44 protein-coding genes and 4 pseudogenes (1 of these 48 running past the window's edge) are annotated in these 57,671 nt (G+C 59.5%); 28 read left to right on the top strand and 20 right to left on the bottom strand.

The window, feature by feature from the left end; translation table 11 throughout:
- The 15 genes and pseudogenes from MESS2_RS28865 to MESS2_RS28785 form a co-directional block, all read right to left on the bottom strand.
- A protein-coding gene (locus tag MESS2_RS28865) for an ABC transporter ATP-binding protein (protein ID WP_008878197.1) crosses the window boundary here: on the bottom strand, positions 1 to 1,456 show its 5' portion. The gene continues 407 nt to the left of window position 1, outside the view; only the first 1,456 of its 1,863 coding nucleotides appear in the window; the start codon lies at positions 1,454 to 1,456; its stop codon lies beyond the left edge, outside the window.
- A gap of 90 nt (positions 1,457 to 1,546) precedes the next feature.
- Positions 1,547 to 2,431 (bottom strand): SIR2 family NAD-dependent protein deacylase, encoded by an 885-nt coding sequence (locus MESS2_RS28860; protein WP_008878196.1) that lies wholly within the window; start codon positions 2,429 to 2,431, stop codon positions 1,547 to 1,549.
- Positions 2,432 to 2,469: 38 nt separating this feature from the next.
- A complete protein-coding gene (gene nifT, locus MESS2_RS28855) occupies positions 2,470 to 2,682 on the bottom strand; it encodes a putative nitrogen fixation protein NifT (protein WP_040594248.1) in 213 nt (70 codons plus the stop codon).
- Complete coding sequence (locus MESS2_RS28850; RefSeq protein WP_040594262.1) at positions 2,679 to 2,999, bottom strand: nitrogen fixation protein NifZ; 321 nt, start codon at positions 2,997 to 2,999, stop codon at positions 2,679 to 2,681. The genes nifT and MESS2_RS28850 overlap by 4 nt, the downstream gene beginning before the upstream one ends.
- An 89-nt stretch (positions 3,000 to 3,088) precedes the next feature.
- Positions 3,089 to 3,283, bottom strand: coding sequence for a 4Fe-4S dicluster domain-containing protein (locus MESS2_RS28845; protein ID WP_008878193.1), 195 nt, complete (start codon positions 3,281 to 3,283; stop codon positions 3,089 to 3,091).
- A gap of 32 nt (positions 3,284 to 3,315) precedes the next feature.
- Positions 3,316 to 4,797, bottom strand: a complete 1,482-nt coding sequence (gene nifB, locus MESS2_RS28840) for a nitrogenase cofactor biosynthesis protein NifB (protein WP_008878192.1) — start codon at positions 4,795 to 4,797, stop codon at positions 3,316 to 3,318.
- A gap of 502 nt (positions 4,798 to 5,299) precedes the next feature.
- Entirely contained in the window at positions 5,300 to 6,976 is a 1,677-nt protein-coding gene (gene nifA / locus MESS2_RS28830) for a nif-specific transcriptional activator NifA (RefSeq protein WP_244440112.1), read from the bottom strand.
- Positions 6,977 to 7,233: 257 nt separating this feature from the next.
- Positions 7,234 to 7,533 carry a ferredoxin family protein gene (locus MESS2_RS28825; protein WP_008878188.1) on the bottom strand — a complete coding sequence of 100 codons (300 nt, stop codon included), beginning with the start codon at positions 7,531 to 7,533 and terminating at the stop codon, positions 7,234 to 7,236.
- 12 nt (positions 7,534 to 7,545) lie between these two features.
- Positions 7,546 to 8,853, bottom strand: a complete 1,308-nt coding sequence (locus MESS2_RS28820) for an FAD-dependent oxidoreductase (protein WP_040594260.1) — start codon at positions 8,851 to 8,853, stop codon at positions 7,546 to 7,548.
- An 11-nt stretch (positions 8,854 to 8,864) separates the two neighbouring features.
- A complete protein-coding gene (locus tag MESS2_RS28815) occupies positions 8,865 to 9,974 on the bottom strand; it encodes an electron transfer flavoprotein subunit alpha/FixB family protein (protein ID WP_008878186.1) in 1,110 nt (369 codons plus the stop codon).
- 18 nt (positions 9,975 to 9,992) lie between these two features.
- On the bottom strand, positions 9,993 to 10,841 hold the full coding sequence (locus tag MESS2_RS28810; RefSeq protein ID WP_008878185.1) for an electron transfer flavoprotein subunit beta/FixA family protein: 849 nt from the start codon (positions 10,839 to 10,841) through the stop codon (positions 9,993 to 9,995).
- Between the two features lie 181 nt (positions 10,842 to 11,022).
- A complete protein-coding gene (nifW, locus tag MESS2_RS28805) occupies positions 11,023 to 11,403 on the bottom strand; it encodes a nitrogenase stabilizing/protective protein NifW (protein ID WP_008878184.1) in 381 nt (126 codons plus the stop codon).
- Between the two features lie 405 nt (positions 11,404 to 11,808).
- A pseudogene (locus MESS2_RS28795) lies at positions 11,809 to 12,961 on the bottom strand (homocitrate synthase/isopropylmalate synthase family protein).
- Positions 12,958 to 14,175 (bottom strand): cysteine desulfurase NifS, encoded by a 1,218-nt coding sequence (gene nifS, locus MESS2_RS28790; RefSeq protein ID WP_008878182.1) that lies wholly within the window; start codon positions 14,173 to 14,175, stop codon positions 12,958 to 12,960. Before nifS ends, MESS2_RS28795 begins: the two are co-directional and overlap by 4 nt.
- Before the next feature lie 178 nt (positions 14,176 to 14,353).
- Complete coding sequence (locus tag MESS2_RS28785) at positions 14,354 to 14,674, bottom strand: HesB/IscA family protein (RefSeq protein ID WP_008878180.1); 321 nt, start codon at positions 14,672 to 14,674, stop codon at positions 14,354 to 14,356.
- A 323-nt stretch (positions 14,675 to 14,997) separates the two neighbouring features.
- Here MESS2_RS28785 and MESS2_RS28780 point away from each other — a divergent pair, with 323 nt between their 5' ends.
- The 6 genes and pseudogenes from MESS2_RS28780 to MESS2_RS28760 all read left to right on the top strand — a co-directional run bounded on the left by MESS2_RS28780 (position 14,998) and on the right by MESS2_RS28760 (position 20,280).
- Entirely contained in the window at positions 14,998 to 16,059 is a 1,062-nt protein-coding gene (locus MESS2_RS28780; protein WP_008878178.1) for a hemin-degrading factor, read from the top strand.
- Position 16,060: 1 nt separating this feature from the next.
- Positions 16,061 to 16,735 (top strand): hypothetical protein, encoded by a 675-nt coding sequence (locus MESS2_RS32880; RefSeq protein ID WP_167332471.1) that lies wholly within the window; start codon positions 16,061 to 16,063, stop codon positions 16,733 to 16,735.
- A 672-nt stretch (positions 16,736 to 17,407) separates the two neighbouring features.
- Positions 17,408 to 18,625: a cytochrome P450 gene (locus MESS2_RS28770; RefSeq protein ID WP_008878176.1), complete on the top strand. Its 1,218-nt coding sequence runs from the start codon at positions 17,408 to 17,410 to the stop codon at positions 18,623 to 18,625.
- 31 nt (positions 18,626 to 18,656) lie between these two features.
- Positions 18,657 to 18,791 (top strand): annotated as a pseudogene (locus tag MESS2_RS33670) (ferredoxin); the annotation flags it as partial.
- A 159-nt stretch (positions 18,792 to 18,950) separates the two neighbouring features.
- A complete protein-coding gene (locus MESS2_RS28765) occupies positions 18,951 to 19,571 on the top strand; it encodes a nuclear transport factor 2 family protein (protein WP_244440113.1) in 621 nt (206 codons plus the stop codon).
- A 76-nt stretch (positions 19,572 to 19,647) separates the two neighbouring features.
- Positions 19,648 to 20,280 carry a nitrogen fixation protein NifQ gene (locus MESS2_RS28760; RefSeq protein WP_008878174.1) on the top strand — a complete coding sequence of 211 codons (633 nt, stop codon included), beginning with the start codon at positions 19,648 to 19,650 and terminating at the stop codon, positions 20,278 to 20,280.
- Here the strand turns inward: MESS2_RS28760 and rpoN are convergent.
- The 4 genes from rpoN to MESS2_RS28735 all read right to left on the bottom strand — a co-directional run bounded on the left by rpoN (position 20,267) and on the right by MESS2_RS28735 (position 28,045).
- The gene (gene rpoN / locus MESS2_RS28755; RefSeq protein WP_008878173.1) at positions 20,267 to 21,673 is read right to left on the bottom strand and encodes an RNA polymerase factor sigma-54; all 1,407 of its coding nucleotides are present in this window, start codon (positions 21,671 to 21,673) and stop codon (positions 20,267 to 20,269) included. The two genes, MESS2_RS28760 and rpoN, sit on opposite strands and share 14 nt — an antisense overlap.
- A 177-nt stretch (positions 21,674 to 21,850) precedes the next feature.
- On the bottom strand, positions 21,851 to 22,384 hold the full coding sequence (locus MESS2_RS28750) for a peroxiredoxin (RefSeq protein WP_008878171.1): 534 nt from the start codon (positions 22,382 to 22,384) through the stop codon (positions 21,851 to 21,853).
- A gap of 1,483 nt (positions 22,385 to 23,867) precedes the next feature.
- Positions 23,868 to 25,925: a hypothetical protein gene (locus MESS2_RS28740; RefSeq protein ID WP_008878168.1), complete on the bottom strand. Its 2,058-nt coding sequence runs from the start codon at positions 25,923 to 25,925 to the stop codon at positions 23,868 to 23,870.
- Between the two features lie 902 nt (positions 25,926 to 26,827).
- Entirely contained in the window at positions 26,828 to 28,045 is a 1,218-nt protein-coding gene (locus MESS2_RS28735; RefSeq protein ID WP_008878166.1) for an MFS transporter, read from the bottom strand.
- A 633-nt stretch (positions 28,046 to 28,678) separates the two neighbouring features.
- Here MESS2_RS28735 and nifH point away from each other — a divergent pair.
- The 17 genes and pseudogenes from nifH to MESS2_RS28650 all read left to right on the top strand — a co-directional run bounded on the left by nifH (position 28,679) and on the right by MESS2_RS28650 (position 47,042).
- Complete coding sequence (nifH, locus tag MESS2_RS28730) at positions 28,679 to 29,572, top strand: nitrogenase iron protein (protein ID WP_008878164.1); 894 nt, start codon at positions 28,679 to 28,681, stop codon at positions 29,570 to 29,572.
- Positions 29,573 to 29,667: 95 nt separating this feature from the next.
- Positions 29,668 to 31,170 carry a nitrogenase molybdenum-iron protein alpha chain gene (nifD, locus tag MESS2_RS28725; RefSeq protein ID WP_008878163.1) on the top strand — a complete coding sequence of 501 codons (1,503 nt, stop codon included), beginning with the start codon at positions 29,668 to 29,670 and terminating at the stop codon, positions 31,168 to 31,170.
- A 135-nt stretch (positions 31,171 to 31,305) separates the two neighbouring features.
- Complete coding sequence (nifK, locus tag MESS2_RS28720) at positions 31,306 to 32,847, top strand: nitrogenase molybdenum-iron protein subunit beta (protein ID WP_008878162.1); 1,542 nt, start codon at positions 31,306 to 31,308, stop codon at positions 32,845 to 32,847.
- A gap of 62 nt (positions 32,848 to 32,909) precedes the next feature.
- Positions 32,910 to 34,412, top strand: a complete 1,503-nt coding sequence (nifE, locus tag MESS2_RS28715; protein ID WP_008878161.1) for a nitrogenase iron-molybdenum cofactor biosynthesis protein NifE — start codon at positions 32,910 to 32,912, stop codon at positions 34,410 to 34,412.
- Complete coding sequence (nifN, locus tag MESS2_RS28710; protein WP_008878160.1) at positions 34,409 to 35,791, top strand: nitrogenase iron-molybdenum cofactor biosynthesis protein NifN; 1,383 nt, start codon at positions 34,409 to 34,411, stop codon at positions 35,789 to 35,791. Before nifE ends, nifN begins: the two co-directional genes overlap by 4 nt.
- Positions 35,757 to 36,254, top strand: coding sequence for a nitrogen fixation protein NifX (gene nifX, locus MESS2_RS28705; RefSeq protein ID WP_008878159.1), 498 nt, complete (start codon positions 35,757 to 35,759; stop codon positions 36,252 to 36,254). The genes nifN and nifX overlap by 35 nt, the downstream gene beginning before the upstream one ends.
- Before the next feature lie 17 nt (positions 36,255 to 36,271).
- Positions 36,272 to 36,751, top strand: coding sequence for a NifX-associated nitrogen fixation protein (locus MESS2_RS28700; RefSeq protein WP_008878158.1), 480 nt, complete (start codon positions 36,272 to 36,274; stop codon positions 36,749 to 36,751).
- 9 nt (positions 36,752 to 36,760) lie between these two features.
- Positions 36,761 to 37,564 carry a response regulator transcription factor gene (locus MESS2_RS28695; RefSeq protein ID WP_244440110.1) on the top strand — a complete coding sequence of 268 codons (804 nt, stop codon included), beginning with the start codon at positions 36,761 to 36,763 and terminating at the stop codon, positions 37,562 to 37,564.
- Positions 37,565 to 37,662: 98 nt separating this feature from the next.
- Positions 37,663 to 38,550 (top strand): universal stress protein, encoded by an 888-nt coding sequence (locus MESS2_RS28690; RefSeq protein WP_008878155.1) that lies wholly within the window; start codon positions 37,663 to 37,665, stop codon positions 38,548 to 38,550.
- 771 nt (positions 38,551 to 39,321) lie between these two features.
- A complete protein-coding gene (locus MESS2_RS28685; RefSeq protein WP_008878153.1) occupies positions 39,322 to 40,626 on the top strand; it encodes a lysine N(6)-hydroxylase/L-ornithine N(5)-oxygenase family protein in 1,305 nt (434 codons plus the stop codon).
- A gap of 947 nt (positions 40,627 to 41,573) precedes the next feature.
- Positions 41,574 to 42,623, top strand: a complete 1,050-nt coding sequence (locus MESS2_RS28680; RefSeq protein ID WP_008878151.1) for a TlpA disulfide reductase family protein — start codon at positions 41,574 to 41,576, stop codon at positions 42,621 to 42,623.
- Between the two features lie 178 nt (positions 42,624 to 42,801).
- Positions 42,802 to 43,200, top strand: a complete 399-nt coding sequence (locus MESS2_RS34270) for a CCE_0567 family metalloprotein (RefSeq protein ID WP_425277765.1) — start codon at positions 42,802 to 42,804, stop codon at positions 43,198 to 43,200.
- Positions 43,197 to 43,514, top strand: coding sequence for a ferredoxin III, nif-specific (gene fdxB / locus MESS2_RS28670; RefSeq protein ID WP_040594240.1), 318 nt, complete (start codon positions 43,197 to 43,199; stop codon positions 43,512 to 43,514). The genes MESS2_RS34270 and fdxB overlap by 4 nt, the downstream gene beginning before the upstream one ends.
- A gap of 39 nt (positions 43,515 to 43,553) precedes the next feature.
- Positions 43,554 to 43,889, top strand: coding sequence for an exopolysaccharide production repressor protein (locus MESS2_RS28665; protein ID WP_008878149.1), 336 nt, complete (start codon positions 43,554 to 43,556; stop codon positions 43,887 to 43,889).
- 299 nt (positions 43,890 to 44,188) lie between these two features.
- Positions 44,189 to 44,782: pseudogene (locus MESS2_RS28660) on the top strand (pyridoxal-phosphate dependent enzyme); the annotation flags it as partial.
- A gap of 171 nt (positions 44,783 to 44,953) precedes the next feature.
- Complete coding sequence (gene ectB / locus MESS2_RS28655; protein WP_008878146.1) at positions 44,954 to 46,210, top strand: diaminobutyrate--2-oxoglutarate transaminase; 1,257 nt, start codon at positions 44,954 to 44,956, stop codon at positions 46,208 to 46,210.
- Positions 46,203 to 47,042: a 2OG-Fe(II)-dependent halogenase WelO5 family protein gene (locus MESS2_RS28650; protein ID WP_040594238.1), complete on the top strand. Its 840-nt coding sequence runs from the start codon at positions 46,203 to 46,205 to the stop codon at positions 47,040 to 47,042. Before ectB (MESS2_RS28655) ends, MESS2_RS28650 begins: the two co-directional genes overlap by 8 nt.
- Positions 47,043 to 47,979: 937 nt before the next feature.
- On the opposite strand, the pseudogene MESS2_RS28645 reads toward MESS2_RS28650, so the two are convergent.
- Positions 47,980 to 48,222 (bottom strand): annotated as a pseudogene (locus tag MESS2_RS28645) (helix-turn-helix domain-containing protein); the annotation flags it as partial.
- A 1,783-nt stretch (positions 48,223 to 50,005) separates the two neighbouring features.
- Here MESS2_RS28645 and MESS2_RS28640 point away from each other — a divergent pair.
- From MESS2_RS28640 to ectB (MESS2_RS28620), 5 genes are all read left to right on the top strand, one after another.
- Positions 50,006 to 51,358, top strand: coding sequence for an IS5 family transposase (locus MESS2_RS28640; protein WP_008878139.1), 1,353 nt, complete (start codon positions 50,006 to 50,008; stop codon positions 51,356 to 51,358).
- A gap of 445 nt (positions 51,359 to 51,803) precedes the next feature.
- Entirely contained in the window at positions 51,804 to 53,501 is a 1,698-nt protein-coding gene (locus tag MESS2_RS28635) for a GMC family oxidoreductase (protein ID WP_008878137.1), read from the top strand.
- Positions 53,502 to 54,055: 554 nt separating this feature from the next.
- Entirely contained in the window at positions 54,056 to 54,988 is a 933-nt protein-coding gene (locus tag MESS2_RS28630) for an isopenicillin N synthase family dioxygenase (RefSeq protein ID WP_008878136.1), read from the top strand.
- Between the two features lie 211 nt (positions 54,989 to 55,199).
- Positions 55,200 to 55,769 carry a GNAT family N-acetyltransferase gene (locus MESS2_RS28625; protein WP_157357888.1) on the top strand — a complete coding sequence of 190 codons (570 nt, stop codon included), beginning with the start codon at positions 55,200 to 55,202 and terminating at the stop codon, positions 55,767 to 55,769.
- A 211-nt stretch (positions 55,770 to 55,980) separates the two neighbouring features.
- Complete coding sequence (ectB, locus tag MESS2_RS28620; RefSeq protein WP_008878133.1) at positions 55,981 to 57,339, top strand: diaminobutyrate--2-oxoglutarate transaminase; 1,359 nt, start codon at positions 55,981 to 55,983, stop codon at positions 57,337 to 57,339.
- The last annotated feature ends 332 nt before the right edge of the window (positions 57,340 to 57,671 follow it).

Here is a 57,671-nt window from a genome sequence, read left to right as displayed (position 1 = left end):
GCAACTGGGCGGATTCGCTAGCGCGCTCGATCGGCTGTTCCTTCGCCCAGGGGTCGCCATAAGCGATGTTGTTCTCGATCGTGGTTGTGAACAGGAATGCATCCTGCTGTACGACCGCGACCGCCTTGCGAAGCGATGCGAGGGTGACCCCGCGGATGTCCTGCCCGTCAACCATGATGGTGCCACCAGTGACGTCGTAAAAGCGGGGGATCAGGTGAGCCATTGTCGACTTGCCAGAACCCGGCGGACCCACGATCGCGATCGTCTCGCCCCTACGGGCGCAGAAGGTAATATTCTTTAGAATGACGCGGTTTCCGGTGCCGGGATATGCAAACGAGACATTGTCGAAGCGCAGAGTGCCTTCACCGATCTCGAGCGGTCTTGCACCGGAAGCATCCCCGATCGTGATGTCCTGGTCGAGCAGACTGAAGAGGCGCGAACCGCAAGTGTAAGCGCGGGCGAAGCCGTTGACCATCAGTCCGATCTGGCGGACGGGCATTTGCAGGATCGTCATGAACGTCAGGAACGTCGTGAGCGTTCCAACGCTGATCTGGCCGGCGATGAGTTTGTCGCAACCGATCCAGAGGACCAACCCCATGGCGACAAAGAAGGCCAGGGTCATTGCCGAGGTATTGGGCACGTACACGTCAACCTGCTCGTGCGCGAGTTCGAGCGCGTTTGTCGAGGCGATGTCGAACTTCGCCATCTCATAAGCCTGTGCCGAAAACGCCCGGACAACGCGGATGCCCGCGAAATTTTCCTCCATCACGCGGCCCAGGACGGAAAGCCGCTCTTGCAGGTCGAGCCAGATGGCGCGTAGCTTAAGCTGGGTGACCGACGATCGCCAGGCTACGAAAGGCACGAAGCTCAGCGCGATCAAACCGAGCACCGGGTCGGTTGAGATCATCATGCAGGCGCCTATCCCGATCAGCATGGTGAGCAGAAAGAACCTAACCAGGGCGGTGGAAAAATACATCCGCACGCCGTCGAGATCGAGGATGCCGAGGGTGATCAGGTCGCCTGAATGCACCCGGTCGTGAAAGGAAAAGCTCAGGCGCTGGACCTTGTCGTAACAAGCAAGCCGCAGTTCGTACGCGACGCGGTGCCCGACGGCTTCGGCAAAGTAGTTTTGCGCCATCGTGAAGAGGCCGCGTAGCGTACTCGCGCCGAGCAGCAGGAGAGCCGGAGTCCATAGCGCTTGTTCTGCAGCCGTCACCGTGACACTGCCCCCGATGGCTACTTGGGTCTGGTCGACAGCCCGGCCGAGAAGCTGGGGAATGAGCAACTGCAGGATTACGGCTACCATCGTCGAACCGATAGCTAACGCGACCTGCCACGGGTGCCTCAAATTCATGCGCGTAATGCGCAGTAGCGTGCTCAAGCCCCGGCCCCACCCGGCCGCTTTTACATACGCGGACGATTTGAGAGAGGTCGTGCCAACAGCATCACTGCCCACCGAGTGCCCCCGACAGAATTTTGCGCCTTCGGAAGCGAGCCGGTCGACTCACATCAAAGGCGTCCCTCCATGATCCTGGCCACCATCGGCTCAAGATGCTGATCCGGCGAGTTGCGCCACGGCTTCGCTCGCTGGCATGTCGATCACCGTGATTCCGCTTGCCGCAAGGAAACGCGCTTCGTTTCTGGTCAGCGTTTGCCGGTCCATGATCGCGTAACGGGGGCCTTCTGAGCGCTTCATGATCTGCCTGGCGTAAGTGCGCAGCATCTGATCATTGAAGCGGCAGCCGACGAAGAAAAAGCCCCGGTCGACGCGTCGTTCCTTGACCACGTCAGGGATAGGCGTCTGGATATCGATTTCAGTCAGGGCTTCGACATAGTCGGAATCGGCGATGAGGAAATTTGCGGCCGGTCTAATACTGCCATGTGGCGCATAGAGAACCGTCTTTGTCGCTGCTCCAGCCTCGAGTTCCCTTCCCGACAAGTCGTAAGTTCTGGTCCAAATGTCGCCAACTTCGTTCGCCCGTGTAACGCCTTGTATCTCGACGACGTCGGTTCGGCCGGCCTCTGCCAGCGCCGCGCGCATGGCGCCTTCGTACCAGCTGTCGATGATGAGGGAGAGCGGGAGTTTTGCGAGCCAGGCGTGGAGGATGCTCGGCGCCGCCGGCCCCGCAAATATATCAGTCATCCAAGCTTGAAGTGTGCGGCGATGCCGGCGCTGTTCGATGAACTGCGCGACCGACCACATATTGGTGCGGATCTTCGAGGGGGCTGGCGCCCGCGTGTTGAGTGCCTCGGCAACGGCTTCGGGGGTACACGGTACAGGCGGCTCAGCAGAGCTGAGCCGGAGGAGACCCGGACCGAGATACGGGATCACCTGATCGGAGACTAACGCTCGTCTGGCCAGCTCAAGCAGCTTTCGGGCAAAACTGTCCCGGACGACGACTAGGTGGCCCGAGGTCGGGATCGTGTTCATGCTCGTTTCCTCTTGACGCCTCTCATTGACGGGCGGCATCAGTCCCCGTCGGAAAGCTTCCTTGCCTCGACGGTGATCGGCAGCCGCGTATGCGGCGGAAGATCGGGAAGGAGGAGCCGCCAGCCGTTCCTGAGCGTTACGACCCCGCCCCACAGGTCCTGGTTCTCGAACTTGATAATCGGCTCCTCGAGATCCTTTTTGGGGACATACGCCGACAACCCGGCCTCGGTCCTGCGGATCATTACTTTCATCCGGCCGTTCCTTTATTGGCGTTTTCTTCGGCACAGCAGGGAGCGTCGGCTTTGTCGAGGCTCGTCAATTCACGCGCTCGCATGCCGACGACCGTCCCACGGTCGATCCATTCGACCGCGTAGATGAAGAACTGCTGGAGAAACGTGCCAATGTCTCGCACGTAACCCTCTTCGCCCTTGCGCACGAGATTTTCGCCGATCTCCCTGCCAGGGTAGGTGCCGTCATTCCTTACGTGACGAGTGGCACGGACCCGCTCTCCCGGCTGAAATTGGGGAGGTCTGCGGATTTCCACCTCTTGTTCGCGTGCGAGCCACATGGCGGTTCCTTGGTTCTCTGAGGCTACTGTCATTGATGAGGCGCGCAGGCATTCCCCGGGGCAGCCAGTTGTGTGGGTCCCCAGTGGACTCAGGCAGGAACGCAGGTCTTCGGCACAGGACACACCGAAGCACATTGCTGCGTGTCGAAAGCTCCCTCGCATTCGGTGCACTTCTGCAGCTCGACCACGTAGCTCTCGCCTTTGAACTTGATCGCACCCGACGGGCATTCGAATTCGCAGGCGCCGCATTGTGTGCATTGGGATGCGATGATCTTGAAAGCCATTTTGACTCCTGATTCGAGTAAATGAGATGGGTTCAGGCCGTCGCCGCGAGTGCCTGGACGCCGGACTCGGCGGCGTAAATCGAGCTGATTGCCGTTTCGATGTAGTCATGGCCGTAAGCGTCGGTTGCTCGGATACCGGCGGCCGCGAGCTGATCCTTGGGGCAATCTCCAATTTTGACGCAAAGCACTATGTCTACGCCTTCCAGCGCAGCTATGACCCCGTCGAGAATGGCCTTCTCGCCCCAACCCCCGAGGCAATACTGCTCAACCTTGCGGTGCCCGACAAACTTGATCCCCCGCGCCGAGGCTTCATACACTTGGAATTCCTTGGCATGGCCGAAGTGTTCGTTGACGCGGCCGCCGCCCTTAGTCGCCACCCCGATGAGAAGGGACTTCCCGGAACTCGCTATTTTAACCACTCCGTTCGCTTCGGTTCTGGCCGCCAGGTGATCACGGCGCTCGTCCGCGACCAGCTCCCGATAGGCTTCGCGTTTGCTGGCATCGTAGGTGAGCTCACCGGGGATGTGGCCGAGCGTGAATTCCTGGCCACGATCCTCACCCAGCAGGCCGACGGCATCTGCCCGGCACTGCCGGCAGTGGCGCATCAACTTGGCGCCGCCTTCAAGACGATCCTGAAGAGCCTTCATCTCCATTGCATTTGGGCCACGCTGTCCGGTCAACCCGTAGTGCGTGCCGTGCGCCGGGTCCGAGATCAGAGGCATGACGTTATGCAGGAACGCGCCGCGCTGCCTGACCCACTTGTTCACCTCAATTAGGTGCTGGTCATTCACTCCAGGGATCATCACCGAATTGATTTTGGTGAGGATGCCGCGTGCGCTGAGCATCTCCAATCCCAGCATCTGCCGCTCGTGCAGAATTCTGGCGGCTTCGATGCCGCAATAGCGGCGGCGATCGTAAAATATCCAGGGATAGATTTTTGCGCCGATTTCCGGATCGACCATGTTGATCGTGATCGTCACGTGATCGACATTCATGTCGGCAAGCTCGTCGACATGGTCCGGCAGCGCGAGCCCGTTCGTGGAGACGCAAAGCCTGAGGTCGGGGATTTCCCTGACGACGCGTTCGAATGTCGCCTTCGTCTTCTCCCAGTCGTAGCAGGCATCGCCCGGTCCGGCGATGCCAAGCACGGAAAGCTGCGGCACTTCATTGGCGACCGCGATCACCTTGCGTATCGCCTGATGGGGTGTCAGCTTTTCCGAGACAACCCCGGGCCGGCTTTCGTTGGCGCAGTCATATTTGCGATTGCAGTAGTTGCACTGGACATTGCAGGCCGGCGCGACGGCGACGTGCATGCGCGCGAAATAGTGGTGCGCCTCTTCTGAAAAGCACGGGTGATCCTTGATCTTGTCCCAGATGGCCGGGTCCACATCGTCCGGCCTTGTCGACGATCCGCAGGAGGAAGATGCACAGCCACCCGACTTGGCGCTCACCAGCAACTGGTCGGAGACCCTCGCGCCGGTCAGACTCTCAACTGAAATCGCCGGTGCGGCCATTGGACGGCTCCGTTACGGGTTAACGTCGCGGTTCGAAGCGCAAGAGCAATGCCAACTGAAAAGGTGGCGCTAGCTCACCCATTGGCTTTGCACGTCGGATATCATGGAGTTGCTCCGACAAAGCTTTGTCGGACTCCTAACAGGGGCATGCTTAGAAGGTGAGGAAGACGACCCCGGCCGGACATCAGTTCGAGATAGAAATCCTGCGTGGACCGCTCAGCCGTGATCGCCCTCAACCTTCCTTCCGAATGGCTTCCGACGAGGATGTCGCTCTCAGCGACGGCGAACTCGTCCGTGGTGAAGTTGCCACTGCTCACCTGGGTCTGCATGGTTCCGATTCAGGAGAGTGGGGTGACTCCTTTCTGCGATCGGCAAGACGCCGGCAAGGGCGGGTGATGAAGGGGGTGTAACAGCGTCACACGCTCGCACAGCTTTGGCCCGGGCTCCGACACATTTCGCGTAGCTGGCGCAGTGTGTTCTCGTTCTCCACGTCATGAGAACGCTAGAATTTCTTCACCTCGATACCGTGTCGGCGCAAAGCGTATCCGACCTGTCGCGGCGTGACGCCGAGGACACGGGCGGCCTTGGCCTGAACCCAACCGACCTTCTCCATCGCATCGATCAGCCGGTCGCGTTCCGTCAGGCGCGGGCCTATTGCGGGGAGAGCGGGATCGTTTGCAGGGTCGGCAGTATGGGGTCGCACGTTATCCTGCGGGGCGCCGAAACGCCCGGCCGGCATCGGCAATCCGGCGGGCATTATATTGCTTCGAAAGCGCTGGTTGCCGGTATTGCCGCTGAGCGAATGATCAGCTCTTTTCCAGAGGAGCCAAGATAGGCATTGGTTATTGTTGCAGGCAAAATCCGATGGAGCGATTGTCCTTGAGCGCGCTAGCGTGGCCGTCCTTTGCACGCAGTTCTCCAATTCGCGGACATTACCAGGGAAGTAGCATTGCGAGATAAACTCGAGCGCCGACGGCGCGAAGGCGAGTTCGAGATGGTTCTCCTTGTTGAATCGTTCGAGGAAGGCGTTCGCAAGGCGAGGGATATCCCCCGGTCGCTCTCGGAGCGGAGGCAGGATGATTGGCACCACATTGATGCGATAATAAAGGTCGGCCCTGAAATCCCCGTTTACGACAGCCGACTCAAGATCCCTGTTGGTGGCGCATATAAGTCGCACGTCCACCTGCAGCGTCTTGGTACCGCCGACACGCTCCAGTTCGCCTTCCTGCAAGACGCGTAACAGCTTGGCTTGGAAGGCAGGCGAAATCTCGCCGATTTCGTCGAGTAGCAGCGTTCCCCCGTTTGCCAATTCAAAACGGCCGGCGCGCTGGGAAATTGCCCCTGTGAAGGCCCCTTTTTCATGCCCGAACAGCTCCGACTCCAGAACGCTTTCCGACAGGGCGGCGCAGTTCAACTTGACGAAAGACTTCCTCCGCCGGCGCGAGAGCCTATGTATGGCTTGCGCGAAAAACTCCTTGCCGGTGCCGCTCTCGCCTCTCAGAAGCACGGTGGAATTCGTCCTTGCTACAATGGAGACGGTTTCGAGCACCTGCTTGAGTGCGGGACTCTCCCCGATGATCCCAATCTTGACGGGCGCATGCGGGACGGGGTCGGTCCGGTCCTCATCGGACGAATTCTCCGCTGTCCAGCGCTCATCGACGCGCCGCTCACGATCCCTAGTCAAGCCGCGATGGAGGCGAATGGTGCGGCCGACGAGGTTGGCCACCATCGTCAGGAAGCAGATGTCCTCATCGTAGCGGGACCCATTTGCGCCGTCCCTTACGATCGACAACGTCCCAAGGATCCTGTCCTCAGCCTTCACCGGGACGCCGATAAAGGCCATTGGGAGGGAATTGACACCAGGATGTGTTTGAAGGTCGGCCTGAAACAACTCGGACGTGCTGAGGTCCGCGATGACGAGCCGCGTGCCCGTAGCGACGATTTGATTTATTGCGGCCTTTGGTATGATGGGGTGAGTGCCTGATCGGGCGCTGCCGGCACTCGCGGCGATCTCCGGCTCACCTTCAGAGTCCAGAACAAAGATTGCTCCGTGATGCATTTGCACAAACGACGGGAGAGTGTTCGCGACATTGGCAAGCGTAATGTCCAGCCGGGCGGGAGCGGTCAGGGCCTTCGATATCTCGTAGATTCCCCTGAGCCAGACATCAGATTGGGACATCGCATCGCTGGACGGTTCGCGGAGGGTGTCTCGAGATCCTACTCCGTTGACCCGATCATCCGGCCGTATGTGAGCCATGGAAACACCTCAGCGGTTGTGGTCCAGGGTGCTCCTCCCAAGCGCCTTTTCCTTTTCAATTCTGGAAGCACAGTGTTCACCCGATCCTCCCTTTTGCGATATGGTGCAAGCAAAGGTTGGCGCTCGATCGTAACCTCAGGAGTACACAGGTGCACACCCATCAACGGTGCGAACGCCGATCATCCGAACTTGAAGAGGACACCGAAGCCACCGCGCGGATAGTTCCATTCGATCTCGCCACTGGTCTCGCACAAGATGCGGCAGGTGCCGCACTCCATGCAGCCATCGGCGGTGATTTCAACTTGACCTTTGTCGTTCAACTCATAGCATTTCGCTGGACAGACGCGGGTCAGCGCGAGCAGATTCGCGCTTGGCTGCTTGTGCGGTCGCACCTTTATATGCGGACGGCCGGAGTCCACCAGATAGCGGTTCTGGTAAAGCTTGTCCTCGACACGTAATTTTGTCCCTGGGTTCGTCATGTCGTCAGTGCCTCACCGCCACGCCAATGCCAGGCGGATCGCGTCGCTGACCAGCCCCAACCGCGAGCGCGCCTTGATGAAGGCTGCCGTGGTCGCCTTTTCCTTTTCGATCTTTGGCGTGCCGTCGACACGCATGAAGTTCTGCGCGGCTTGCGACATCAACCGCGGGTAGGTCGTGAAGAAATTGCGGGCGTTAGTGTGGAGTAAAGCTGGCATGTCTTTGTATTTCCGCAGGTCTTTGACCACGAAGGATTTATCCAGCATCGTTTTGTAAAGGGCGAGGTTCCGTTTGGTCATCGGATCGTTGCGTCTCTTCACCTGGATGATTGCCTCAGCCGCAATGCGACCGGAGGTCATGGCGAGGTTCGAACCCTCGCGGTGAACGGCGTTGTTCAATTGCGCGGCATCGCCGACAACGACCCAACCGTCGCCAAAGAGCTGCGGAATAGCCTTGTAGCCACCTTCGGGAATGAGATGCGCCGCGTATTCTTTCACCTCCGAACCGGCGATCAGCGGCCGGATCGAAGGATGGTTTTTTAGCGCGTCGAGAAGGGCGTAAGGGCTCTCCATCTTCGCGGCGAAATCCGAGACGAGGCAGCCGATGCCCAGTGAGATCGATTCCTTGTTGGTGTAGAGGAACCCGAGCCCGGCCATGCCGTTGGATATCGTGCCGACTGCCTCGATCACGCAGCCTTCACTCCCTTTGACCCCGAACCGCTGCTCAATGACCTCTTCGGGCAGGAAATGCATCTCCTTGACTGCGAGTGCCACCGCTTCCGGCTTGAGCATCTTGCGCAGACCGCCCCGCGTGCCAAGCAGCCCGCAGACACCTTCTGCAAGAACAACTACGTCCGCGTAGATCGCTCCGCCGGCCCGATCCGTGCGGACGCCGATCACCTTGCCCTTGGCATCACGGACGAGTTCCGTCACCGTTGTCTCGCATAGAACCGTCGCGCCGGCCCCGCGCACCCTGCGCGAAAACCATTTATCGAACTGGGCACGAATGATCGTATAGCGGTTGGGCTTCACCTCGTTGAAGTCGTCCGACCGATAGTGAATCCCGGTGTGGGAGGTCTCGTCCATCACCCAGAGCCGCTGTTCAACCAGATGCCGCTCGAGCGGTGCATCATCCCGGAAATCCGGGACGATCTTCTCCAGCATGTTCGCGTACATGATGGCGCCCTGGACGTTCTTGGAGCCCGGATATTCACCCCGCTCCAACTGGAGTACCTTCAAGCCGTCGCTTGCCATAGTGTAGGCAGCTGCGTTCCCGGACATGCCGGCGCCGATGACAATGGCGTCGAACTCTTCCTTGATCATCTGCATCTGCCTTAGCTCGCAAGCTTGTCGCGACTGTGCGGCGAAAGCCGCCGGGTGAAGGCCTCGATCAGTGCGGGCAGAAAGCGAACCGCATCGGTGACGATACCGAGGTGAGCGAAATCGAAAATCGGCGCGTTCGGGTCGGTGTTGATGGCCACGATAAGATCGGCTCCCTCAACTCCCACGCGATGCTGGATGGCGCCGGAAATACCGGCCGCTATGTAAAGCTTCGGCCGGATTGTCTTGCCAGTTTGGCCGATCTGTCGATCGGCCGGCATCCAGCCCTTTTGGACCAGCGGCCGCGAACAGCCAAATTCGGCGCCGATCGCTCGCGCGAGACTCTTCACAAGCTGCAGGTTCTCCGCCCCGCCGAGACCAAGCCCTCCCGCAACCACCACATCGGCATAGGCGAGATTGGCGGTCCCCGACTGGCTATCCGGAAGGAACCCAAGCACTTTCGTGACGATTTCATCCTCGGCTAGCGACAGCTTGTGCGCGATGACACGCCCGATCGCTCTGTCCGCCCGCTGCGGCATGGGCATGACCCTCGGTCGCACCGTCGCCATCTGCGGCCTGTAATTGAGAGTGTAGATCGTGCATAGCAAGGAACCCCCAAAAGTCGGACGGGTCGCGGCGAGTGAACCGTCGGCATCCACGTCGAGTTCGGTGCAGTCGGCCGTTAGCCCTGTCAGCAAGGTCGTCGCGACGGAACCGGCGAGATCCCTGCCGAGCGTGGTCGCACCGAGAAGCAGGATCTCGGGTTTGTAAGTATCAACCAGATCCGTCATTGCCTTGGCGAACGGCTCATTGCGATAGTCGGCGAGCAGCGGCGCCTCAACGAGGTAAACAAGGTCGGCGCCATAGGCGAAGGCCTCGGCGACTGCGTTCTGGGTGGCTTCTCCAGGCGGTCCGAGCACAGCGCCCGCGAGCTGGACGCCAAGTTTGTCCGCCAGCTTGCGGCCCTCACCAAGCAGTTCGAAGGATACCGGATGGACCTGGCCGCGTTCGAGCTCGATGAAAACCCAAACGTGCCGATAGTCCCTGAAACGCTCGGGCAGCTCCTTCTTCATCCCGGCACGGCCGGCGGGCGGGCGAGGGGTTTCTGGGTTCGCGCTCGACATATGGTCTGCTCCTTGCCGTCACGCGGCTTCGAAGGCGAGTTCCGGTTCCAGTGCCGGCTGGCGGGTGAAAATTGCACCAATCAGTTCGTCGGCGAGATCGCGCAGCGTCTTTTCGGCGGTGTCAATTTGCACCGCTTTTTGCGACCGCGGGGTAGGGGCGAAAACGCGTTTGACGACGGTCGGCGAGCCACGCAAGCCGCATTTGGTGAGGTCTTCAATGCCGGCCTCGGCCGCACTCCATTTCACAATCCGGCTGCGCGCGGCACACAGGGCGTCTTCGATCGAGCCCCGGCGCATCTCGTTTGTGCCTTCCAGCATGGTGATGAGGCAAGGCAGCCTGCTCTTCAGCTTCTGGGTGCCGCCCTCGCAACGGCGCTCGACCGTGATCTCGCGCGCAGCAAGATCAATGGAGGCGATTTTCGCGACATAGGTGAGTTGAAAGAGATCGAGACGCTTGGCGATGCCGGGTCCGACTTGGGCGGTGTCGCCGTCGATCGTCTGTTTGCCCGTGAAGACCACGTCCGGCGGGCCGAACATCTCGCCAATCTTCGCGATTGCCTGGGAAAGAGCAAAGGAGGTCGCCAGTGTGTCGGAACCGGCAAAATAGCGGTCGGTCAAAAGCACCGCGCGATCAGCGCCGTAGCCGAGCGCCTTGCGCAGGCAGTCCTCTGCCATGGGTGGACCCATAGTGAGCACTGTGACCTCCCCACCGTAAGCGTCGCGTAGCCTGAGTGCTTCTTCCAGGGCAAATAGGTCGTAAGGGTTGATGATGGTCGGCACACCTTGGCGCATGATGGTGTTCGTCACCGGGTGGACCCGTATCTGAGCCGAGTCCGGCACCTGCTTGATGCTGACGACGATGTGCATTGGCGTTCTCTACGCTGTTATCCCGATGCGGGGCTGGCGGTGCGAGTTCTTGGCTGCATCATTTGTGCCAAGTGTTTCGCGGCCTCTTTTCCCTGAAATTCGGCTGGTCATTTCTGAAGGCGCCGTTGCGATGCCCGAATTGTCGGCTTCTTGACATTGTCGCGTCGCAACAATGTCGCGCTTATTCCCTGCCGAACCGCTTCAGGACGGATTCGAACGGAACAAATGCGCGGCCTGCCGTGTGAGGTTTGTCCGGATCGTGGTCTTTGAGCACCTTGAAAACCCGGTGCGTGAGCGGCGAGGAAACCGCGAAGTCCTCGTAGGCGCGTTCCAGCATGGCGCGCACGCGCGCGGCAATCACCTGGTCGGGCAGACCGGAGAAATCTTCCTCTGCAAGATATTGGCCCATACGCTTCATGATATGGAGCCGTGAAACATTGAGCACCTTCGGATCATACGAGACGCCAAGGACAGCGAAGAACTCCTCCGCGGACGACAGGCCTTTCAGTCGCGTGAGGATATCGGTGAAATCGATGGGACGGCTGTCAGCGAAACAACTCATTGCATTCTCCCTTGTTGGACTGGGTCAGATACGCGCTCTGTTTTGCAGTCGCGAAATCCGCGGTTTGATGAACGAAATGCGCTGGGCCAGTGAGGCAATCGCTTCGTCGACAGGACTGGACATCCGGTGCCCAGGCCGGGCGTGGCGCACGGTCGCCAATTCTCGCAGCGTCGGGCGAGCGGGATGGGCTCGACTATCTCCGCATTGGCCCTCGACCTTGCGCTCGGCCCCGACCGAGGTCTTGCCGCCAGCACCAATGAGAAGACGGGCCGGCCGCGGCCGGATTGCGCGCCTTGATCTCCGCAAGGTTTTGGGCGTCATAGCCCATGGGACAGCGGAACGTCTTCTGCGTCGTGCCGCGTTGCTGCTGTTCCGATTTGAGGCTGATGGCGAGGACAAGCGGCATCAGCCCACCTCACTCGATTCCAAGGTCTGGCCTGCTGCCCCGCTGCACATTCGGTCATAGAGATCGACCATTTGCATCGCCGTGATGCGCGATTTGATCTTGTCCGCCTTGCGGCGGACGCAGGCAAGCATCGCGGCTGCCAGATCCGGGTCGAGATCGCGCCCGCTTTCGCGCAGCACATGGGCGATCGCGGTGGCGCCGGAATGCTTACCAATGACGATACGCCGGCAGCGGCCCACGAGAGCCGGATCGAGCCCCTACGCGGGTCCTTCAGCAGCCCTGCGACGTGAATGCCGGATTCATGGGCAAAAACATCGGCCCCGACGATCGGCTTAGTGGCGGCTGTCCGTCGGCGGGCGGCCTGCGCCACCTCGGCTGCCAGGGCAGGTAATGCGGCCAGGTCAATGCCGGTATCTGCGTCATGGAGGACGGCCATCGCGGCGGCCACCTCTTCCAGCGCGGCATTGCCCGCGCGCTCGCCGAGTCCAAGGACAGTGACTGACGCATGGCGCTCGCCGGCGCGAATCGCCGCCAGCGTGTTGGCGGTAGCGAGGCCGAGATCGTTATGCGCATGGAATTCGAGGTCGACGGGAGACTCCGCTGTGAGCTGGGTGACAAGCTCGAAGGTCGAAAAGGGGTCGAGAACGCCGACGGTGTCGGCAAGCCTCACGCGGCTTGCGCCGGCGCGCGCCGCCGTCTGAACAATGCGGGCGAGATGATCCCGGTCGGCCCGCGAAGCATCCTCGCAGCCCACGGCGATGAAGAAGCCCCTGGCGGCTGCGCGCCCGACCATATGCTCGATGAGCTGGAGCGCTCCTGCCCGATCGAGGGCGAGCTTGGCGGCAAGTTGGATATCCGATGCGGGCAACCAAAGATTGACGGCGCGGACGCCGCTCTCGACCGCTGCATCGAGGTCCTGTGAGGTCATCCGGCACCAGGCCGTGAGCCGCACCGGGAGACTCCGCGCGACCACGGCGCGAATTGCGTCGATCTCGTCGGCGCCATGACCGGCGTGCCGATCTCGATCTCAGGCACGCCGGCTGCCGCAAGCGACTCGGCGATCGCAAGTTTTTCCGCCACCGTGAAGGCAACGCCGGATGCCTGCTCGCCGTCGCGCAGGGTCGTATCGTTGAGAAAGACCTGACTGATCATGAATGGTGGCCGGTTCTTCTGCCGCTTAGACCTGGAACGCAATGAAGGTCTTCGGCACCCCAGCTATCCGGCTCAGAAGTCGAAGCGTCGCGCAGCTTCTCCACGATTGCAGGCAAGACCTCGAGCACCCGGTCCACGTCTTCTTGGTCGTTGTCACGCGAGAAAGAGAAGCGGACCGCCCCATATGGCATTTTCATCGCGCTCAGGACATGGCTCGGCTCGGCACAGCCGGAGGTGCAGGCGGAGCCCGAGGAACAGACGATGCCCTTGCGGTCGAGGAGATGCAGGATTCCATGGCCTTCGATACGCTCGAAGCCGATGCTTGCGGTGTTCGGCAAGCGCTCCAGGGGATCGCCGTTGACGAAGCTGTTTGGGACACGCTGGACAAGCCCGTTCTCCAGCCGGTCGCGGAGCCACTTTATCCGTGGGGTCTCCTCATCCATGAATTTCAAGGCGAGTTCGGCTGCCATGCCGAGCCCGACTATGCCGGGCGTGTTTTCGGTGCCCGCACGCCGGTCGCTCTCTTGGTGACCCCCTTTGATCAGGGAGTGGAAGCGCACAGCGCGCTTGATGAAAAGTGCGCCGGCCCCTTTTGGTCCATGAAATTTATGGCTGGAGAGCGACAGCATGTCGATAGCGGTCGATTTCAGGTCCATCGGGAGCTTGCCGACTGCCTGCACGGCATCAGTGTGGAAAAGGGCGCCGACTTCCTTGGCCAATTCGGCGAGCTTGGCGACGGGGAAGATCGTACCAGTCTCGTTATTGGCCCACATGATCGAGACGATTGCCACGTTCGGGTTGAGAGCGGCCCGGTAAGCGTCAATGTTAAGCCGGCCCTGGCAATCCACCGGGATCCTGTGCACCTTGACGCGGCGCGTCTCCTCGAGATGCGCGCAGAGCGTCAGAACGGCCGGATGTTCGACGGCGGAAGTCACAATCTCTGTCCGGTCAGGCATCACCTGGAGCGCCGAAAGAATGGCAGCATTGTCGCTTTCCGTTCCACCCGAAGTGAAGGTGATCTCGTCGTCGAACTCCGCGCCGATCAGCGCCTGCAGCTGGCGCCGCGCGTTTCTCAACGCGGCACCGGCAAGGGCGCCAAAACCGTGCGCCGACGAAGGGTTGCCGAATTGATCCGTAAGCAACGGCAACATCGCTTCAAAGACTTCAGGATCGACCCGTGTCGTTGCGTTGTTGTCGAGATAGACAACTTTCATGGGCTGTGGTCCTCAATGGAGCGGAAGGGAGGCGCGACCCGGTCGCATCGAGCCTTGCGCATGCCGTTGCTGGCGGAGACGATCCAGAAGCGGTGCAGGTGCCCCACAGATTGGCGCAGATTGGGCCGCCATCGCACCGACAAGCTCACCTCAGGCGCACTCTCTCCTTCTTCGGCAATCAACTACAGGACTTGCCGCAGGCGCACTTCCCGCTCGCATTCGGATTGTCGAAGACAAAGCCGGAGGTTTCGAGACCCGTGACGAAGTCGACGGCCATGCCGGCTACATGCGGCTGGGTGCCGGCGTCTACGAACAGCTTGATCCCATCTGTCTCGATGATCGCGTCGCCCTCGCGCGGGACGCTCTCCAGGCCCATCGAGTATTTGAAGCCGGAGCAGCCGCCGGCCTCGACCATGATGCGAAAGCCTTCTGCCGGCTCACTAGCGGCGGAAAGAGCGGTCTTGACGGCGGCAACGGCCTTGTCGGTGAGCGTAATCATCGCTCGCTTTCTCCTCGGTGCGTGACACTTCGCGGATCACCGTGCATGGACCGTGCCAATGGGAAAAAATCGTTTCCGGACAGTGCGACATCGCCAACGCGGCGACGATTCTGGTTCGGCTGTTGCCGCCAAGGCGTTGGGCAACCGACACGTATTGTCGGATTTGTCGAGACAGCCACAAGGGGGGTGGGCTCAAGTTCCCTCTGAACTGGCTCGTAAGCCGGGTTTCCGAGACGCTTCGAGCAATTGGCACGACTTTTGAGCTCTTTTTTGGCGAGGGCGAAGACGCCCGACCGATAGTATGCGCAAGCAGGGGTGAAGACATGCACCAGCGCGAGAAACCTTCGCCGGAGAGAATCCGGCGGGCACGCGAAGACAGCCCCAAAATCCGCGACCGCGATCTCGCCGCCCAATTGGGCATTTCGGAAGCGGAGCTTTTCGCGGCACATTGCGGTTTTGGCACGGTGCGCATCCAGCCACGCGTTAATGATGTGCTGACCGGTCTGGAGGCGGTCGGCGAGGTGATGGCGCTGACCCGCAATGACAGTGCCGTGCATGAGAAGATTGGCATTTACGATAAGGTATTCACCGGAAAGCATCACGCCATGGTGCTCGGCAAGGACATTGATTTGCGCATCTTCCCGAACGTGTGGGCGCACGGCTTTGCGGTCGAGACACGCGATGGCCGGGAGACCCGCCGCAGCCTTCAATTCTTCGACGCCGCAGGCGAGGCAGTGCACAAGGTGCATCTGAGACCGTCCTCCAACCTCTATGCCTATCAAAAACTGACAGACGAGCTCCAATCCTCGAACCAGGAGCCGATCGTGTCGGTTATGGGGAGGTCAGCCGAAAATGACGCAAGGATTCCGGACCAAGCCGCTACGGTCGATGACCTACGGGAGCACTGGAGGCGGCTGACCGACGTGCACCAGTTCTTCGGCATGCTGAAGGCCCTGAACCTCAGCCGCCGCCAGGCGGTGCGCATGGTCGGCCAGGATTACGCCTGGCTGCTCGACAATGCTGCCGTTAGCGCCATGTTCCATCGTGCGGCCGAGGACGAGATGCCGATCATGTGCTTCGTCGGCAATCGTGGCTGCATCCAGATTCATTCCGGCCCTATCAAGTCGGTCAAGCAGATCGGGCCTTGCATCAATGTGCTCGACGAGACTTTCCACCTGCATCTCAGGGCCCACCACATCCGTGAGGTTTGGGCCGTGCGCAAGCCGACCAGGGACGGTCACGTCACGTCACTCGAAGCCTATGGCGCTAACGGCAAGATGATCATCCAGTTCTTCGGGACGCGCAAGGAAGGCGAACCCGAGCGCTACGACTGGCGGCTACTGGCCGAGAACCTGCCGCGCATTCCCCGTTCAACCGCCGCTTGAGGTGAGGCCGATACATATTGATTTCCGTTTTCGCTCGGCGTCCGCGCCGCTACTCTGGATTCTGCTGACCACCAGTCTGCCTGCCGAGGCGGCCAACGAGGGCACAGCTGTCTTTTGCGGCCCGCCGCGGATCGCCTCGATCGTAGGCGCCATTCCCGAGGGCGCCATCGCGCCTGGCGAGGATCGCCATCATTGTTCCCGTTGCGATGAGCCACAACCGGAACTCCGCGGTAAAGCAGCCCAATGTAGGCAAATGCATCGGCTGCCCGCGGAAGGGCATATTGTCGGTCAATTGTCCAACATCCCAGCCCTGTACGGCAGCGGGCGGGAGGGATTGGTCGAAGTGAAGTCGATTGGTCCCTCCGTCAAGTTTCCAGAGGACGGCCTCCACAAAGGCATCCTCGAATTATCCTTCGCCGGCAAGGCCCTCCGCGTCCAATGCCAAGCCCGAAAAGCTAGCGTCCGAGACGGATGCAAAGCTGAACACGGCAGCCCGCATCATCAAAGAACGCTTAGCGCATCCTGTTCGCACTATCGGCGAAGCGCGGCTAAGATTCTTGCCAAGAGCACCAACACAGCAGTCAACCGCTGGGTTGCCGGTGCCAATGCGGTCGAGGATTTCTCCGGCTACCAGGAGATGCCCGACAAGGCGATCGCCATCGGCAAGCCGATGTGATCCTGACGCAGAAGTATGTGGGGCTGCCGATCTCGGCAGTGAGCTATTTGCGGGCGCCCTGATGGCCGCGGCGCCGGCGGACGTGGACCTTCTTCTTGCCATAGGCGCGGCCGATCGCGGCCCGTCTCCGGCTCGCTCAGCCGCTCGACGGCAATCCAATCAATCTCGCGCAAGAGATCGGGATCCGGAGCCTTCTCCACGAGCGCGCCGGTTCACCATGTCGTCGGTCATCGATCGTCCTTCGAATTAGTTGGGTCAGCAACCCGACCTTACCGACGAAGTGTCGATGACGACCGCGAAGCCGCTCGCTCGCTAAAGCGCTTGTGGCGGGCGCGTTCGCGAGCGGCTTCGCTACCGCCGAGCTACACCCTCTCTCGCAGGTGACCTCGTTCGATACTTAGCCTCTTTCACTCGGCTCCTCGTTAGCTTTCTATTCCGCAAACCTTGTCGTGTCTGGAACGGTCATGAATGTCGAAATCCCTACCAAGGGTAGCCTCAGAAGGGCCGCTACAACGCAGATATGAGCAGCGCCAATGGTGCGCTTATTCGGCACGCAATTTGCTCGATGTTGTCATCGGAGGCGATGTCGGCCGTGTGTTGCGGAGCTCAGCGGTGACGAACAGCCTTGCGATCTCAGCCGAGCGCGTAAACGCCAGAACGCAGGAGAACCAAATGGCGACCAACCCGGTTCCAGATCATGTCCCGCCGGAAATGGTGGGCGACTTCAACCTTTTTTCGTCGCCAGGCATGTCACCGACGCCCAACGGCGACCCGCACGCGGCAGTCGCTTGCGTGCATGCCGGACCGCGAATCTTTTATTCGCCCTGGAACACGCGTACCGGGCAGGGTGCTTGGGTCATCACTCGCGCCGCAGATCAGCGCCGGGTGCTGCAGGAGACCGAAAACTTTTCCAGTCATCGCAACATCTTCGCATCCGCACTGGGGGAAGACTGGCCGACGATCCCGCTCGAACTCGATCCCCCTTCCCATGCAGTCTTTCGCTCAATGCTCAATCCGCTCTTTTCGCCGAAGCGTGTAGCGGAACTGGAGCCCGCCATCCGCGAGCGAGCGACAACGCTTATCACGAGGATCGCCTCGTCGGGTACAAGCTGCGACGCGATGAAGGATTTCGCCTACCCTTTCGGAGTCGGCATCTTCCTTCGCTTCCTCGGACTGCCGGAGCACCGCCTTGAGACGTTTGTTGCCTGGGCGAAAGATCTGCTCCACGGCGATGATGTGAGACGGCCGGCGGCGGCTCGGACGATTGTGGCATTCATTGACGAACTAGCGGCGATGCGCCGTAAAAAGCCCGTCGACGATTTCATGAGCTTCATTGTGCAGGCACAGGTCGAGGGTCGCGGGCTGAGAGACGACGAGGTCCGTGGCATTGGCGTGCTTGTCTTCGTGGCCGGGCTCGACACGGTCGCTACAGCCATAGGTTTTGACTTGGCCTACCTCGCGCGCAACCTGGAAGATCAGGAATTGCTCCGAAAAGAACCGGACCGGATCGTGCGCGCAGCCGAAGAACTGCTGCGCGCCTTTCCGAGCGTCCATATGATCCGCGTGGCACGGAAAGACATCGACTTCGAAGGCGCGCCGATCCGCAAGGGGGACTTTGTTTCCTGCGCCACGATGATTGCAAATCGTGACCCGGCGGAATTCGAATCTCCCAACACGGTCGATCTGACGCGAGAAGGCATCCGCCACGCCTCCTTTGGCTATGGTCCCCACCGTTGCCTTGGCTCACATCTCGCCCGGCGGGAAATTGTCATTGGCCTGGAGGAGTGGCTGGCGCGCCTGCCGCCCTTTCGGATCAAGGAGGGAACAGCACCCATCACCCATGGCGGCTCACTGTTCGGGATTGAAAATCTGATCCTGGAGTGGGGCTAAACCTAGCTGGCCTGAGCCGGGGGCACAGACGTTGGAGGTCGCCTTGCGCATCATCGTTCACCAAGCCAGATGTCAGGGTCATGCGCAATGCTCGGCGCGAGCGCCGGCAGTCTTCAAGCTGGATGAAGCGGGTTACATCCTACCCGGTGACATTGAGGTTGCGGACGGGGAGCAACTGCTTGCGTCGGATGGGGTGCGATCCTGTCCCGAACTTGCGCTGGAAATCGATGATCCACCCGCTGCGCGAATCGTTCCGGAGGCCACCCTCAAACCGCAGACTGGCGTCCCGGAACACGTCAGAACCACGGAATTTGTGCCAGACCCGATGGACCAAGCAAAAATAGCCGAACTGCTCAACCGTGAGGCGATCCGCGACTGCCTCTATCGGTTTTGCCGCGGGATAGACCGCGCCGACGAGGCGGCGCTGCGCAGTGCGTACTGGCCCGACGCACATGACAGCCACGGGCCCTATCGCGGCCCGGCCGAAGGCTTCATTCGGTTTGCGCTCGATGTCTTCAAGACCGGACCGCGCAACATCCATCAGATCACGAACATCCTGATCGAATTCATCAGCGCGGCAGAGGCCGCAGTCGAGAGCTATTTCACCGCGCTGCAACGCGGACCGGACCAAGACGGAGAAGTACGCCAGATGCTTCTATGCGGGCGCTACTGCGATCTGTTTCAAAAGAGGCAAGGGGAGTGGCGGATCGCCGAACGGACCGTTGTCTACGATTGGATCGAGGAGCAGATCCCACCGGCGGTCCTTGACGCAGAACGGTTCGGCCCGCGACAGCCGACTGGAGCACCGTATCCGGACGATCCGGTCTACGCGCTCGGGAAGCGTCGCATTGCTTCTCGCGACAATGCCTTCCCAGCTTCGGAACGGGAGAGCCGCATCAGTGGAACGACGCACCATGACATCTTTGCAGCGGAAGAGCGACCATAGCGACCCCACCGACACCCTGCAGGGGTGAAGATGCGGCCGGCTGGTTGCCTTTCTGCCCTGCGACGGAGACGGGACCATGTCCGCCCATAACGATGCATGTGTCCGCGCAGGCCAATACCCCACCATTGAGCCGGAGAAGGGGTTCGACGAACATGTCCTTGCCTGCGTTCTCTCGTGTGCGCTCAAGGAGGTCGAGGACGGCGAAGCGACAGCGACGGAGTCAACAGGCCTTTCCCTTGCCGAGCTGCGCGAGGTCCTGCCCCGCAGTTTGTCCGCCACCGCTATGGCAACCTTCGCCTTGGAAGACGTCAGCGAACCTGAGCCGGGCATGGAGGAAGAACTTCTGCGCGGCCTGCTGCTGGCGCATGCCCGGCCGGGGGACCCGGCGAGCGCCCGCTTCGCTAAGATTGTCGCCCGGCGCGCCATGCGCGACGACCATCTGTGGCAGGACCTTGGTCTTCTCAATCGGGCCGAGCTCAACCGCCTGCTTGCCATCCATTTTCCGATGCTGGCGGCTGGCAATACCCAAAACATGAAATGGAAGAAGTACTTTTACCGCAAACTCTGTGAGGCCGAGGGGTTTTCGCTATGCACTGCGCCCAATTGCCGGGAATGTAGCGGTTTCGACAGTTGCTTCGGACCGGAGGACGGCGAATGTGAAGAACGCGTCACAATGATTCAAGGGCCGCTTTTCGTCACGAGTCCTTGAGGCTTTGATCGCCGTTGCGCCACAAGCGCTTTTCCCGGCGCCGCTGTATGGAGGAAGGGATATTCATCGCCTCGCGATATTTGGTGACGGTGCGGCGAGCGAGATCGATGCCGCATTCCTTGAGCCGGTCAGCGATGTCATCGTCCGAAAGCACGCTATCAAACGATTCTTCGGCGACCATCGCTTTGATCCGATGGCGAACAGCTTCGGCGGAGTGCGCGTCACCGCCTTCGCAGGAGGCGATCGCGACAGTGAAGAAATACTTGAGTTCGAACACCCCGCGTGGGGTAACCATGTACTTGTTCGACGTCACCCGGCTTACAGTCGACTCGTGCATGTTGATCGCGTCAGCGACCGTCCTGAGATTGAGGGGGCGTAGGTAGTCGACGCCATATTGCAGAAAGGCATCCTGCTGGCGCACGATTTCAGTTGCAACTTTCAGGATCGTCTTTGCGCGCTGATCGAGGCTGCGGATTAACCAGTTCGCGTTTTGCAAGCATTCGTTGAGAAACGTCATGTCTTTCGATTTTTTGGCGGCTCGGCTTGAAACCTCCGCGACATAGCTTTGGTTGATCAGCACCTTGGGCAGCGTGTTCGGATCAAGTTCGATCTGCCATCCACCTCCGTGCGCAGGCATAACCCAGACGTCCGGTATGACGCATTCCGGCGTCCCCGACTGGAAGGTGTTTCCGGGCTTGGGGTCGAGCGCACGGATTTCCTGCAGCATGTCGAGAAGATCCTCTTCATCGACGCCGCAACGCAGCTTCAGTGTCTGAAAATCGCGTCGCGCAAGCATTTCAAGGTTGGCAACCAAAACCGCCATCGCCGGGTCAAACCGGTTTCGTTCGCGCAACTGTATCTCAAGACATTCGCTGAGCGTTCGTGCGAAAATTCCCGCTGGATCGAGGTGCTGCAAGATACCCAGAACTCGTTCCACATCGGCCAGCCCGACGTTTAGGTTCCCAGCCAGGTCCGAAGGACTTACCTGAAGATAGCCAGTGTCATCCAGATGACCGGCAAGCTGATTAGCAATCAGCCGCTCGTGCGGTGTGAAGGCAGTGAGGGAGATCTGACGAGCGACATGGTCGTGCAACGTTTCGGCTAAGGCCACAAACTCCTCGAACGCAGGACGATCACCCGGCGCGGTGTTGGTCGCGTTCGACTGGGATTTTCCTTGCCTGGGCAAGTCCGGGGACCCAGCCCAGCTCGGTCCTTCAATCTCGCCAGGTCCCTCGTCGTTTGGCGCAGGCTCCAGAAGCGGATTCTTCTCGAGCTCCTGGTCCACGAATTGATGCAGTTCGGCATGCGTCAGTTGCAGCAATCGAATCGACTCAATGAGTTGAGGCGATGCTGCAAGAGACTGTTTCTGAAGTAAGCCAAACGATGATTTCATGGTCAGTTCATTGTCAACGAAGCTCTTGGCCGTGGCTAATTGGATCTCTCACAGGTCGAGGCTTCCACACGCCCATCACATTTGAACGACTCAAACGATGCGCCTTAGGGTTTCGCCTTTCGTGCACGGTCTCGCCAAAAAACGCCGCTGCACATAGTCGGTCGATCCTGCGCCAGATCATGCAGCGGCCCTCAATGTTTGAAGGACGTTCTGCGGGGATGAGACGCCATAGGGGTCGGTCTCGCAGTTGTCGGAGAAACCTTCCTCCTCAAACCACTGCTCCACCACACCATTATTGACCAGAGCCGCGTAGCGCCACGAACGCATACCGAAGCCAAGATTGTCCTTGGCAACCAGCATGCCCATTTTGCGCGTGAACTCGCCTGACCCATCCGGGATCAGCTCGACTTTCTGCAGCCCCAAGGACTTCCCCCATGCATTCATGACAAAGGCATCGTTGACCGAGAGGCAGTAGATCGCGTCAATCCCCTCCTTCTTAAATTCCTCATAGAGATCTTCGAAATTTGGCAGTTGGTAGGTCGAGCAGGTCGGGGTGAAAGCGCCAGGCAGCGAGAACAGGAGGACGCGCTTGCCGGCAAAGTAGTCGTCGGATGTCCTTTCTTCCCAGCGGTATGGATTTGGCCCCGGGACTGAATCATCGCGAACACGCGTGAGAAACGTGACGAAGGGCACCTTCTTTTGACCGGTCATTCAACTTGCTCCTTTAGAAAAAACTGCCGCACTGGACTGGGCTGGCGCACTACCGCGCTGGGGTCCTGTGCCGGGCGCGAGATGATGCGGGGACGCGGCTCCCGATTCATGGGAGCGGTCCAGCTCCAGATCTTTCTCACCCGAACGGCATCGACGTGAGGGATGAGGGGACGCGGCACCCGATGCATGGGTACGGTGCGGCTCCAGATCTTTCTCAACCGAACAGTGTCGATGTGAGGGATGAGGGCACCTTCGAGTGGCTCGATCCGTCTTGCCGCGACTACGGCGCCGGAGCCGGCATGGATCACCCACTGCTCGTGCCCGGGGTGAAACTCTTGGCAACCGGAAATGGCCAGGAGCGGGAAGCGGGATAAGCATATGAGTCGCAAATGTGAGTCTCCACGCCGCAGACCGGCGTGGCTGAACTGGTTCAGCGTATTGGCTGGACTTGCCTATTTCCGGCCGACGTGGGCTCTGGCGAAACGTTGAGGAGCCTCTTGGCCATCGACATGCTGATGCGAACCGGTACACGGCAAATGCGCGAGCATCATCTGGCGTGTCCACATCGGACTCCCTCTGCAAAGCGGCTTCCGAGGACGAATCTCCAATCCGGACGATGTCCCGGTCTTCAGCGAGGACGACCAGCGCCGCATTTGTCGATCGTTTAGAGCTTCGCGTGCCAGCCATGGTGCGGTAGTCGCTTTCTTCGTGGTTCAATGCGCTCTAAGCACGAGTAGCAAGCGGCATGCCATTTCCGATGAAGCTGCTTCTGCACCAACCCTTTCACTTCGGGGAAGACGTGTTCGGCAAGCCAATGCGCGCTAATAGCCGTCACGTCATCACACTGAACAAATGTCCTGTGTAGCGCGGATATTCAGCGCTCCCCATCGCAATGGGAAAGTGCGAAGCAGGCAGGCCAAGCCGATGCACTGTCCGCATACCGGCGGCACGGCATAGCGCCTGCCGCTAGCGAATTGTTGCGTGCCGGGGCACAGCTATCTCGATCATACGACTCGCGCAGCGATCATGAGCGCGCGCGCTTTCAGCAAGCACCCTGATCCGGAATGGGTGAGCATCGAACTCGGCTCCGGTGGGACGATCACAAACTGAGGCCCCATTTGCTCTTGCCAAGCGTCTCTATCGGGGACCTTCTTGTGTCCGAAATTTAACAAAAAATGTCGAGACTCACCGAAAGTCGTCAAAGCGGGGTTCGGTTAACGGCAGGTGGGAAGCGGAACGGAGCGCCCGTCCGGCACGCGAATTGCTTCGATCGTCTCGTCGTTGAGTATCTGCAGGGCGTCGGGCAGGACCCGGAGAACCCAACGAGACCGCACTCGATGCTCCGCCACCGCGAGAACCTAGCCACACACCTGCGATCCAGGCCACTGCCCGCCCTGTCAGGGCGCCTCCCAGATCGCGCCTCTGTCTGCCAAGCTGGTTGGAGACCACAGCATGCGGCGAGCAGGCCGGCCCATTTCGACATCTAGGCCCGGTCGGTCAACAAGGACTTGCAGAACGCGGGAGTGAGCTTGCCCCGGTGGATTACGACGTTCTCGTGGCCGATCGCAGCGCGGGCGTGTTGCCACTGCCGATTGTGGCCGCGCTGTTCATTGGACTTGACGTGGCAAGCGGCGAAGGCTGCGTCATCCAGCGTCGCCAACTGCCGGGCATGTACCGGCCCCTCAGTATGGATGTGCACCCACATCGGACTCGGCATTGCACGATTAAGCAGCGCCTTGGGCTGCAGCCTAATCTCGAACAGCTTGCCCGGCTCTCCTTTCAACGCGCGTGGTCGATCCGCAGGCTCCAACTCCTCAGCTGCCCGCAAGTGTTCAAGGTAGTTCTGCGAGGGAAAGGGGTAGGTCTTCATGCAATCGATGGAACTAGCGGCCTTTCCGCTGTCCAAAGCCTTCGCCAGTCCCTGCGCCCCGGATAACATCAACTTGAGCTGGCCTATTTTGTCGTGCGATTCTCGAATTTGCTCAGGCGTGAGTAGGACGCGCTGACGAGGCTCCTCCAACGCCGCAAGGCAGGCCTGCATCTCGGTGGCCTGCGTTTGCAGGCGCTTGATCACGGTGGCGACCGCATGTTCGGCGTCCTCGGGCTTCATCTGGCGCGCTTGCGAGACGGTTCTTTGCTGACCAGGCAGATCGAACTGCAAAAGTTTGTCCGCCCGTGTGAGTAGTTGCTTCAGGGCCTCAACCGATACCGGCGTTTGTCGGATCTCCAAGGGTGCCGTCGCCGACGCACTCGCATGCGCCTCGCTCGCGCTCACGAGCTTCTTCGTGCCTAGATCCGAGCGCACGAGAACCTTGGCTTCTGGCGCAGGGTCGCTGACGGCCGCAACGACTTGCGTTTCCGGCCGCTGCGCGGCCAAACTACCGGCGCTAGCGGCCCGCTTGCTCTTGCCTTTTCCTTTTTTTCTGGGCGCTGTGGTGCTTCCGGCCACTGTAGTCTTGCCGGCAGTTTCGGCTGGTATCGCAGCACCAGCATCGGCCGGCAGCGCAATGGCTGGCGGCTTCGGCTGCAGTTCGAGGAGCTGGATGACCTCGTCCGCAGTGATCCAGGCGCCGTCTACGATCTGGCTCAACAGTTCCAAGGGGAGGCCGGCACCTGTTTGGTGGTCCCTTAGCTTGGCAACCACGGAGTGCGAGGCCGACGCAAATTCCGAAAGCCGCTCCACAACTCCTTCCAGAACGGCGCAGTGCTCTGCGTCGAGCGGGCGCCCTTTGTTGTTCATTACAGCGTCGCCCGTCGAGACGAATGCCGGAAAAACGTCGCCGATGAAGTTATCCAGCAGACGCGTTTGCCCGTTCTCACCGACGAGGAGTTCCCTGATGGGTGCTTCGAACATGATCGCCTGGGGGGCCATGTTGACCTGTGCGAGATTGATCCGCGATTGCAGCTGCATTACCTTTGAATTGACAACCCAGCCGGAGTGCAGCCGCAGCGCGGCCTCTTCTTCCTGCCGCATCTCGGCTGTTGAGCTTGGTAAGTTGGCAGTCGCGGCGCAGACGGACCGCATCAATTCGTAGCGCTGTACTTTCTTGTCCCAATACTTCATGCGGGCCACGTGATACTTCGCCGCACTGGGAGCCGATCGGCTCAGCTGGTCGAGGGTGGCATTGGATTGGACCAAGTTGTGGAAAATGCCGGCCACCCGCTTCCGGTCCGCTTCCTCCTTCTTGAAGATCTTTTTGGCCACCATGTTGCCATTGTCCGCCCGACGGATCACGTCGCCGCGGAACTGACGCACCAGAGCGTCGCACAGAATGCTGCGCGCCACATGCGGGGGCAGACTCGCGTAGTAGTGCAAAACTTTTGCGCCCGCATTGACGGTTCGATCGATCTGGTCTTGCGCGTTCTCCAACGATTTTGGATTTCGCAGGCCCTCTTTCTCGAAAGTCTCGAGTTCCTCAACCAGCACGTCGATTCCTCGCTTTGCCTCGTTGATCTCTTCGCCTGACGAGGAAATAGGGACTGCCACAGCCGAAGTTGACGGCCGGCTGGCCACCGGCGCCAGGGCTTCACCCTCCGACATTGAGGGAACACTACGCCGCCGCGGACTGGCTGCACGTGGCCCGGCGGGCGCACGTGGCGCAGCAGCCGGGATTCGATGTGGGGGAACGGAGGGGCCGGAGGATCTGCCGCCAAGCTCATCATGGGCACCGCGCGCAACGCCAGCCGAGGGTGAACCTTTACCTTGAGGCTCTGAGCGCATCCGCTCCAGGACGGAACCGAACGATTGGCTGCCTTCCCCCGAGGCAAGACTTGATTGCGAGCGCGAACTGCTCGATCCGGCTCCAGCATCCCCAATGCGCGATTTTCCAGATCGGCCAATGCCCGTCATTTATTCATCTCCGATATAGGCGAGAACGCGCTGCCTATGGATTGGGGCTGATGTCACTCAGCCGTAGTGCATCAGGGCTTTGGCGGGGTAAGTGCAATCGCCTAGATGACAGGTGGCATGACCTCTGAGAACCAGCGGCATGATATCGTCAATCGTCACGGCCAGCCCGGACCGACGACGTGACCCAGTACTGCTCAGCAGAAATCGGTCGGGACTCGTACTCGATCGAATCACGCCGCACATGCTGTCCTCAGTTTATGTATCAGCACTCCTATGGGTTCAGGCTGGTCAGGCGCGGCAGGTCTAATAGACCGCTTGGCTGACGACTAACTGACGAAACTCCCTGATACCCTGACCAACTCCGCCCGGGCGAACGCTGATGCACTTCCTGTAGCCGCGAACGGTGAAGCCGGCGAGGCGAGGCGCCCGGCACTGGTCGGGTCCCAAGCGGAGGCAGTAGCCGCGAACTCCACGCGGCCTATCCGATAGGCGAGACGAAGCCCTGAACCGACAAAGTAGTCGTGGCAGGATCGCGCCGCGCGGCTGATGCGATTGCATCTTTCCCCGTGCTGCACTGGCCTGTGTCAGGCGGTCTAGGGTTCGCGCTTCGGTCCGAGCAAGAACACTGTCAGGGCTGCGAGGAACGTGGCTACTGCGCTGTAGGCAAACACACTGGCCACGCCGGCATTATTCACTAGCAGTCCGCCGAAGATCGCGCCGGCTGCGATGGCAATTTGGAACGTTGAGGTCATCAGCACACCGGCGCTTTCGGCCTGCTCGGGAACGGCGCGCAGCACCATCCAAGTCTGTACCCCCACCGGCACCGCACCGAAGCCAAAGCTCCATACAGCAACCGCAATGGCCGAGGCGGAGGCCGATGCCCCAGGCATCAGCAACGAGACAGCGGCTATCGCCATGAGCAGGGGCGGCAGCGCCGCGACTGCCTTGAGGCTGTGTTTCGCCAGGAATGCGCCGGCTAAATTGCCGAAGAAGCCGCATACGCCAGAAACGAGCAACAGCAGCGAGATCGTCTCGATATGGAGCGCGGAAATCTTCTCGAGGTAAACCCGGACATAGGTGAAGCTGGCGAAGTGCCCAGAAGCGACCAGCAGTACGACCAAAAGCGCGACCTTGATGGTTGGCTTCTTGATCACATTCAGCAGACCGCGGAATCCAGCCATTTCAACCGGCGGCAACGTCGGAATGGTTACGAGTTGCACCAGCAGTGTAACGGCATTGACGGCTGCGGCGATCACGAAGGTGGCTCGCCATCCCCAGATGTCGCCGACATAGGCGCCGATTGGAGGCGTGCAAACGATAGCGACCGAAACGCCGGTGAGGATGATTGACATGGCGCGCGGTAGGAGGTGATTTGGAACGAGCCGCATCGCCAACGATGCCGAAATCGACCAGAAGCCTCCAAGCGCAATGCCGAGCACGACCCGTGCCGCCAGGAAAACCGGCAGCGACCACGCGAGCTCAGCCAGAAGGTTGGACAGGATCTGAAGCAGCATCATCGCCCACAGGACGATCCTACGGTCCAGGCGCTTTGTTATGAAGGCGACCGTCGGCGCAGAGATTGCCGCGGCAATCGCCGTCGCTGTCATCGTCTGTCCAGCCGCACCCTCTGTGACATGCAGATCATGCGCGAGCGGCGTCAGCACACTGGCAGGCAAAAGCTCTGCCGCCACCAGCCCGAAGGTGCCCAGGGCAAGCGATATGACCGCGCCCCATGCGGGACGAGACCGTTGATCCGGCTTTTCTGGGCCGTGCAGAAAAGTCTCCATGAAGCTTGTCGCGGAGTCGGTCATGAATAAGCTCGCCAGCTCGGGTGCACTGCAACATGGGTTTGGCTGCATTGACCCGCATTCATGCCAGGAGCACGCCGTTGCCGGCTGCGTCGCACGAAGGGAATGTTCATCGCTGCCCGACATGTTGTGAAAGCACCGCGTGCAATATCAGTGCCGGTTTGTCCCAGCCGGACAAGGATGTGATCGTCGGAAGGCGTCGCATCAGGCATGTTCCATGACGACTTCGCGGGCCAGTCTCGAACCAGCCAGGCGCAACCAGCTACCAAGCACGGACATCTGATGTCCCGCAGCGGGGCACGCAGCCGGTCGCTTTGCCGCCGCCTGTATGCAGCCAAAAGTCGGCTCTAGCTCGAAGGCCCAGCTTCCTCCCTAGCGGTCTCGAAGCTGACGCCTTGTGTCGGGCATTGTCGGGTCCGCTACAGGGCTTGTTCCGACAATCACTTGTTTGGCAGCAAACACTCGTTGGAGCTCAGGTTAAATCGCGGGACACAAACGAAAAAATCCCTGTTGGTTATGAGCCAGTCTACTTGGCACGAGTCTTGAGACCCTTTCGGTGTGAGGCTGCAAAAGCTGCCCATCGGCATTCATAATGCGGCCAGCCGCGACGGATGGAACGAAGGAAGGAAATCTATAATGTCAGGTCTGCGTCAGATCGCCTTTTACGGAAAGGGCGGCATCGGCAAGTCCACCACCTCCCAAAACACGCTCGCCGCCCTTGTCGACCTCGGACAGAGAATCCTCATCGTCGGCTGCGACCCCAAAGCCGACTCCACCCGCCTGATCCTGAACTCGAAGGCTCAGGATACAGTCCTGCATCTCGCGGCACAGGAAGGTTCGGTGGAAGATCTCGAGCTGCAGGACGTGCTCAAGATTGGCTACAGAGGCATCAAATGCGTGGAATCCGGCGGCCCGGAGCCGGGTGTTGGCTGCGCCGGCCGAGGCGTCATCACTTCAATCAACTTCCTCGAAGAGAACGGCGCCTACGACGATGTCGACTATGTCTCCTACGACGTGCTCGGGGACGTGGTTTGCGGCGGTTTCGCGATGCCGATTCGCGAGGGCAAGGCGCAGGAAATCTACATCGTTATGTCCGGGGAGATGATGGCGCTCTATGCCGCCAATAACATTGCCAAGGGCATCCTGAAATATGCCCATTCAGGGGGCGTGCGGCTCGGAGGGCTGATCTGCAACGAGCGTCAAACCGACCGTGAGCTCGACCTCGCTGAAGCACTGGCTTCCAGGCTCAATTCCAAGCTCATCCACTTCGTGCCGCGCGACAACATCGTCCAGCACGCCGAACTCAGGAAGATGTCAGTTATCCAGTATGCGCCGGATTCCAAGCAGGCCGGAGAGTACCGCGCGCTGGCCGAGAAGATCCATGGCAATTCTGGCCAGGGCACCATTCCGACGCCGATCACCATGGAGGAGCTCGAGGACATGCTGCTCGATTTCGGCATCATGAAGACCGACGAGCAGATGCTTGCCGAGCTTCAGGCCAAGGAAGCGGCGAAGGCGGCCGCCCAGTAACGACCGATATTGGGCGCCTCCTTGAGTTGGCGCGCGCCTTGCAAAGAACGGCGCCTCGTCGGTGAGGCGTCACCAGACACCTTGAAAGGGGTCCCATGAGCCTGGAATACGAGAATGATGGTGCTCTCCATGCAAAGCTTATTGAGGAGGTGCTATCGCAATATCCCGACAAAGCGGCGAAGCGCCGCAAAAAACACCTCAGCATCGCAAAGAGCGGGGTTGAGGCTGGGGGGGAAAGTGAGATCCTTTCCGAATGCGACGTCAAATCGAACATCAAGTCCATCCCCGGGGTGATGACCATCCGCGGCTGCGCCTATGCCGGCTCAAAGGGCGTGGTCTGGGGCCCAGTCAAGGATATGGTCCATATCTCGCACGGCCCCGTCGGTTGCGGCCAATATTCCTGGTCACAGCGCCGCAATTACTATGTGGGCACAACGGGCATCGACACGTTCGGGACAATGCAGTTCACCTCCGATTTCCAGGAGAAAGACATTGTCTTCGGCGGTGACAAGAAACTGGAACAGATCATCGACGAGATCGAGGTGCTGTTTCCGCTGAACAACGGCATCACCGTGCAATCCGAATGCCCGATCGGTCTCATTGGTGATGACACCGAGGCAGTTTCTCGCAAGAAGGCCAAGGAGTACAAAAAGACCATCGTGCCGGTGCGCTGCGAGGGGTTCCGCGGCGTCTCGCAATCACTCGGCCATCACATCGCCAATGACGCGATCCGCGACTGGGTCTTCGACAAGAAGGACGTTGAGTTTGAGGCCGGTGCTTACGACGTCAACGTGATCGGCGACTACAATATTGGCGGCGACGCCTGGGCCTCGCGCATCTTGCTTGAGGAGATAGGATTGCGCGTGGTCGGCAACTGGTCGGGCGACGCAACACTCGCCGAGATTGAACGCGCGCCAAAGGCCAAGCTCAATCTCATCCACTGCTACCGCTCGATGAACTACATCTGCCGGCATATGGAGGAAAAGTATGGCGTCGCCTGGATGGAGTACAATTTCTTCGGACCGTCCCAGATCGAAACCTCCCTGCGCAAGATAGCCAAGCATTTCGGGCCGGAAATCGAGGAGAAAACCGAGAAGGTGATCGCCAAGTACAGACCGCTTGTTGACGCCGTCATCTCCAAGTACCGGCCGCGCCTCGAAGGCAATACCGTCATGCTCTACGTCGGTGGCCTGCGCCCCCGCCACGTCATCACAGCTTACGAGGACCTCGGCATGGTCATTGTCGGCACCGGCTACGAGTTCGGCCACAACGATGACTATCAGCGCACCGGTCACTACGTAAAGAACGGCACGCTGATCTATGACGACGTTACCGGCTACGAGTTGGAGAAGTTCATCGAGGGAGTTCGCCCCAACCTCGTGGGCTCCGGCATCAAGGAAAAATACCCGGTGCAGAAGATGGGCATTCCGTTTCGTCAGATGCACTCCTGGGACTATTCGGGACCTTATCACGGCTATGACGGCTTTGCCATTTTCGCACGTGACGTGGATCTTGCCATCAACAATCCGGTCTGGGATCTCTACCAGGCCCCTTGGAAAGAACGCCCGCCCCGTGGGCGGGCGATAGCTGCCGAATAGACGCCCTGTCCCTGGCCTAGTCTTCCCCAGAGAGACGATGAACGCCCGCGGCCTTGTGAGCCTCGGGAAGCCCGAAACGTCTCGACGTACCTGAGCTGCCGTTTGGCGCGGCCAGATGAAAAAGAGGTAACACCAATGCCGCAGTCGGCCGAAAAGATTCTGGACCACGCTCCCCTGTTCCGCGAGCCGGAATACAGGCAGATGCTCGCCGAGAAGAAGCTGAATTTCGAATGTCCGCACCCGGATCAGATCGTTACCGATCAAGGCGAATTTACCAAGACCTGGGAATACCGCGAAAAGAACCTCGCCCGGGAAGCGCTTGTGATAAATCCCGCCAAGGCCTGCCAGCCGCTCGGCGCGGTGTTCGCGGCCGCGGGCTTCGAGCGGACCATGTCCTTCGTCCACGGCAGCCAGGGCTGCGTGGCCTATTACCGCTCGCACCTGTCGCGCCACTTCAAGGAACCTGCTTCGGCGGTTTCCTCCTCGATGACCGAGGACGCGGCAGTGTTCGGAGGCCTGAAGAACCTGGTCGACGGGCTCGCCAACACCTACCAGCTTTACGACCCCAAGATGATCGCAGTGTCGACGACTTGTATGGCGGAGGTCATAGGGGACGACCTGCACAGCTTCATCGAGAACGCCAAAGACGAAAATTCGGTCCCGCGCGACTTTGACGTGCCCTTTGCCCACACGCCCGCATTCGTCGGTAGCCATGTCGACGGCTATGATGGCATGCTGAAGGGCATTCTGGAGCACTTCTGGAAAGGCCAGGAGCGCACGGAAGCCAAGAGAACCATCAACGTCATTCCGGGTTTCGACGGCTTCTGCGTTGGCAACAACCGGGAACTCAAACGCCTGCTCGATGTGATGGGTGTGTCCTACACCTTCATCCAGGACGCGTCTGACCAGTTCGACACGCCATCGGACGGGGAATACCGCATGTATGACGGCGGCACGAAGATCGAAGAGGTGAAGGGGGCACTCAACGCCGAGGCGACGGTTTCACTGCAGTACTACAACACCCGAAAAACCCTCGACTACTGCGGGCAAGTCGGGCAGGCCACGGCTTCGTTCCATTATCCGCTCGGCGTCCAGGCGACTGACGAATTCCTGATGAAGATCTCGGCGCTTTCCGGGAAGGAAATCCCCGAAGCAATCCGGCTGGAGCGCGGCCGACTGATTGATGCCATGGCGGACAGCCAGTCTTGGCTGCACGGCAAGAAATACGCGATCTACGGCGACCCGGACTTCGTGTACGCCATGGCGCGCTTCGTCATGGAAACGGGCGGCGAGCCGACACATTGCCTCGCCACCAACGGCACCTCGGCGTGGGAAGCCGAGTTGAAAGAACTGCTTGCATCCTCGCCCTTCGGCAAGGACGCTCAGGTCTGGGCGGGCAAAGACCTTTGGGCTATGCGGTCGCTGCTCTTTACCGAGCCAGTGGACCTGCTGATCGGCAGTTCCTATGGCAAGTATCTGGAGCGCGACACCGGCACGCCGCTGGTCCGGCTGACGTTTCCGATCTTCGACCGGCATCACCACCATCGCTTTGCGCTCATGGGATACCAGGGCGGGTTACGCGTGCTGACGACGATCCTCGACAAGATCTTCGCCAAGCTCGATCGCGAGACGAGCCAGACGGGCGTGACGGACCATTCCTATGACCTCACCCGCTAGGACACACGGCCGGCTTTTCGCCCAGGCTGTTCATTGCCGAATGGACTTTGGAGACTGACGCAATGACCTCGCTCAGTGCCAAGATCCAGGACGTTTTCGACGAGCCTGCCTGCGACAAGAACCGTGGCAAGGACGCCAAGGCGCGCAAGGAGGGCTGCGCAAGGCTGCTGACGCCAGGAGCGGCAGCGGGCGGTTGCGCCTTTGACGGGGCCAAGATCGTCCTGCAGCCGATCACTAACGTTGCGCACCTGGTCCATGCGCCGCTCGCCTGCGAGGGCAATTCCTGGGACAACCGCGGTGCAGCTTCGTCTGGGCCAACCTTGTGGCGCACAAGCTTCACGACCGACCTTACCGAACTCGATGTTGTGATGGGGCAGGGCGAGCGGAAGCTCTTCAAGGCGATCCGCGAAATCAAGGAAGCGTATGCGCCGCCGGCAGTCTTTGTCTATTCGACCTGCGTGACGGCGCTCATCGGCGATGATATCGGGGCAGTCTGCAAACGCGCCGCCGAAAAATTCGGCTTGGCCGTGGTTCCGATCAATGCGCCGGGCTTGGCCGGCTCCAAGAACCTCGGCAACAAGCTCGCCGCCGAGGCGCTGCTCGATCATGTCATCGGCACGGTGGAACCCGACGACGCCGGGCCGTACGACATCAACATCCTTGGTGAATTCAACCTTTCCGGCGAATTCTGGCTGATAAAGCCGCTCCTTGATCGGCTCGGGATCCGGGTACGCGCCTGCATTCCGGGCGACGCGCGCTATATCGACATTGCTTCCGCGCACCGCGCCCGGGCGGCTATGGTGGTGTGCTCGACGGCCCTCATCAATCTAGCGCGCAAGATGGACGAGCGCTGGGACATCCCTTTCTTCGAGGGCTCCTTCTACGGCATCTCCGACACGTCGCAAGCACTCCGCAATGTCGCTGAGTTGCTGGTGAGGAAAGGCGCCGACCCGGAGATCCTGGAGTGCACAGAGAGGCTGATCGCCCAGGAGGAGGCGATTGCATGGAAGAAGCTCAAGGCCTACCGGCGGCGGCTCCAAGGCAAGCGCGTGCTGCTCAACACGGGTGGCGTGAAGTCCTGGTCGGTCCTCCATGCGCTGATGGAGATCGGCATGGAGATCGTCGGCACCTCGGTCAAGAAATCCACAGTTGAAGACAAGGAGCGCATCAAACAGATCCTCAAGGACGACAACCACATGTTCGAGCAGATGGCGGCGCGCGACCTTTATACCATGCTCTCAGAAGGCAAGGCCGATATCATGCTGTCGGGCGGGCGCACGCAATTCGTCGCGCTCAAGGCCAAGACGCCCTGGCTCGACATCAACCAGGAGCGCCAACACCCATACGCCGGTTATGACGGCATGGTGGAACTCGTACGCCAGATCGACCTCGCCATTCACAACCCGATCTGGTCCCAGGTGCGGGAGCGGGCCCCGTGGGATTGCGAGCATGGTGTGAAGAACCAACAGCCGAGCACGAAGAACGAGACCGCGACGGTGCACGCTGCCCAGGAATTCGCCGGCACGACGCCGACGATTTCGGCGAGTGTCGAGGAAATCCGATGACCCGCATCGTATCCCAGACCAAATCAGCCTCGGTCAATCCGCTGAAATCCTCACAGCCGCTGGGTGCCGCCTTGGCCTTTCTAGGGATCGACGGCGCAGTGCCGCTGTTCCACGGCACCCAGGGCTGCACCAGCTTCGCGCTCGTGCTCTTCGTGCGGCATTTCAAGGAAACGATCCCCCTACAGACCACCGCCATGGATGAAGTGACAACCATCCTCGGCGGGTCGGACAATCTGGAAGAGGCGATCCTCAATCTTAAGACTCGCACGAAGCCAAAGCTGATCGGGGTCTGCACGACGGCCCTGGTGGAAACCCGTGGCGAGGATTCCGCAGGCGACATCGCCGACATCAGGCTGAAACGGGCGGAAGAACTCGCGGGTACGGAGATCGTGCTGGCCAACACGCCGGATTTCAGCGGCGCCCTCGAAGAGGGCTGGGCCAAGGCTGTCACCGCGGTGATCGAAGGCATTACGCGGCCTGGCGAGCGGGCGCGCCAGTCAAAGAAGATCGCAATCCTGCCCGGCTGGAACCTCACTGTGGCTGACATCGAGCATTTGCGCGAGATGGTCGAAAGCTTTGGGCTGCACCCGGTGATTTTGCCGGACCTCTCAGGCTCGCTTGACGGTACTGTACCAGACCACTGGGTCCCAACCACCTATGGCGGTACGAGCGTCGAGGGCATCCGCGAGCTCGGCGCGGCCGAGCACTGCATTGCCATCGGCGAGCATATGCGCCGGCCGGCCGACGTGCTGCACAAGGTGACCGGCGTCCCTTACGTGCTGTTCGAGTCACTGACCGGATTGAAGGCCGCCGATCAGTTTGTCTCCCTGCTGTCCACGATTTCTGGCGAGCCTGTGCCGGCAGGCGTGTGCCGTCGGCGGGCTCAATTGCAGGATGCGTTGCTCGACGGACATTTCCATTTCGGAGGCAAGAAAATTGCGATCGCTGCTGAACCAGACCAACTCTACCAATACGCAACCTTCTTCGTGGGCATGGGCTCCGAAATCGCGGCGGCGGTCACGACGACCGATATGTCGGAAATTCTGGAAAAGGTACCGGCGGAGTCGATTCAGATCGGCGATCTCGGCGATTTGGAAACGCTTGCCGGCGGCGCTGATCTTCTGGTCACCCATTCACATGGACGCCAGGCGTCGCAGCGCCTTGGCATTCCGCTCATGCGCGTCGGCTTCCCCGTCTTCGACCGGCTCGGCAGCCAGCACAAGCTCTCAATCCTCTATCAAGGGACCCGTGATCTGGTTTTCGAGGTTGCCAACATGTTCCAAGCCGACCGGCATGCGCCGACGCCTGAGGAACTTGATCCATTCCGCAAGCGGGAAACGCCAGGTGGGCCCCGTTCGTCGCCTCTCACTCGTCCCTGACGAGGTTCAAGGTCCGATGCGTGAACGACAAGCAGGCGCTTTGCGCGTGGCAATCGCAACCCAAGACATGAAGGAGCTCAATGCGCATTTCGGGTCCGCCAAGCGCTTTGTCATCTACGATGTGACGCGCGAGGAATGGAACCTCGTGGAAGCCGTTGCCTTCGACGACGTCTCCGACGAAAGGGGGAAACATCGGACCGAGGGGGATGACCGCATCGCACCGAAGGTGGAAGCGCTGAAGGGCTGCCACCTCCTGTTTTGTCTGGCGATCGGCGGACCTTCGGCAGCCAAGCTTGTTTCGGCAAAGATCCATCCGATCAAGGTGCGGCAGCCTCAGAGTATCCAAGAGGTGCTGTTGCGTACGCAGATGATGCTCAGGACGTGTCCTCCCCCGTGGCTGCGCAAAGTGCTGGCTGAGGCAGGTGTCGCGGAAAAGAAACCGCCCTTCGAGGAAGACGACTGAAATGAGGAGAAGGCGAAATGTTCGACCCTGCCGTTAGCCCTGCTGTCGCCGAGGACGAGATGGCGCTTGCCACTCCGTTTCTCAGATGCCTCGTGCGGCTAATCCGTGCTCAGGACTCCTACGGGGCTTGGGAAGGCAAAGCGGACACCGAGCTGCTGGCCGCCTTCATCATCACTAAGGAACAGCGCCGTGCAATCCCGATCATCGGCGATCCCGATCCGGACGTGCTGTGGAGGCTTGACATGTTTTACACCGCCGTTGGGCTTGCAATCGAGGAGCGCTGCGGCCTGATGGCATCGCCGATGATGGAGCTGAGCCATGAAGGCTTTGGGCGCGTGCTTTTCACGGCCGGGCGGTTGGTCGCTCTCTCGAAGTCGCTGCGCGACGTCCACCGGTTCGGCTTCGAGACGTTCCGGAAGCTCGCCGAGGCCGGCACGAGACTGGTCGGCGACGCAATCGCAGCCATCGAAACCTATCCCGAGGTAGCGCGCGCGTGATGGGAGCAGGTGTCGAGCGAAGGGGTCATGACAGGTCTTGAGCAGCCGCGATGGCCAGCCTACGCAGCCGACGCGGTCCGGGCCGATGGGGCTCTTGAGGTAGCGCCGATGAAGCCACTTGTCCTGATCTGTTCGCATGATACCGAGTTCTATCTGTTCCTGAGCCACATACTGGAGGTGGACGGCTTCGCCAGTGAGCCGGCAGGCGGCGCCAAGGAAGCGCTTGCAATGGCCGACGAACGGGAATTCAAGGCCGTGGTGCTGGACTGCGGGCCAGCGAGCATAACCGGGTCTGCAATCTGCGCCCGGCTCAAGCGGGAGCCCCGGACCGGCGGGCTGCCGATTATTGCCCTGATCGCACCCGGCGCCGAGAACCAGCACCTCGATCTCCTGAAGGCTGGCATTGACGAGAGCTTTGTGCGGCCGATCGCCCCGGCCAAGCTGCTCGACTGTCTACGCGCGAGGCTGGCGCTGACCAAGCGGGGTGCGAATGGTCTTGAAAACGGCGGCTGGCTCTCTTGTGGCGGCCTCGAGATGAAGCTCGACGCCCACCGGGTTCGTGGCAATGGCCACGACATCCACCTCGGACCCATCGAGTTCAATGTGCTGCGGCTTATGATTGAAGCTCCCGGGAAGGTCTTCAGCCGGGACGAACTTATCGGCGCGGCCTGGCCGCCCAACATCCATGTGGGTGCACGCACCGTCGATGTCCATATCAGCCGGATCAGAAAAGCCCTGAAAACGGCTTCGCCGGGCAGCGTCATTCGCACCGTCAGGTCGGCCGGCTACTCGCTCGAGAAGCCTGACGACTGAATCAAGTGCCGGGTGTGGTGCCACTCCCCTCCCTCACGCGGTGAGCCGGTCTTGCGGCCTGAAACGCCCCTAAAGGAATACTCAGGAGAAGCAGGCAAATGGCTTTTAAAAGCATACTCTGTGTGACCGGCGCTGACAATTCCGATCAGGACGTCAGAACTGCCGCCGGCTTGTGTGCCGAAGTCGGCGCGCACCTTTCCGTACTGATTATACCGCCTCCAATGCTCCTTATGTCGTATCCGTCGATCGGAGATGGTGCCCCCGAGTGGCCTGGAGGACGTGGACAGGCAATTGCCAGATTGAACGATCGGTTTCGGCAAATCGATCGATATACACAGGACGTGGCCAGACTGGAAAAACGCTCTAAAGACATCCAGAAACTGCTGAGAGCTAAGTCGCTCGCCTATGACGTTGACACCGACTATTGCGATCCGGCAAGCCTCGGCGAAGTGGCACGGCAGCGGGCGCTCTGCGCCGACCTTACGGTCATCGGACCGGGCCTCCTCAACGACGAGAATCTCGGACCTCCCGTTGTCAACGGCTGCTTGTTCGATACGGGAAGGCCGGTGCTCGTTGTGCCGAAGGGCGCTGAGCCGACCCTGTGGCCACGGCGCGTCCTGGTCGGTTGGGATTCGCGAGTCGAGGCGTCCCGTGCGGTTCGGGAAGCGCTGGGTGTCTTATGCGCTGCTGAGGAAGTTCGTGTCGCCCTGGTCGATCCGAAGGCGAACTATAACGGGAACTGCGCAGAGCCTGGAGCCGACATCGCCGCCTATCTCACTCGGCACGGTGCTCGGGTGTCGGTTGACCTACTGCCAAGTGCCGGCAAATCGGCGGCCACGGTGCTCGCGCAGCACGCAATCGACACGTCCGCCGACATGATAGTCATGGGCGCTTACGGCAACCGTCGGCTGCGTGAGCGGCTCTTTGGCGGCGTGACGAGATGGATATTCGAGAAGCCGACATTGCCGCTGTTTTTGGCGCGCTGACTCGTTCCGGAGTTGCACGCATGCTGTTGGAAACTCTAGGGGCATTTAGGGAACATGTAGGAAAAGGACTCCATTAACAGTGTGGGTCAACTCATTAGGTTCGTCAGACCTTGAGGCAGATCAGCTCAGTGAGGTCCGAGCCGCGGGAGATCGCAGCTGTTTTGCAGGCCACGGTCCCTAACCAATTGGCTTGCTTGCTCTTCCCTCGGTATTTTTCGGGTGCGGAGCCGGCTTTTAGGTAGCGCTACCGGAAGAGGACCCGACGTGCAAATCGGCTGCCGGCGCACGGTTTGCCCCTACTGATCAGCCGGCCATTGCTTTCGTGACATTTTCTTCTGGCACGCTCGATGCAGGAAATTTTCCGAACGCAGCGGATATCCTCCTATGATCAGGCTCACGGAAAAATGCTCTCGCCGAATTCGAGACCGCGCCTTCGCTGCCCAACCCGACCAAAATCCGGGGCATCGTGTTGGAGGCGGGCAACTGCGCCTGATTAAAACGCCGAATAAGGCTGGGAAGCATCTCGTTGAACGAGACGCGATGATCGCGTCGATCCCGCACACGCCCCATATGTCGCCGACATGCGTGTCGATCTCATCCACTTGGCAGGGTTTCCTGGGCCTCGCGGCCGCCACGCCAAAGCGGGGGCAAACTCCAGCGAGTCCAGCGGCAGCGAGGTCGAGAATGCCCGCGTAGAGCGGAAGCCAACGGCCGTGGACGATATCTGCCGCGAACCTCGCCTAGTTGGGAAACACTATAGGAGCAGGACAAGTGGAGCTCTCTTGTATTGGAGTGGGTGCCGGGCCGTCCAATTTGAGCCTTGCGTGTCAGATACACGAGCAAATTGGGCAAGGCGCACTGTTCTTGGATCGGCAAGTCGACTTCCGTTGGCACCCAGGCAGCGCATTCGATTCCTCGGAGCTCCAGGTCAGCCACTTCAAGGATCTGGTCACGCTGGTGAATCCGCGATCAGCCTACACTTTCATAAACTACCTGCACGAGAACGGGCGTCTGTACCACTTCCTGAATGCACAGTTCGGGGCCGTGCTCAGAGCTGAGTTCGAGCGATACCTGAACTGGGCCTTCCACAGGAACCCGCTCGTCCGCGGCGGTGAGACGGTGCGCGAAATCCGCTTTGACGGCGAGTTTCGGGTGCGGACGGACAACGCGGTTCTCGGCGCCAGAAACGTTGTGGTCGGCATTGGCAGGCAGCCGCGAATTCCGCCTCAGTTTCAGGGCTGGACTGAACGCAACCTGTTCCATTCCTCTGAAATACTGCACATCCATCCTGAGGTGCATAAAAAACATGTCTGCGTGGTCGGCGGGGGACAGTCGGGAGCCGAGATGCTGTTGCATCTTGTGGGCCGACCCGAAGAATGCCGGCCTGCCTCGATCACTTGGGTCTCGCAAAGCGAAAACTACCTGCCCATCGACAACAGCCCGTTCACAAACGAGCTGTTCACGCCCTGCCTTTCGGATCGTTTCGTGGCGATGAGCGAGTCGCAGCGCAGACTGTTGCTTCGGCGCTCCATGCTTGCCTCGGAGGGCATTTCGGAAAACGCGCTGCGCGCTGTCTATCAGGCGCTGTACCGCCACGCATTTCTCGAGCCAAACCGATGCGAAATCACACTGCGGCTGGGCTGCACCGTCTCGCACTGCATCAATGTGGGCGCGGGTCACAGGCTCACCCTGCAGCACGCCGTGGAGGAGGTGGAAGAAGTCACCGCCGACATCGTCGTCTTGGCCACCGGTTACGAGAACGCGGTGCCTGGCTTCTTGGAACCGATCGCGGATCGGCTGGAAAACATCGACAACGAATTGGCAATTCGCGACGGTTTTTCGGTGTTCTGGGACGGACCGCGTGACAGGCGCATCTTCGTACACAACCCGAGCGTCGGGCAGGGCGGGCTGGCCGATCCGAATCTAACTCTGCTGGCCTGGCGAGCGCGTCGCATCCTTGATAGCCTTCTGGAAAGTGCGCCGGGCGTCAATCCCGAGGCTCCTGACTTCATCTGCCCTACCTCCGTCGAGAGCTGTTCCGACGCCGTCGCAGAAGAAATGGGCAGCGGGATATGACCCGCAGACCCACTGATCATCGGCGGCGGCATCCAAGGAATGATTCTGGCTTCGCTGCAGCGAAGGCCGAAGCCTTCTCCCAAGTCTCGTGACTGAACCGGCGCACTGCATAATTCTGCGGGGGTGCATTTGCCCTACGGCGGTAAAGGCCGTGTTACGTTGCTCACTCCGAATTGCGCAGTGGTCTTGACGCCCATGGATGGGTCGGTGGAGTGAAGGGCTCCCGCCCGTTGCGATGCGTGTCGTGTTTGGATCGGGTGAGGCAAGTGATTGGGACTAGTTCAAGGAAACCCGGAACCCGGCTCGGGGCGCTGACCGTTCCTGCGGGAGCAGAGGCGAATGCCTGAATTGCGTACCACCTACCAGAAACCTTCCCAAGCTCGCTCACGAAAAATATGGGACGTGCATGCGGCGTCGACGTCTAGGCAAACAGCTTACGCAGCACCCGCGGCAGCTCGAACTCGATGGCCTGGCCCCTCATGACCCGGCTCTAGGAGAAGAGGTTAGCCATGAGCCGGCCGGCAGGCAGTCGCACGCGCGAGCCAGTCGTGGGGTTACCAGCTCTTCGAGCCGGGCGCCGAAGTGCTGCTGCTCCACTAGGCGAGGCCCAATCTTACCGTCGGCAATACAGCGAACGTCTTCGCTGTCCTAAAGCGACTGACGCATGAGTGATGCGTGTCCAAAAGCTTACAGCCGGCTGAAAACATGTCGGGTTCGAAACAATCGCCGTGTTGGGCCTGTTGGACTTTTGAAGCCAATAAAGCATTTGCTGCGCGCCAGGCGTGCTGGCACGGCCTTTGCTGGTTGAGGTGCGGCGATGGTGGGTGAGCTGACCCGCATGAGAACAAGCAACACGAGTGATGGGCTCAGGTGTGTTCCGTTCCTGAGGGTAGAGCCAGATTGCTCATAGACGCCAACAAGGTGTGGGAAAAGCTTTGGAGAATAACATGGTGTTGCGGATTGAATCCCCCGCTCCTCCGATCAAAGTCAAAGGCTGGCTGCGTGGCAAGCCCCTCACGAACTTTCAACCCGGCAAGGTGTACCTTGTTGAGTTTTGGGCGACTGGATGCGGACCTTGTGTGGCGGCGATGCACCATCTGATGCAGCTACAGGAAAAATATCAAACCAGCGGATTTGAGGTCGTCGGAGTCGCAGCTAGCGAAGAGGGCCCGACCGCGGAGGAGACGCGGACGAGCTTGGATGCTTGGCTGATTCAGAGGTTCCCCAATCTAAATTATCGGATCGCGTTCGATTACACAGGCGAAATGAACAGGCTTTGGATGAAGGCGAGTTCTTCTCTCGGAATTCCTGCCTCGTTCCTGGTGGATCGCGACGGCCGCATCGCATTCATCGGACACCCGGCGGAACTCGATGACGTTTTACCCAAAGTTATGGACGGCAGCTGGCGCAGCAGCGATGAAGCGAAAGCCGCCGATAAGGGGCGGATCGATAGGAACCAACGCACTGCGCGCGAGCTGGCGCTGACCGAACCGACTTATGCCAAGCTCCAGCCGGCGCTGCAGGCGGAGAATTGGAAGGCGGCTCTCTCTGCCGTCGAAGGAGGCCTCGCCTTGGTGCCAGACAATTACGGGTTCCGGCATACTCAGGCGGATCTTCTGCTTCACAAGCTGCGCGACATCGAGACCGGCTTGCCAGTGATGCGCCAATTGGTCGAGGACGCTATCGACAAGAAGTTTGAGGCCGTGTTCTGGATGGTAATGGCCCTGAAACAACTCTTCGATCCCTCGACGAACAACTCCCATCTTCCCCATGCTGAGCGCTTCGCGATGGGCAAGGAGCTGTCTGAACAGATCTTGGCACTGAGTTCCCCACAAAGCGACGGCCCCCTTAAATTCGTTTGGTACGTTCCGGTCGCTCAGTACCACTACGAGTGTGGCAACAAGGTTCGCGCGATCGAGCTGATCGACGTCGCGCTGAAATCGCTCGATTTTCCGGAGCCAATGCCGGACCACATCAAACAGTACTACCTTGTTTGACCAATGCCTCCCGCGGCTTATCCCGTGCTAAATCGGGGACCGAGCTGCTGGCCGGCTTTACCGTCACCAAGGACTGCGGCGGAAGATCCAATCCTTCGCGATCCGGATCGGGACGTGATGGAGGCTCTGCGTTTTCACCGCAGCAGGGTTTGCTCAGGCCTGATGAAGTGCCCGCAAGGTGAAAGTTTCTGGGCTTCGGGCGCGTGCTTTTCGCGGGCAGGCAGTTGCTCGTTCTGTCGAGGCGTCCGCCGGTTGGGCTTCGAGACTTTCCGGAACTGCGGATTCCGGAACCAAACTGGTCGATGACGCGACTGCAGCTATGCCTATTGCCATGTTGTGCGGGCGTGAAAAGACCGATTTTCAAGGAAGGATCATGTCAAACTTGGATGAGATGGTGAAAAAGGTCCGAAAGCTTCAACTGCGCGCAGCAATTGCTAAGACGAATTTGCGCGACCTTGCCGAGGGTCTTCCGGTGAAATGGACTGACATAGAGGAAGTGGCCGAGAAGGCGCACGCCGTTTATGCGGAGTTGCATGGTGCCAGGAGAGAGCTCGCGAAAATGAAGACTTTACGATGAAGGCCGAATTCATCACCCGCGACGGCTCCATGTGGATGCCGGAATATCTGACGACTATAGATGGCAAGATTTGCATCGGCTGCGGGCGCTGTTTCAAGGTCTGCTCGCGGGAGGTCATGCACCTTTACGGCGTAGATGACGCGGGCGAAATCCTCGGCGCCTGCGACGGCAGTGACGACGACTTCGATGGTGAGCTCAATCGCATGATCATGGTGGTGGACCATGCTGGGCGATGCATTGGCTGCGGAGCCTGCGGCCGTGTCTGCCCAAAGAACTGCCAGACTCATGTCGCGGCCGACCAGGTCTCAGCCTGAGCTGCATGATTTTACGAGAGAAAATCAGGAGAGCGGCATTTGCGCTTAATCATCTTTTGTCGGCTCCTGGGGATGGTCCTGTGCGGCAACGCTGTGACGGTTTACTTCGCGTTGGATTCCATCCGTCTGGCAGTCTTCACGACGCTGGCCTTTTGGCTGGTTCTCCAGGTGGCCTATTTTGCAAACGTTCTATTTCTAATCTGGCGATCCAGCGGCGTTCCCGGCGAGCAAAGGGCTGAGCTTTTCGTTAGCTCTCAGAAAGTTCGATTCCGGCCGTCAGATAATGATGAGGTGAGGAATGAATCTTCAGATGTGCGCCAGCGCAATCAAATGCTCGGCATTAGCGATGCTCCTCCCTTGAGGCGCTCAAGATAAAGCACAGCTTCCTATAAATTCGGGGCAACCGTCATTGAGTTGATCATTGCGTGCGACAATCGGATGCGACCACGTTCTGGTGATTATAAGACCATCGAATGCAGTTTCGCTCCATAGCTGCGTTCGCAGCACACCAGCACCCGGGTGCACGTCTCGACGGCGAACGAGGCGCCGGATAGCATCACCAGTGGCGCTCTTTTGGAAACATCCGAACGCAGCCGGGCTCACAGTCAAACGCGTCTCTTAGAAGCGCTCGTGCACCGCTAGTTTCGGGGCAATCGCGTACCACTGGAGAAAATATGCTGAAACGGTTCGCACGCTACCCGCTCACCTTCGGACCCACCCCCGTCGAGAAGCTCGACCGGCTCGGCAAGCATCTGGGCGGCAAGGTGGAAATCTACGCCAAGCGCGAGGACTGCAACTCTGGTCTCGCATTCGGCGGAAACAAGCTGCGCAAGCTTGAATACATCATCCCCGATGCGATCGCGTCAGATGCCGACACGCTCGTCACCATCGGCGGCGTGCAGTCCAACCACACCCGGATGGTGGCAGCGGTCGCCGCCAAGGTCGGCATGAAATGCCTCCTGGTTCAGGGGAGCTGGGTTCCACATGACGATGCCGTCTACGACCGGGTCGGCAATATTCTCTTGAGCCGCATCATGGGCGCAGAGGTGCGCCTGGTCGACGAGGGATTTGACATCGGCATCAGCCAGAGTTGGAAAAAAGCGCTCTATGATGTCAAGGCAGGGGGCGGCAGACCTTATGCGATACCAGCCGGGGCTTCTGTCCACAAATACGGCGGCCTGGGCTATGTCGGGTTCGCCGAGGAGGTGCGCGCCCAGGAGAAACAGCTTGGGTTTGCCTTCGACGACTTGATTTTGGCGTCGGCGTCAACCGGGATGGTCGGCCCAATGCGGAGGTCTGTCCTCGATGGCCGAGCCGGCTTGACGGAGTTCTCGCGCAAGCAAATGCGTCACCTACCAGATGCCGTAGTTTCGGCGTTCACCCGAAAACCTTACACAAGATCGCGGCTCGCTTGACGGGGCTAGACCAGGGAATCAATCATGAATACCGACGCTTTCGCCACGTATGAATCTAACGTTCGTCGTTATTGCCTGTCTTTTCCGACAGTCTTTACGAAAGCCCTCGGGGCGACAATCTGGGACGAGGCCGGTAAATCTCATATCGATTTCATTGTGGGGTCTGGCGCACTCAACTACGGACATAACAACCCAACTATCATTGCACCAGCAATTGAATATCTGATCAGTGAGAACATTCTTCTGTCGCTTGATATGTATACGGCGGCAAAACGTGACTTCATCGAAGCGTTTGTCAAATCGATCCTGAAGCCCAGAGGCCTTTCCTACAAAATACAGTTTCCTGGGCCGACCGGCACAAACGCCAACGAAGCGGCGCTGGCCCTGGCGCGAAAATATACCGGTCGCTCGAGTGTCATGGCCTTCACAAACTCGTACCATGGTATGTCGCTTGGCTCCCTGGCGGTATCGGGCTCGGCGTCTACCCGAGAGCTGGGAGGCGTCGCCCGCCACGATGTGATCCGTGTCCCTTATGACGGCTATGCAAACCAGGGTTTCGATTCTGCGAGTTACATCGACTGCGTTTTGAGCGATCCGGGAAGCGGCATAGAAAGACCTGCCGCAATCATTTTGGAGCCTATTCAGGCAGAAGGCGGCATGAACACCGCATCCGCAGCTTGGCTCACAGAAATCCAGCGCATCTGCCGCAAGCACGGCGTTGTTTTGATCGTTGACGATATTCAGGCAGGATCGGGTCGGACAGGCGAGTTCTTCTCGTTCGAGTTCGCAAAAATTGAACCGGATATAGTGACTCTTTCCAAGTCCCTAAGCGGTTCAGGTAGTCCGTTGTCCATTGTTCTGATTCGACCCGACCTGGACATATGGAAAGCCGGAGAACATAGCGGGACCTTCAGAGGCAACAATTTCGCCTTCGTGACGGCAGGGGCCATGTGCAAAATGTGGTCGGACGTCCGGTTTACTGCTGGCGTCGAGCGGACAGCGGTCAAGCTGCAAGCGCACCTGGACCGCCTTATCGCCAAATTTCCCAAGTGCATTGAGCAGAAGCGCGGCCGCGGTCTGATGGCCGGCCTCAAGTGCCGTTCATCGGCCGTTGTGAGCCGTGTGCACGATGTCGCGTTCGAAAACGGTCTGCTTATCGAATCCTCAGGGCCAAATCGCGACGTAATCAAAGTTCTCCCGCCAATAACCATCACCGATGCCGAGCTCGATCTTGGCATCGCCATCCTTGATCACGCACTACAGGAGCAAGACAATGTCTAGTCAGATATCTCAAGCGCCGGCCATCTCTCCAGTTTCTATCAGAGAACGCACCGGCTCGATCAGCACTGCTGACATCATCTCAGTCCTGAAAGGCGAGACCACCGCTCTGCACATGAAGCAAGCTTTCAGCACTGAAGTAGCCGAGGAGATCACCACAAACTTCAGTGGCAGCACCGGTCTCAAGGAGCGAAAAGATGGAGTGCCCGGACAATATGTCGGCGCATCGCACTACAGGAAGGACGCAGCCACGTATTTCGCAGAGGCCGAAAATGCGCGACCGTACGTCGACGCCCTGTTTAAGAATTTGGTTGACCCGGTCCGAGCAATATTCGGCGCGTTGAAGCGCGAGCTTGACAACCAGGGCATTGAATTGCGACTGGCCCGTTCAGAACACGGTCAGGCCAATGTTTGTCGTGCTATCAGCTGGTCCGGCAGCGGCACATTTTCCTTGGATCCCCACGACGATGTCGCTCAAGTCTTGCGTGCTGGGGACGGTTATGAGCTTTCTTCGGTGGCGCAAAACACTGTCGCAGCACTCAACTTCTATCCCAGCATGCCTGAGGAAGGCGGCAATCTGAGGCTCTGGAGCCATAAACCGACAGTTGCGGACCGAATAGCGCAGGGTGTGGAGACCACTGGCTATCCCTATTCAGCAGCCTATCTCGAGGGCCTTCCTTGTCGCGAATTTGAGCTCAAAGCGGGGGATATCGCCCTGATCGATGGCGGCTTCGTTCACGGGGTCACCGGTCAAACAGGTAACGGAAAGCGACGCCTTGTGCTGAACAGCTTTTTCGGGTTTGCGCGGCCAGATCTTGTGCTCTGGTGGACCTAAAGTTAGATGTCGCAGCGTAGACCCGTCGATCAGCACGTATCGACGGCGCGGCACATCTCGATGAGCTGCTGCCAGCTGCGGCTGTTGCGGGCAAACCGCGATACCTCGCGCGCCACAACCGCCCCAACCTCCCGAGACAGACTGCGGCGACCATCCGATCGAAGCCGCTCGCGCGATTCCCCCAGGGGCAAAGCGGCCGCCGTGGACCGTCTCGATGCAAAACCAGCCGAGCGCCACCAGGCGGCGGCGCATCGCATACTGCACGGCGCTCCAGATGGTTGGGCCGGAATCTTCTCATCCATCAGGGCGCGCCACCTCCCGTTGAACGGTGCGCTCGGCTGCTCTCACGATTGCGCAGACGATGATGGGGCCGAGGATTCCAGCCCACAAAGGATCGCCTTGCGCCAACGTGGTCGAGGTTCAGGCGCATCGTCAGCTTTGTCCGCATCAGGCACGTCTCTTCGGGCAGCGCCTGCCTGGCAACTGAAAGGTCTCCGCATCGTGCGGTTTGAGATCGAACTGATATGGTGTGGGCTGGCGCGGCATGGAACTCTCCCCGATACGCGTGGTAGGCCCTGATGCTGCGCCCGAATTCTATTTCGGCTGTTGCTTCCTGCAGCAGCGTCACCAAGGCGCCAACGTACTGAGGGGCAGTTGCGCCACGCGAGACCGCGCCCGCAGCGGAAAACCTCCCGGTCAGCCTTCTCGATCACCTCATGAATGTGAACACAACCCCGACCCGAGGATGCCATGAACGAAAACCCGCGTTCCCCACGTCCCGTGGGCGTTTTCTCGTCGTGTTGTTCAACACTGCGAGGCCGCATTCGTGGCTCGACTATGAGACCCCGGCAGCCATAACGGGATTTATTGGCGCAACCGGCGTCCTCGCAATTCGGCTTGGGGGGCTCAGCGGCCTTACAGAAACGAACCGAGACCTCTAATCGTCGCCGGACGACGCTTCAGTGGCGGTCACCGCTTCCTCCAGTTCGATAATCCCGAAGCTTACCGCCTTGATAGCAGCGACCGTTCTGCTGCCCGTGTCCAATTTCCGCATTACGTTTTTTATATGAAAATTCACGGTGTTTTCGGACCTATTAAGTATTCGTCCTATCTCCCAGGACGATTTGCCTCTGGCTGCCCAGAGTATGCACTCTATTTCCCTGGCGGAAAGCACGGGCACTTCTTCTATCTGGGGGAGTTCCATAGTTCTTCTCCGCAACCGTTTGCGCTGAATATTGTGAACGGCGCACAAAGCTGCGGGTAAGGCTCGGCGCGCCGTCCTTGGCAGGTCGGCGGTAAAGCTTTAGCACGGAGTTGCCCCTAGGAGAGTTATCTGAACGTGATATTATTTTCATTATATTACACAATTTCCAAATAGTGGGACATATTATATTATGGATCTGGACATTTTTTAATGGGAGTTCCCGAAAGTCGGTCTGACCCACTTGATAAGGTGGGCTTGGCTCCTGGTCCGCCCGCCAATCCGATGGGAGGACGAACATCTGGCGGGCAATCCTTTCGACTTGCATTGGTAAAATCAAACCTCAGTTCCCGGTCCCTCGTCGCTTGAACCGGCGGTCCCCGCGGTCGCAACTTGGTCGTTTGATAGTCACTAAGGCGCTGAGGCTCACGCATGTTAGAGACTCTCGAATGTGTAGTATTTGGAAACTTCCATTCACCGGGCCGAGAGACCTCATACTGTATCCGATTCCGGCTCGATCAGTCTTGCGATGCGGTCCATGATCGAGAGTCGGCTGTCGCCACAGTATTCTCACAGGGCGCCCGCAGTGATGAGGCACGAACCGTCTTCAACAGTTCGTCTCGCGTCAACCAAACGAGCCAATCGTCGTCATCTATCCCGTGCGCGGGCAAGTGCAGGACTGATCCGTGTGGCTCCTGATGTAGATACCCATATTGATCGGCAACGCCTTTTTTGATGTGCCAATCGGCAACCAGCGCATAGATGAAGTCCGGCGACCATTTAGCCCATGCTAGTCCAAATGCAATGCGACCGATAAAGGTAGAGAGACCGCAGCCTCTGAAGTCCTCGCGCAACCAGATGTCGCCATGATAGGCGACCAGCCCAGTTATGCTGCGGCCAGTGGGCGCATCGCAGCGAGACGAGGAGCCAGGCCCGGCTATGAAGGTGGGATCCGCGAACCAGGCTCTCAACGACCCAAGGTGCCCAGCAACGTCTGTGTTGGATAGATGATATAGACGCATTGCTTGTACATGCGCTACTCTTCCATCCCGATCCCGCCCGACGATCCAAAAGGCCTTTCCAGGCGGAAGATGAGAACAGTCGGGACGGAAGCTTGGATATGTCGGTGACTTCCCGGGAAGTCTGCTGGTAATTCCAACGTACTCTTCAAAATCTTCGCCCATGGTAATGTGGAGGCCCATCTTGCGCCCCAACTCGTCTGCCGCACAGATGCACCTCGCAAGCTCTAGGGTTGTGACGTTGGTCTGCATGTCGATGCACCCCTCAGTGCGCTGAACACACCATAGGTTCTAGAGTTCGCGGGAAAGCACTGATACTACGGCATCTGGTAGTTGACGCGTCCGCTTATAGGCGGGAGTGACTTTTAGCATGAGGAACAGCAAGCGCACGGAACATAGGAGATCCGCTTCGGGATCGTCGCTCGTCCGAGCGCCACGCCGTAAAGGCGGGGCGCACACGGTCTTGCCAGGGGTGGCCCAACGTGCCGGCGCGAGCTGGAAAAAGATCGGCCAGGTCGCGTCGGTGGGGTGACTGCAAGATAGCGGCTAAACTTGAGGAATTGCTGCGTCGTAGGCAGTCGTCCGTGAAGAACTCGGAATGCTTTGATTCCGTTTAATAATTTCCCCTGATTTCAGGTGACAGATTGCCGAATTTCGTGGCTAGAGGCTGCGATTTCCGGCAAAATGATTGGTGCCTGCGTTGCGTGATTCGAGGCGATGACAAGCAACGCAAGGAGCGAAGGATGCGTCCAAAGGAACGGCGCGATAGCGGCCAGGCGGACCTGTTGCGGTCCCGGCTCGACCAGATCCTGAACATGGAACATGCACTGGTGAAGCTGGCGGCGGCGATCGATTGGCGCTGCCTGGAAGAGAAGCTCGGCGAGGTCTACGACGATGGCCCCGGCCGGCCGCCGCTGCCGACGCGGCTGATGGCGGGGCTGGCGATCCTGAAGTCGATGCACAACCTGTCCGATGAAGGGCTGTGCGAGCGCTGGCTGGAAAACCCCTATTATCAGCTGTTCTGCGGCGAGGAGTTCTTCCAGCACCGCCTGGTCTTCGACCGCACCTCGCTGACGCGCTGGCGCCTGCGCATGGGCGAGGAGCGGCTCATGGCGCTGCTCCAGGAGAGCCTGGCGGCGGCGACCCGGCTGGGGGCGGCCAAGCCAGCGGACTTCCGCGCGGTGATCGTCGACACCACCGTGCAGGAGAAGGCGATCACCTTCCCGACCGACGCCAAGCTGATGCATCGTGCCCGCGAACGGCTGGTCAAGCTGGCCAGGAAGCATGGCATTGCCCTGCGCCAGTCCTATGCGAGGGTCGGCAAGTTCGCGCTGATCAAGCATCAGCGCTATGCCCACGCCAAGCAGTTCAAGCGGGCCAACCGGCAGTTGAAGCGGCTGCGCACCATGCTGGGAGCGGTGATCCGCGACATCACCCGCAAGATCGGCGGCCGGCCGGGGCTGATGCAGCTCTTCGGTCTGCCGCTGTCGCTGGCCCGGCGTGTCAGGGACCAGCGCCAGCGTGAACGCGGCAGGAAGGTCTATTCCCTGCACGCTCCCGAGGTCGAGTGCATCGGCAAGGGCAAGGCGCACAAGCCCTATGAGTTCGGGGTCAAGGTCTCCGTCGCCACCACGCTGCAGCGCAGCCGCGGCGGCCAGTTCGTCGCTCACGTCAAGGCGATGCCCGGCAATCCCTATGACGGCCACACGCTGGCCACCGTCATCCCCGCGATCGAGACCTCGATCGGAGCCAACCTCACCAAGATCGTCGCCGATGCCGGCTACCGCGGCCACAGCGCCCCGAAGGGCAAGATGTTCAAGGTCCATGTCGCCGGCTACAAGCGCGGCCTCACCAAGGCCGTCAAACGGGCGCTACGACGCCGGGCCGCCGTCGAACCCGTCATCGGCCATCTCAAGAACGACCACCGCATGGGGCGCAACTTCCTGGCCTTCTCCGAGGGCGACGCCGACAACGCCGTGCTTGCCGCCGTCGGCTACAACTTCAGCCTCCTGCTCAACTGGCTGAGGCTTTTGTGTGCCTGCTTCCTGGCGCTGTTCGCCATCCCCGCAGCGACGATCCAGCCACGAACAGCCTAATCACCGCTCAGACGATCCGACTGGGCCGGGAGGCCTTTTTGCCAGCCCCGTCTTTCCGGCCCTGATCGTGATCGCCGTCAGCGAAATCGACGTTCTTCACAGCCGACTAGGCAACAGTTGCGGAACCGCTGCGTTCTTGATCTGCGTCGGCGTTGAGGGCTCGCCTCGGCCTTCGGCAATTTCCCTATCTGAGGAGCTTAACTCAAATTACCATCTATCAGTAAGGAATCCCCTACGTGACTCGCCCATTACGCGGCCATCTCGATATTCATTCCGCTTTCCATCCTAGCTGATTCTCGGCCTCTCACCAACTACTAGGGTGTAGTGTGGATTTCCCACGGCACCATCAGGTATTTTGCTGCCTGACGAATGATCCTCTGCTGGGGGAGCCTAATAGTGCCCGTTTTCCCTCGTCTGAGCAACATGCGGGTAGTTGGAGGCTTGTGTGGTTTTCGATTATATCGTGATCGGTGGCGGTTCCTCTGGATCCGTCATGGCGAGCAGGCTCTCCGCCGATGGACATCGCGTACTGCTCATCGAAGCCGGTCCTGATACGCCCCCGAATGCCGTCCCTGATGACATCCTGGATGGCAATCCAACACGTGCTTACTTCAATCCTGATTATCAATGGCCTTCACTCGACGCGACCACGGTCCGGGATGGCCGCAAGCCCATTCATTACGAGCAGGCCCGGGTGATGGGCGGCGGCTCCAGCATCAATGCCCAGGTGGCCAACCGCGGTGGTCCCGAAGACTACGATGACTGGGCCGCAAGCGGTGCAGCGGGCTGGAGTTGGGATGAGGTTCTACCATATTTCCGTCGCCTCGAATGTGATCTGGATTTTGGCGGTGAATTTCACGGCAGGGCTGGTCCCCTGCCAATCAGACGAGTGCGGCAATCAGATTGGTCCGGCTTTATCCGAGCAGTATCGAAAGCGTATGAAAATGAGGGTCTCCATTTCAGGCCGGACTTCAACGGTGAATTTGGTGACGGATACTCGGTTGTTCCCTTAACTAATCGAAACGGGCATCGCGTTTCCGCTGCGATGGCCTACTTGTCCGAGAGTGTCCGCTCTCGACGCAATTTGACAATCTTGCCCGAAACGACGGTTGTGCGGCTGGCCTTTTCAGGACGCGCCATAACTGGCGTCGAGACGGAAAACATGTTCGGACGGCCGTCGTATCGCGCTTCGACCGTGATCCTCTGCGCCGGAGCCATCCACTCGCCCGCCATATTGATGCGCTCCGGGATCGGCCCGGCCGAGCAACTGACAAAACTCGGTATTCCGGTAGTTGCAGATATAAGAGGTGTGGGCCAGAACCTTCAAGAACATCCAGGGATCGCCGTTTCGGCGTATTTGAAAGTGGGCGATCGCATGGCACCCAATGTGAGCGGCCACATTCAGATGCATGCTCGTTACTCATCGGGCTACAATGGGTGTCCTTCGACAGACATGGCAATATCGGCGGTTGCCAAGTCGGCCTGGCACCCGCTCGGCAAGCGCCTCGGCTCCCTTTACGTGTGGGTCAACCGCACTTATTCGGCAGGAACCATCGTGCTCAAGGATCGCTCTCATGCCGTTGAGCCGGAGGTAGATTTCAACTGGTTGAGCGACCAGCGGGATGCCGAGCGACTGAAGCAGGGATTCCGTTTCGTAGCCAGCCTTCTGCAGCAAGATTCCCTGTCGGGGGTGGGGCTCGACCCGTTCCCGTCAGCTTGGAATGCGCGAGCCAAGCAGATTAGCAAGGTAAATTGCATTAATTCCGGGCTTACGTGGGTGCTGGCTCTGCTCATGGACAGTTCTCCACGCTTGCGCCGCGCCCTCATTAGGCATGTCATCACCGATGGTCATAGCATTTCAGATCTGATCAACAACGAGGAGCATCTGGATCGGTTTGTCCGACAGAACGTGACCGGCAATTGGCATCCAACGTCGAGTTGCAGGATAGGGCCAGCGTCGGACCCGGTTGCGGTGACCGATCCGTCGGGCCGGGTTCGTGGCGTTTCGGGCTTGAGGATTGCCGACGCTTCGGTGATGCCGTGCTGCCCCCGCGCCAATACAAACATTCCAACGATCATGGTGGCCGAAAAAATGGCTGATGCCATTTTGAAAGAAGACCGGGAATCGTCAGCGAAGAGGTGATCAAAACTTCATGAATGGGGGCGTGGCGGGTTTCGTCTTTCGCCAAGCGGATCAGTGCTGATGAGTTGTAAAATGCCAAACAATTCCCGAAGAGGTAGAACTTGCCGCCGCTTTCACTCCCGTCCCTATCAACAGACATACTGATGCTTGCTGTTCCGCATTGCCAACCCACTGAAGCGTGGCGGTCGTGGCGGGCAATCGTCTGTATCGAGATCGCAAGGCGAGACGGCTGCGGTCTACTACGTCCAGACCGCGGCCTAGCGTGAAATTTGGGCAGATCTTCGCGCATGTCGTCGAACAGGCTTTTGCTTTTGCAGGAAAGTTGCTTGTTGTCCCCTTTGCACTCGAGGGGTCATAAACCTTGTCTGTTGAAAGATGTTCAAGGGCTGCTAAATAACTGTGACAGTAATGCTGCATAGTGTTTATATATTTCATGTTGCAACTTCTGGAATTATAAGGGATATATCGGTGCGATAGAGAATAGATTTATGTATGCAGCGCAAGCTTTGGCTTAGATAACCCCACGTGGGCACAGCACCGACGAAGGAGCGACTATGACTACGCTACCGCGAATCTCATTGGCGAAACTGTCATCCGATTCAACGCGACGTGAAGAGCAACAGCGCTTACGCACGGCCTGCGAGGAGTACGGGTTCTTCTACCTTATCGAGCACGGAATCCCGAAGGAGCAGATCGCAGAAGCGATCGACGCTTCCCGGCGTTTCTTCGCGCTGCCACTGGCTACGAAGGAACGCTATGGCCACGCCTTTCAAAACGTCCACCCCACCACCGCCCGTGGATACAGTCCGTTGCACGGCGAAATGCTACATCCAGAGGCCGGCCCGGATCCGAAGGAAATGTTCGACCTCGGAATCGAGAATGAAAGCGACCGGCGTCCATTCGCCGGACGCACACGCCTTCCGGATGATGCCTTGGCTCCTGGTTTCGCGCGAAGCTTGCTTGCTTTGCAGGCTACCGTGCTCAATGGGGTTGTGCCGCAGCTCGGGAACGCGCTGGCCGATCTGCTTGATATGGAAAAAGGCTGGTTCCGACGTCATTTCAGCCCGCCGACGGTTCTGCAACGCGTGATCCGGTACCCGTCTACTGGCGGCGCGGCCGCTAAGCATACCGACAATGGCTTCTTCACGCTCCTGCTCCAGGAGGAACTCCCTACTCACTCCTTGCAGGTGTGGTTCCACGGGCGTTGGATCCCGGCGCCGAGCCTCCCCGACAGTCTCGTGGTCAATCTGGGCGACATGCTTCAGGTGTTGAGCGATAACCGGTTCAAGAGTACGCCGCATCAAGTGGTGCACAGTGGTCCGGCCGAACGAATTTCCCTGCCCTTCTTTATCTATCCCGACATCGACGCTCGCCTGGCTTCGCGGCAAGGCAATCACACCTTTGGTGTCGCGGAGATGATGCTGCGAAACTACGAGTCAATATGGGAAAAGGGGAATGGGGCCGGGCGCGCGCGCGAGTTGCTGTAAGTGGCCGAATTCTCACGTTCGCAAGATTCACACAGGCGTCTAAGCCGAACGCGTTTGACGCGCTATGTATGTCGACAAGCTGCTGCGGCTACAGGTTTAGCACGAAGGCGCTTCGCAGCTCGTCCGATGGCGGCCTCGGTTTCCAGGACATCATGGGCCTACGTTTGTTGTGGTGCCGCTTTTTGACAAGTGCCTCGAAAAGGACCTTTTCATGCATATCCTGGAAACGACACGGTTAATCCTCAGGCCGCCCTCGCATGGCGACGAGCTTCTTCTGCATGGACTTCATAGCGATCCGTTCGTGGCAAACGCTATCGGGGATGGAGCCTGTCCGACGAGAGAGCAATCGAAAGCCGCATTGCTTCGGTTCATGAATGATTGGCAGCATAACGGTTTTGGTTTTTGGATGGTGTTCGTCAAAAGTGAAGGTCGGTCGAAATTCGCTGGTTATTGTGGGTTGGCGTGCAGCGGCCAGAATCTACCCGAAGATCCGAACAACGTGGAACTTGTATACTGCGTCCACCTTGCGGCCTCGGGGAAAGGGATCGCCCCCGAGGCTGGCAGGGCAGCAATCCGATTTGCATTCGAGTATTTGGCGCTTGAGCAGGTCACTGCATTCATTCGCCGAACCAACACGCGTTCGCTTCGCGCAGCTCCGAAAGTCGGACTTTGCTACATCCGAGATAGAATTTACAACAATATGATGATGGGATATTTTGAGGCTGCTCCTGTAACGGTGGTCAAAACAGAAGTGTTACGCGTTTCTCCCTGCGCGAAGTAAAAGCTATTCCAACTGGTTAGTGCTACGACCGAAGCCCATGGCGAGTAAGCTGCTTAACTCAAGGGCCTTACCAGAATGGCTAGACTGACGGGCGCGAGGCCAAGCCGCCGCGCAGAGGACTACACACCGATTGATGTGCAGGATCCGCGCTTCGACCCACCCCATTATCTACAGGCCTGAACGCAGGCAAGACTCTAGGGGATCCGTCCGCATGAGCAAGGAGAGTGCCGCTATGCCCAATAAATGCTCGCCTTCGAAGGGTTCGACCATCGCGATTTTTGAGCGCCTCGAGTCTGAGGTGCGCGGCTACATTCGATCGTTTCCGATCCTGTTCGACCGCGCGGTTGGCACTACCCTCATAGATGCAGACGGTCGTGAGTATCTCGACTTCTTCGCTGGAGCAGGCGCCCTCAATTATGGGCACAATAACCCGGCCTTCAAGCAACCGTTGCTGGATTACATTGAGCGCGACGGAATCGTGCACGGGCTTGACCTTGCCACCAGCGCGAAGAAGGCCTTCATCGAGGTCTTTGAACGGTGTATTCTGAAGCCACGTGGTTTGAATTACAAATTGCAGTTCACTGGACCCACGGGTACAAACGCGGTCGAGGCGGCACTGAAGCTGGCCCGCCAAGTGACCGGCAGGTCGAACGTCGTCGCCTTTAGCAATGCATTCCACGGCGTCAGCTCTGGATCATTGGCGGCGACCGGAAACAAAGAATACCGCAGTGCCGCAGGCTTTCCCGTCGCGCACGTTACATTCCTACCTTATGATGGTTACCTCGGCCCCTCAGTTGACACTCTCGATTACTTTGAGAAGCTTCTCAACGATCCTAGCAGCGGGCTCGATAAACCTGCCGCGGTTATTTTGGAGGCGGTCCAAGGTGAAGGAGGCATCAACCCTGCCAGTTTTCAATGGCTGCAACGGCTGCGTGAGCTGACCTCGCGACACAAGATCCTGATGATCCTCGATGACATCCAGGCGGGTGTCGGTCGCACCGGCAAATTCTTCAGTTTTGAAGCGGCTGAGATCGTCCCGGACATCGTCACTCTGTCAAAGTCCTTGTCGGCGATCGGAACGCCGATGTCCCTCGTTCTTCTGAAGCCCGAGCTGGATGTTTGGTCGCCTGGCGCCCACAGCGGTACGTTCAGAGGCAACAACCTTGCTTTCGTTACTGCTCGCGCGGCGCTTGAGACCTATTGGGCCGACTCCAAGTTTGAAGAGGAAATCGCGAGTAAGTCCGTCATTCTAGCGGAGGAACTCGAGTCAATTGTGAACGATTTCCCTCGCCTTGGTTTGAGTGTGCGCGGCCGCGGATTGATGTACGGACTCGTATCTCAAAAGCTCCACTCATTACCGGTCCAAATCTCCCGCGAGGCTCTTCATCGCGGTTTGGTGATCGAGACTTGTGGTGGGCACAATGAAGTGCTTAAGTTCCTTGTCGCTCTCACCATTGACGACGCTGACCTGCGCCGGGGTTTGTCAGTCGTTCGCGACTGCATTGGGGCGGTGCAGGAAAACATTGCATTGGACTCCCGCGGAGGAGCGACCCGAACACCGACCGATTGAATGGACCGAATATTCGGTCCATTGAAAGGGAAAACCGGGAACGGCGTAAAAGTGGCCCCTCAAGACGAAAAGAGGCAGGCCGCTGATTTGACCGTTTGCCGGCCGTGTTGACCTCAAATCTGCATGGGGAGCAGGCCGTTAATTCTGGCGGACTGCCTTGAGGATGCGTTGTGGTACGCGAATGTGATCTCGATCGAGCCATCGTGGAGCAATTCGGCCGGGCCATCGGCTGCAGCCTCGTCCATCTCGTCATGCCGACCCTGTGCGTGTAGCACGACAGGCAGGCGAGCACCGCGTGGGACCGGCGAAGGGCGGCTTGGCATAAGACACCC

The sequence above is a fragment of the Mesorhizobium metallidurans STM 2683 genome (assembly GCF_000350085.1).
GTDB lineage: Bacteria > Pseudomonadota > Alphaproteobacteria > Rhizobiales > Rhizobiaceae > Mesorhizobium > Mesorhizobium metallidurans.
The sequence above is the reverse complement of the archived record's forward strand: the minus strand, read 5'-3'. Positions and strand labels throughout refer to the sequence as shown.

Coding starts and splice junctions, on each gene's coding strand:
- MESS2_RS28780 (WP_008878178.1), top strand. CDS start 14,998: ATGCACCAGCGCGAGAAACCTTCGCCGGAGAGAATCCGGCGGGCACGC.
- MESS2_RS28625 (WP_157357888.1), top strand. CDS start 55,200: ATGCATATCCTGGAAACGACACGGTTAATCCTCAGGCCGCCCTCGCAT.
- nifB (WP_008878192.1), bottom strand. CDS start 4,797: ATGGCCGCACCGGCGATTTCAGTTGAGAGTCTGACCGGCGCGAGGGTC.
- nifD (WP_008878163.1), top strand. CDS start 29,668: ATGAGCCTGGAATACGAGAATGATGGTGCTCTCCATGCAAAGCTTATT.
- MESS2_RS28770 (WP_008878176.1), top strand. CDS start 17,408: ATGGCGACCAACCCGGTTCCAGATCATGTCCCGCCGGAAATGGTGGGC.
- nifS (WP_008878182.1), bottom strand. CDS start 14,175: ATGAAAGTTGTCTATCTCGACAACAACGCAACGACACGGGTCGATCCT.
- ectB (WP_008878133.1), top strand. CDS start 55,981: ATGAGCAAGGAGAGTGCCGCTATGCCCAATAAATGCTCGCCTTCGAAG.
- nifE (WP_008878161.1), top strand. CDS start 32,910: ATGACCTCGCTCAGTGCCAAGATCCAGGACGTTTTCGACGAGCCTGCC.
- MESS2_RS28640 (WP_008878139.1), top strand. CDS start 50,006: ATGCGTCCAAAGGAACGGCGCGATAGCGGCCAGGCGGACCTGTTGCGG.
- MESS2_RS28810 (WP_008878185.1), bottom strand. CDS start 10,841: ATGCACATCGTCGTCAGCATCAAGCAGGTGCCGGACTCGGCTCAGATA.
- MESS2_RS28825 (WP_008878188.1), bottom strand. CDS start 7,533: ATGACGAACCCAGGGACAAAATTACGTGTCGAGGACAAGCTTTACCAG.
- nifN (WP_008878160.1), top strand. CDS start 34,409: ATGACCCGCATCGTATCCCAGACCAAATCAGCCTCGGTCAATCCGCTG.
- MESS2_RS28820 (WP_040594260.1), bottom strand. CDS start 8,853: ATGATCAAGGAAGAGTTCGACGCCATTGTCATCGGCGCCGGCATGTCC.
- MESS2_RS28760 (WP_008878174.1), top strand. CDS start 19,648: ATGTCCGCCCATAACGATGCATGTGTCCGCGCAGGCCAATACCCCACC.
- nifK (WP_008878162.1), top strand. CDS start 31,306: ATGCCGCAGTCGGCCGAAAAGATTCTGGACCACGCTCCCCTGTTCCGC.
- MESS2_RS28650 (WP_040594238.1), top strand. CDS start 46,203: ATGTCTAGTCAGATATCTCAAGCGCCGGCCATCTCTCCAGTTTCTATC.
- MESS2_RS28750 (WP_008878171.1), bottom strand. CDS start 22,384: ATGACCGGTCAAAAGAAGGTGCCCTTCGTCACGTTTCTCACGCGTGTT.
- MESS2_RS28735 (WP_008878166.1), bottom strand. CDS start 28,045: ATGACCGACTCCGCGACAAGCTTCATGGAGACTTTTCTGCACGGCCCA.
- MESS2_RS28690 (WP_008878155.1), top strand. CDS start 37,663: ATGGCTTTTAAAAGCATACTCTGTGTGACCGGCGCTGACAATTCCGAT.
- MESS2_RS28860 (WP_008878196.1), bottom strand. CDS start 2,431: ATGAACACGATCCCGACCTCGGGCCACCTAGTCGTCGTCCGGGACAGT.
- nifT (WP_040594248.1), bottom strand. CDS start 2,682: ATGAAAGTAATGATCCGCAGGACCGAGGCCGGGTTGTCGGCGTATGTC.
- fdxB (WP_040594240.1), top strand. CDS start 43,197: ATGAAGGCCGAATTCATCACCCGCGACGGCTCCATGTGGATGCCGGAA.
- nifA (WP_244440112.1), bottom strand. CDS start 6,976: ATGTCCCAATCTGATGTCTGGCTCAGGGGAATCTACGAGATATCGAAG.
- nifH (WP_008878164.1), top strand. CDS start 28,679: ATGTCAGGTCTGCGTCAGATCGCCTTTTACGGAAAGGGCGGCATCGGC.
- MESS2_RS28850 (WP_040594262.1), bottom strand. CDS start 2,999: ATGTGGCTCGCACGCGAACAAGAGGTGGAAATCCGCAGACCTCCCCAA.
- MESS2_RS28765 (WP_244440113.1), top strand. CDS start 18,951: ATGGACCAAGCAAAAATAGCCGAACTGCTCAACCGTGAGGCGATCCGC.
- ectB (WP_008878146.1), top strand. CDS start 44,954: ATGAATACCGACGCTTTCGCCACGTATGAATCTAACGTTCGTCGTTAT.
- MESS2_RS28700 (WP_008878158.1), top strand. CDS start 36,272: ATGTTCGACCCTGCCGTTAGCCCTGCTGTCGCCGAGGACGAGATGGCG.
- MESS2_RS28785 (WP_008878180.1), bottom strand. CDS start 14,674: ATGATTACGCTCACCGACAAGGCCGTTGCCGCCGTCAAGACCGCTCTT.
- rpoN (WP_008878173.1), bottom strand. CDS start 21,673: ATGAAATCATCGTTTGGCTTACTTCAGAAACAGTCTCTTGCAGCATCG.
- MESS2_RS28680 (WP_008878151.1), top strand. CDS start 41,574: ATGGTGTTGCGGATTGAATCCCCCGCTCCTCCGATCAAAGTCAAAGGC.
- MESS2_RS28815 (WP_008878186.1), bottom strand. CDS start 9,974: ATGTCGAGCGCGAACCCAGAAACCCCTCGCCCGCCCGCCGGCCGTGCC.
- MESS2_RS28630 (WP_008878136.1), top strand. CDS start 54,056: ATGACTACGCTACCGCGAATCTCATTGGCGAAACTGTCATCCGATTCA.
- nifW (WP_008878184.1), bottom strand. CDS start 11,403: ATGAGTTGTTTCGCTGACAGCCGTCCCATCGATTTCACCGATATCCTC.
- MESS2_RS28845 (WP_008878193.1), bottom strand. CDS start 3,283: ATGGCTTTCAAGATCATCGCATCCCAATGCACACAATGCGGCGCCTGC.
- MESS2_RS28740 (WP_008878168.1), bottom strand. CDS start 25,925: ATGTCGGAGGGTGAAGCCCTGGCGCCGGTGGCCAGCCGGCCGTCAACT.